This is a genomic window from Vibrio sp. T11.5 (assembly GCF_027587155.1).
Classification (GTDB): Bacteria; Pseudomonadota; Gammaproteobacteria; order Enterobacterales; family Vibrionaceae; genus Vibrio; species Vibrio neptunius.
The window spans coordinates 1-41,648 of the sequence record NZ_JAPPTP010000034.1 but is presented as its reverse complement, the minus strand read 5'-3'; the positions used below and the strand labels follow the sequence as shown (position 1 = coordinate 41,648).

Below are 41,648 nucleotides of genomic sequence, written 5' to 3'. Positions count from 1 at the left end.
GGAAGACATGTCTGCTCCTGAATGCGTTAAGCGAAAACTAATTTTGATGGGCGATTATTCTCTCAAAGGCGTCTAAGCTCTGCAAACGTTTTACAGTCTGAATACTTGCGGTTCTCGCTTATTTTCTTCTATTTTCATCCATCTTAGTGACATTTAACTCTATAAAAGCAAACGTTTAGATATGTATTAAATTAAAAAAAGAGCTTGTAATTCGAGCAATGAAAATTAGAATAGACGTCTAGATGTAGATACACCTACAATCAATAATATTATTCAATGTCAGTGATGAAACCATTCACTGATATAACCAGATTAAAGTGGAGCTAACATGGCTAAGCACCTGTTTACTTCTGAGTCGGTATCAGAAGGACATCCAGATAAGATTGCAGACCAGATTTCTGATGCAGTACTTGATGCGATTCTTGAACAAGATCCAAAAGCCCGTGTTGCGTGTGAGACATACGTTAAAACCGGCATGGTAATGGTAGGTGGCGAGATCACCACGTCTGCGTGGGTAGACATTGAAGAGCTCACTCGTCAAACCGTTCGTGAGATAGGTTATGTCAACTCAGAAATGGGCTTCGACGCAAACTCTTGTGCGGTACTAAACACGATTGGTAAACAGTCTCCAGATATCAACCAAGGTGTTGATAAATCAGATCCAAAAGAGCAAGGTGCTGGTGACCAAGGCATCATGTTTGGTTACGCGACGAATGAGACAGATGTGCTAATGCCAGCCCCAATCACTTACTCCCATTTGCTTGTGCAGAAACAAGCGGAAGTACGTAAAAACGGCACACTACCTTGGCTACGTCCTGATGCAAAATCACAGGTAACGTTCCAGTACGACCAAGGAAAAATTGTTGGTATTGATGCTGTCGTTCTTTCGACTCAGCACTGTGACTCAATCTCAACTCCAGACCTGCGTGAAGCGGTTATGGAAGAGATCATCAAGCCAGTTCTACCATCAGAGTGGCTAAACAAAGACACCAACTTCTTCATCAACCCGACTGGCCGTTTTGTTATCGGTGGCCCAATGGGTGACTGTGGTCTGACAGGTCGCAAGATCATCGTTGATACATACGGTGGTGCTGCTCGTCACGGTGGTGGTGCATTCTCAGGTAAAGATCCATCAAAAGTTGACCGTTCTGCTGCTTACGCTGCTCGTTACGTTGCGAAAAACATCGTTGCTGCTGGCCTTGCTGATCGTTGTGAGATCCAGCTTTCTTACGCAATCGGTGTTGCAGATCCAACATCTATCATGGTGGAAACCTTTGGTACTGAAAAAGTATCTCAAGACATCATTGTTGAAGCGGTTCGCCAGCACTTCGATCTTCGCCCATACGGCCTACAAGAAATGCTGAACCTACTTCAACCAATCTACAAGAAAACAGCAGCTTACGGCCACTTTGGTCGTGAAGAATTCCCATGGGAAGCTACTGATAAAGCATCACTTCTTCGAGACTTCGCTGGCATTAAGTAATTAAACTGCCGCGATAACTTGCTATTTAAGGGCTTCTGGGTAACCAGAAGCCCTTTGTTTTTGTGCGCAAAAATCGAACAACAAATTTGTATTTTTTTGTCATGGGGTCAATAGTTAACAATAAGTTAAAAGGTCAATTCTTTGCCGAAATTGCTTTTTAACAGACTAAGTTAGATGCGCAGCTTACTAGGCCAGTCGCAAAGCCGGGCATCGAGTTCCAAAACGTCACTCATTGACCTGTGGGTGACTTATTACAGAATCGATCAAGGAGGATGTATGCCTCGTACGGTGAATCCACAAGACTTAAACGAAAAGCGAAAGGAAGTCCCAGATAACGAATACGCACGCACTATTCCGTGCAATCACGTCAGTTTATCCGCGCCGTTTCACTGGTTATCACTCGGCTTGCACGACTTTGTGCGTATGCCATTGATCAGTGCCTTTTACGGCTTATGTTTTATGGCGGCAGCGATTGGCATCGTGCTGTTAGTACAATGGCAAGGCACACACTTAGTCGTAATGCCAAGTTTAGTCGTATATATGCTAATAGGTCCTTTCCTAGCGCTAGGGCTTTATGATGCCAGTTGGGAACGGGAAAAGGGCCATCACGCCAGCTTACTTCACTCAATGAAAGCGATTGGGCGTAACTCTTCATCACAATGGGCGTTCGCTGTCATGCTCGCTGTGTGTATGATCTTCTGGATGCGTATCGCAGCATTACTTCATGCGTTATACCCGTCCGTTCAGGGCGCGCCATTGACCGAGTTCCTTCCATTTCTGGTAATTGGTTCCTTGGTAGGCATAGTACTGGCTGCAATCGTGTTTAGTATTTCAGCTTTCTCCATCCCACTGATGATGGAACGACGCGTTGATATGATGACCGCTGTGTTTACCAGCTTTAACGCCGTCAAATCCAATATACCAGCGATGATAGTGTGGGCCGCCTTGATTTGTGGCGGTATCTTAATTGGCTTTGCAACTTACGGGATCGGCATGTTGTTTACTATGCCAATCCTTGGCTACGGTACTTGGCACGCTTATCATGAAACCATCAAGAAAAAGCACCATTAGCGCTATCTTCTGATCCGGTATATGATTCGCCCCTTATGTAAGGGGCGAATTTTTTGGAGATGAATTTGGATATAGAGCTTTGCTATCGCGCACAACAAGTGGTCGCTCGCTACATCACAATGGCTCAACATGCTTTTCAGCGTTCATTTTCTTTCCCTTCTATCAGCTACCAACTGAGAGGTAAAGCGGCGGGCAAAGCCTACCTCCAGCTCAATGAAATTCGCCTAAATCCGGTATTATTTGTCGAAAATCAGCAAGCGTTTTTCGATGAAGTCATCCCGCATGAAATCGCCCATTTGATCACTTATCAGGTCTATGGTCGAGTCAGACCCCACGGTAAAGAATGGCAATCGGTCATGGAAAGCGTGTTCAGCATCCCTGCTCGTACTACGCACAGTTTTGAAATTACTTCCGTACAAGGGAAAACATTCGAGTATCGCTGCGGATGCCAAACCTATCCGCTAACGATCAGACGCCACAATAAAGTCCTACGTCAACAAAGCAGCTACCGATGTCAGAGCTGTCAGCAAAGTCTTGTATTTACGGGCAAACAACTCTCATAGCTCTGTGGCCATCGATAACACTCAATTTAAAATGCGTGGTAGACTGCGATAAGTCATACTTTCCTAATACTTATCGACATGAAAATTCGAGTATTTTTCGTTTGCTTAACTTTACTGATCACTTCATTTCAGGCCCTATCTGCGCCTCCCTCTTCGTTTTCGAAAGCCAAAAAAGAAGCGCTGAAAATATATGCAGATCACCCCACCAGCTTTTACTGTGGATGTGATATTACCTGGCAGGGAAAGAAAGGTATTCCCGATTTAAAGTCATGTGGCTACGAAGTAAGAAAACAGCAAAAACGAGCCTCAAGAATCGAATGGGAGCATGTTGTTCCAGCCTGGCAGTTTGGCCACCAACTTCAATGTTGGCAGTCTGGTGGGCGAAAAAACTGCACCAAAAATGACACCGTTTTTCGTTCAATGGAAGCCGACCTACATAACCTCACTCCAGCCATCGGTGAAGTGAACGGTGATCGTTCGAATTATAATTTCAGTCAATGGAATGGTGTGAATGGTGTTACTTATGGCCGATGCGAGATGCAGGTCAACTTTAAGCAGCGAAAGGCCATGCCACCAAACCGCGCCAAAGGCTCCATTGCTCGAACTTATCTGTACATGAGTCAGGAATACGGATTCAAGCTATCTAAGCAACAAAGTCAACTCATGACAGCTTGGAATAAACTCTACCCAGTCGACAAATGGGAATGTGAGCGTGAACACCGAATTTTCAAGATTCAGGGCAATCATAACCCTTTCGTTTTCAAAGCATGCCAGGCTCTGTAATTGCCCCTTATGAATTGTGGCGATATGTATAGCCTGCCCCTTGTTTTTTAGGCACAAAGCATCCATGTTAGGAGTTCATTCTCAATTATCTGGCCGGATACATAGCTGATGCGAATTCCTCGAATTTATCACCCTGAACCTATAACCCAACTTGGCAGTTTAGCGCTTAACGAAGACGCAGCCGGCCATGTAGGAAGAGTCTTGCGGATGAAAGTTGGACAAGAAGTATTGCTTTTTGATGGCTATGGCGCCGAGTTTCCTGCCGTAATTGAAGAGGTCACCAAAAAGTCTGTCATGGTGAACATCACTGAACGTGTTGAACGTAGCAGTGAGTCACCGCTGGACTTACATTTGGGTCAGGTCATTTCTCGCGGAGAAAAGATGGAGTTCACCATTCAGAAGTCCGTAGAGTTGGGCGTCAATACCATTACTCCATTGATTTCTGAGCGTTGTGGCGTCAAGCTGGATCAAAAACGTTTCGAGAAAAAGCTCGCCCAATGGCAGAAAGTAGCCATCAGCGCTTGCGAGCAAAGTGGGCGTAATATCGTTCCGCAGATTCGCCCTATCATGCAGTTAGATGAGTGGTGTGCAGAAGACTACGATGGCCTTAAACTCAATCTTCACCCAAGAGCAAAATACTCAATCAATACGCTTCCAGATCCGGTCGAGAAAGTTCGCCTGTTGATCGGCCCCGAAGGTGGCTTATCCGCAGAAGAAATCGAGAAAACCCGAGAATATCAATTTGAAGAGACTCTGCTAGGCCCACGCGTATTACGCACAGAGACCGCTGCTCTTACCGCAATTACAGCCCTTCAAGTTCGCTTTGGCGACCTTGGTTAAACGGAGAAAAACCATGATCAAATTAGGTATCGTGATGGACCCTATCGAGTCCATCAATATCAAGAAAGACTCTAGCTTTGCCATGATGCTTGAAGCGCAGCGCCGCGGCTACGAAATCCACTATATGGAAATGCATGATCTGCACCTAGACCAAGGTGTCGCTGTTGCTGATACTAAAGTGGTGGAACTCAAAGAAGATCCAACTGGCTGGTATCAGTTTAAGTCAGAGCAAACGATTGAGTTGTCAGAGCTTGATGCAATTTTGATGCGCAAAGATCCTCCGTTTGATACAGAGTACATCTACGCGACCTACATTCTTGAGCGCGCAGAAGAGAAAGGCACATTAATAGTCAACAAACCTCAAAGCCTACGTGACTGTAATGAAAAGCTTTTCACAGCTTGGTTCCCTGAACTTACCCCAACCACAATCGTGACCCGCAAAGCAGAGAAGATTAAACAATTCCGCGAACAGCACGGAGATGTGATCTTAAAACCACTAGATGGCATGGGTGGTGCATCTATTTTTCGAGTCAAAGAGAACGATCCAAATGTTTCTGTGATTATCGAAACCCTGACTAACCACGGTCAAAACTATGCGATGGCACAAACATTCGTTCCAGACATCAGCAACGGCGACAAGCGAATTCTGGTCGTGGACGGCGAAGCGATGCCTTATAGCCTAGCGCGTATTCCGGCAAAAGGAGAAACTCGCGGCAACCTTGCGGCAGGCGGCACCGGTGAAGCCCGACCTCTGAGCGAAACAGATAAACAGATCGCAGCGACTGTAGCGCCTACACTTAAGGAAAAAGGTTTGATTTTTGTAGGTCTCGACGTCATTGGTGACAAGTTAACTGAGATAAATGTAACCAGCCCAACCTGTATTCGCGAAATCGAGGCTGCATTTGATATCTCAATTACGGGTAAATTGATGGACGCAATAGAGCGTCGCCTCAACAAGCAGTAATTTACTCATATGATCATTGGGCGATAACTTGCCGCCCACTTTACGCTGGAGTAACTATGAATTTAACCAACCACTTTTTAGTTGCTATGCCAGGGATGAAAGATCCCTACTTCCAACGCAGCGTTATCTACGTATGTGAACACAATGATGATGGCGCGATGGGTTTAATGATTAATGCTCCAATCGACATCACAGTAGGTAAAATGCTCAAGCAGGTCGACGTTGAAGCAACTCAGCCTCAACTCAAAGTCGGTAGCCTTGAGAAACCTGTACTCAATGGCGGCCCAGTTTCAGGAGATCGAGGGTTTATTCTTCACCAACCGAAAGATCATTATGAATCCAGCATCCAGATGACTGACTGTATCTCTGTTACCACTTCGAAGGATATCCTCGCGGTACTCGGTACAGAAGCCGAACCACCAGAATACATTGTTGCATTAGGCTATTCTGGCTGGGAAGCAGGCCAATTGGAAATTGAGCTTTCGGAAAACTCTTGGCTAACGATTGAAGCCGACCCTGATGTCATGTTTAACACACCGATCAATGAACGTTGGCAGAAAGCCGTGCAGATGCTGGGCATCGACGCGTCTCAACTGTCCAGCGATATTGGTCACGCATAACCTCATCACTGATAATTTATGTCTAGAACAATTATGGCTTTTGACTTTGGCACTAAAAGTATTGGCAGTGCCATTGGTCAGGAGATTACAGGCACGGCATCACCGCTGAAAGCCTTTAAAGCCAACGATGGCATTCCCAGCTGGGACGATATTGAAAAGCAGATCAAAGAGTGGCAGCCAAATCTACTGGTTGTCGGTTTGCCAACAGACCTTCACGGCAAAGATCTGGAAACTATTACTCCTAGAGCGAAAAAGTTTGCTAATCGTCTGCATGGCCGATTTGGTCTACCTGTAGAGCTCCATGATGAAAGGCTTTCTACAACGGAAGCACGCGCAGATCTATTCGAAATGGGTGGCTATAAAGCCTTGAGCAAAGGCAATGTTGATTGCCAATCTGCGGTAGTCATTTTAGAAAGTTGGTTTGAAGCGCAATACGGCGACTAGTAAGCAATAACATACTAAAAGGGGTGATGTGCAAGCATCACCCCCTTTTTATTTCAATCAGTTAAATCGTCCCCCTCAAGAGTGAGGGACGAACGAGTTGGGGAGCTTTTACAACAACTAGAAAACCTTTAGAGATTCCCTACTCTCTCCTTCGTCGCTCTATGGAATGACGTAACACTCCCTTCGTCGTTCTATGGAGTAGTACTGTAGATTTACAAGACATACTCCAAACATGAAGAGGATGTTAGTCCATATCAATCTTAACGCCACTGAGTGAACCGGAGCTAGACACATCACCACGTTGTGTTTTAAGCATTAGGCGCAAATCATTGGCAGAGTCTGCACTGTGCAGCGCATCTTCTTCAGTAATTTTATCATTTACTACCAGTTGATAAAGCGCCTGATCAAACGTCTGCATACCCATTTCCTGAGATTTCGCCATAGTGGATTTGAGTTCATGCAAGTCCCCGCGGCGAATAAGATCCGATACTCGTGGACTGTTGATTAAGACTTCAAATACACCATGACGACCTTGGCCGTTTTTATCTCGAATCAACTGCTGGCCGATAACACCTTTAAGGTTCATGGAGAGATCAAACAGAAACTGCTCTTTTTGCTCTTTCGGTACAAGGTGCAGGATCCTTTCCAAAGCTTGATTAGCATTATTAGCATGCAACGTCGCCATACACAGATGCCCCGTTTCGGCGAATGTCATCGCGTATTCCATGGTCTCTCGCGAGCGGATCTCACCGATCAAGATCATATCAGGAGCCTGACGCAATGAGTTCTTCAGTGCGACTTCATAACTTTCCGTGTCTAAGCCAACCTCACGTTGTGTGACGATGCACTTCTGATGCTCGTGGACAAACTCAATCGGGTCTTCAACTGTTAGAATATGCCCGCTGCGCTCAGTATTTCGATAGCCCGTCATCGCTGCCATTGTTGTGGATTTACCGGAACCTGTGGCACCCACAACTAACACCAAGCCGCGCTTGGCGATGGAAAGATCTTTCAGAGTTTCGGGCAGTTTTAGGTCATCAAATGTGGGTATGGTTGTTTCGATTCTACGAATCACCGCACCGGGTAATTCACGCTGGTAGAAAGCGGACACACGAAAGCGACCAAAATCCCGCACTACGGCAAAGTTCGCTTCTCGACTGTGGCTATAGTCACTCTGGCGCTCTTCATCCATGGTGCTGTGGAGTAGCATCAGCACTTCGGCTTCCGATAAGCTCTCTCCATACGGCTTCAACTCACCATCAACACGATAAAGTATCGGCGCACCAACAGTGATGTATAAGTCTGACGCTTTCTCAGTCAGCATGCCTTGCAGGTAAGCATTGATATCCATCATGACCTCTCTCAGAACAGACCTTGCTCAACTTCAATTTTCTTCGACACTTCTTCTGCATCAACCAGACCTTGAGCAATCAACTGTTTGGAGTGCTGCTCCATGGTTTGCATACCATGCGCCGCACCAGTCTGAATCACAGACTGCATTTGCGCGACTTTGTCTTCGCGGATCAGATTACGAATAGCAGGCGTTGCCATCATGATTTCATGACAAGCGGTTCTCCCGCCGCCAATGCGCTTGAGTAATTTCTGCGCAATCACCGCACGCAGAGACTCAGAGAGCATGGAACGCACCATGCCTTTGTCGCTACCAGGGAAAACATCAATGATCCGATCGATCGTTTTCGCCGCCGAACTGGTGTGCAAAGTACCAAATACCAAGTGGCCAGTTTCAGCAGCGGTCAGCGCTAGACTGATCGTTTCCTGATCGCGTAGCTCACCGACTAAAATGACATCGGGATCTTCACGCAATGCACTGCGCAGCGCGTTATTAAAACTATGGGTATCATTGTGAACTTCACGCTGGTTGATCAGACATTTGTTATTGGTGTGCACAAACTCAATCGGATCTTCAATAGTCAGAATATGTTTGTTGTGGTTGCGATTAATATGATCCACCATTGCAGCCAGAGTCGTCGATTTACCTGAGCCCGTTGGCCCAGTGACCAAGATTAATCCTTTTTCCATATTGGCGATATTTTCAAAGATCGACGGCGCTGCTAGCTGCTCTAAAGTCGGAATATCGGTTGGAATGGTACGAAATACGGCCGCACAACCACGAGATTGGTTAAACGCGTTGACCCTAAAGCGGCCTACGTCAGGAAGTGCAAAAGAAAAGTCGACTTCGAGACGTTCTTCAAATTCGCTACGCTGAGCATCGTTCATAATTTCAAACACCAAACGATGCACTTCGGAATGGTTGAACGCTGGTACGCCAAGCTTTCTTACTTCACCATCAATGCGTACCATAGGAGATACACCAGCAGAAAGATGTAGATCTGAAGCATTATGCTTTACACTAAAATCCAGTAATTCAGCGATATCCATTTAAAATCCTTAATAAAGTTAGCTATGAGTAGTATTCAACAAAATATTGAACAGATCACCTCACAGATTGAAGCGGCACAACAAAAGTGTGGACGCCCTCTAGGCTCAGTGCAACTTCTGGCGGTGAGTAAAACCAAACCGTTTGACGCGATTTTAGAAGCAGCTCGTGCTGGTCAGGTCGCTTTTGGCGAGAATTACGTACAGGAAGGCGTTGATAAAGTTGCGTATTTCGCTGAAAACCACCCTGAACTAGCCCTAGAATGGCACTTTATTGGTCCAATTCAGTCCAATAAAACACGCCATGTCGCGGAAAGCTTTGCCTGGGTGCATACTGTTGATCGCGCTAAGATTGCGCAGAGACTCAATGATCAAAGGCCTCAAGAAATGGCGCCGCTACAGGTGCTTATTCAGGTCAATACCAGCAGTGAAAGCTCTAAATCTGGCGCCAGTGATGACGAAATCTTTGCTTTGGCAGAGTTGATTTCTTCTTTGCCAAACCTCACGTTAAGAGGATTGATGTCTATCCCGGCCAACGTTTCAGACTATCAGTCGCAACTTACAGCCTTTAACCATTTGGCAGAGCTGAAAAACCGATTGGCGCAACGTTACCCAGAGCTCAATCTCGACACACTTTCGATGGGCATGAGTGGCGATATGGAAGCCGCAATTGAAGCGGGAACGACTATGGTCCGAATCGGAACCGCTATTTTCGGTGCTCGCAACTACAGCAATAAAGCTTAATCAGCAATAACAGGAAGAACACAACCAATGGAACACAAGAAAATTGCCTTTATCGGCGCAGGCAACATGGTCAAGGCTATCGTCTCTGGTTTAGTGTCAGGCGGTTATCCTGCTGACATGCTCACGGCGACAGCCCCATCTGAGACACGACGCCTGCCGTTGGAGCAAGATTATTCCATTAAGACCACCAGCGACAATATAGCCGCTGCCAGCGAGGCTGAGGTGGTCGTCCTTTCTGTGAAACCACAAATGATGGAAGAGGTATGTAAACCGCTTCAATCCATCGACTGGTCAGGCAAATTGGTCATTTCTATTGCCGCAGGGATAAGTAGCCAGCGCCTATGTGAAATGCTGAATCACAACCTAAACATCGTTCGCGTTATGCCAAACACGCCATCTCAGCTTGGTTTGGGAATGAGTGGCTTGTATGCTCCAGCGCACGTTTCACAGCAAGATAAAGCCTTTTCAGCTGAACTAATGGAGTCATGCGGCAAAGTTTGCTGGGTAGAACAAGAATCAGGCATCAACAGCATCATTGCAGCTGCTGGCAGCGCTCCGGCTTACTTCTTCCGCTTTATGGAAGCGATGCAAGCTGAAGCCATTGCCCAAGGTTTTGATAAAGAGACAGCCCGCCTGTTAGTGCAGCAATCAGCCTTAGGAGCCGCCAGTATGGTCGTCGGCAATCCAGAAACAGAACTATCAACACTGCGTAAAAATGTCACCTCAAAAGGCGGTACAACGGCGGAAGCGTTACGCACATTCAACGAACACCAACTTTCAGATATAGTAGCAAAAGCGATGCAAGCCGCAGTAGCTCGTGCTGAAGAAATGGAAAAACAGTTTTAATTAGATTGAGCCTTGGCTCTACGAACAAAGGGTAACCTATGAATTCAATGAATTTTCTGATTTCCACCCTGTTTGATCTCTACATCATGGTGGTGATCTTGCGGATTTGGCTGCAAGCTGCGCGAGCAGATTTCTACAACCCATTCTCACAGTTTATCGTCAAAGCAACTCAACCCGTTGTTGCACCACTGCGCAGAGTTGTCCCTTCGATAGGCAGCATTGATTTGGCAACAGTACTGTTTGCTTATGTGCTATGTGTGCTGAAATTTGTCACTCTGATCTTGGTTGCCTCAGGTGGCTCGGTGTCATTCAGTGCAGAATTCTTCTTCCTCGGCCTGCTATCACTGATTAAAGCGGCAGGTGGCTTGCTATTCTGGGTACTGCTTATCCGAGCCATCCTAAGCTGGGTCAGCCAAGGCCGCAGCCCGATTGAATATGTCTTCCATCAGCTTACAGAGCCTATGTTAGCGCCTATCCGCCGCGTAATTCCAGCAATGGGTGGGTTTGACCTTAGCGTACTGGTTCTATTTATTGGCCTTCAGTTCGCGAACTTCCTGATGGGTGACATGATTGGGCCTATCTGGTTCCAGCTATAAATGGCAAAAGCCGTTTGGTTAGAAGGTGATGATCTGCTACTCAGGCTCTACATTCAGCCCAAGGCGAGCAGAGATAGGCTGATTGGGCTGCATGGTGATGAAATCAAAATCGCAATTACCGCCCCACCTGTAGACGGAAAAGCCAACGCTCACTTGAGCAAATATCTGTCCAAACAGTTCAAAGTAGCCAAAGGGCTAATCACCATAGAGAAAGGGGAACTAGGGCGACATAAACAAGTCCGAATCCAGTCCCCGGCCCATATACCCGAAACAATAAAGGCCATCTTGTGATGGCCTTTATTGTTCGAATCACGAAAAGTGCCCTCTCAATACTTCACATCAAAAGCACAGTATAATCGCCATTGGTCATCTAAAAACCTTCACAGAGTAAGGATCCAAACGTATGATCAGGCGTAAAAACAACAAGTAGGTAGCGATATCATTTACGCTGCTCTTTTCCTCTGTAGTAAGCCATTAAGGAAGCATCATGAAAAAATGGATCACGTTAGCGCTGGCCAGTCTTTTAGCTCTACCCGCATGGGCAGGTCAGTTTAAAACCATCAAAGATGTCGAAGTTCACTACTCCGCATTTAACTCCACGTTCCTAACCCCGCAAGTCGCGCGTAGCTATGAGCTGAAACGAAACGGCTACTCTGCAATCATTAATATCAGCGTGTTAGACAATTATCAGGCTGGTAAACCAGCGATTAACGCTAAAGTTAGTGGCAGCGCGAAAAACTTAATCGGCCAAACTAAGACACTTGAGTTTCGCGAAGTAAAAGAAGGCTCTGCGATTTATTACCTCGCTGAATTCCCTATTTCAGAAGAGGAAAACCTAACATTCAATATCGATGTTAATGCTGGTAATAAAGGTACGGGCAGATTAAAGTTCACCCAGAAATTTTATGTGGAAGAGTAACGGCTAAATACCCTTCTCAATATAGGCACAAACAAGATTATGAATGCACAAAAAATTGTCCTAGCGACAGGTAATCAGGGCAAGGTTCGTGAGATGGCCGATCTGCTGGCAGATTTTGGTTTCGATGTTGTGGCACAAAGCGAATTTAATGTCTCAGAAGTTGCTGAAACTGGCACAACATTTATTGAAAACGCCATCATTAAGGCGCGTCATGCAGCGAAAGAAACTGGATTGGCGGCCATTGCCGACGATTCAGGTCTTGAAGTTGACTTCCTGAAAGGGGCCCCAGGCATCTACTCTGCACGTTATGCCGGAGAAGACGCGAGTGACCAGCAAAACCTAGAAAAACTGCTGGATGCAATGCAGGGCGTTCCGCAGGAGCAACGTACCGCACGCTTCCATTGTGTATTAGTCCTAATGCGTCACGAATTAGATCCAACGCCGATCGTCTGCCACGGTAAGTGGGAAGGCCGTATTCTGACTGAAGCTCAGGGCGACAATGGTTTTGGTTACGATCCGGTTTTCTTTGTTCCAGAAGATAACTGTGCTTCAGCAGAGCTTGAACCAACACGTAAAAAGCAACTTTCTCACCGTGGTAAAGCGCTTAAGCAGCTGTTTGCGACACTTTCTGAGCAGCAATAATGAGCCAATTGATTCCACCAGCGCTGAGTCTTTATGTCCACATCCCTTGGTGTGTACAAAAATGCCCGTATTGCGACTTTAACTCGCACGCGTTAAAAGCCGACATCCCAGAGCAAGAGTACATCGCTGCTCTGCTGGAGGACCTTGATACTGATATCGAGCGTTATCAGCTTAAAACCAACCCACGGGCACTCCACTCCATATTTATTGGTGGAGGAACCCCAAGTCTCATCTCAGCGCAAGGAATCGCTGATTTACTTGCTGGCATAGAAAAAAGAATCGCGTTTAAAGACGACATTGAAATCACCATGGAAGCGAATCCAGGCACGATTGAAGCGGAGCGCTTCGCTGGGTACCGTAAAGCTGGTGTGACGAGAATTTCGATTGGTGTGCAGAGCTTCGAACAGCAGAAGCTCGAACGTCTTGGGCGCATCCATGGTCAAGATGAAGCCGTCAATGCCGCGAAACTGGCGCACAAGATTGGTTTAAATAGCTTTAATCTTGATTTAATGCACGGTCTACCGGACCAAACCGTAGAGCAAGCCCTCGCGGATCTGGAGAAGGCGATTGAGCTTAACCCGCCACATCTTTCGTGGTATCAGCTCACTATTGAACCTAACACCATGTTTCACTACAAGCCACCTGTTCTACCCGACGATGATGACTTGTGGGACATTTTTGAACTCGGCCACCAAAAGCTGTCTGAAGCGGGTTACGTTCAGTACGAAATCTCCGGCTACAGCAAGCCAGAATATCAATGCCAACATAATCTCAACTATTGGCGTTTTGGTGACTATCTCGGCATTGGTTGTGGCTCGCATGGCAAACTCAGTTTCGCTGATGGACGGATCATCCGTACAACCAAGGTCAAGCACCCGAGAGGCTATCTGGCAGCTTATCAGAATATGGTGAAACCCTACCTAGACAGTGAAGCCGATGTCGCTAGCGAAGATCGCCCTTTCGAATTCTTTATGAACCGGTTCCGTTTGATGGAAGCCTGTCCTAAGCAAGACTTCTTAGATACAACTGGCTTGGGTTTTGAATCGATTCAGGAAACCATCGACTGGGCGAAAGAGATGCAATACCTCAGTGAGTCTGATACGCATTGGCAAATCACAGAAAAAGGAAAGCTGTTCCTTAATGATTTGCTCGAAGCCTTTATGGCGGAAGAGTAGAGCGTAAATAGGAGACGAGAGACGGGAACGGACTTCGTCCTGTGGAGAGTGAGAGCATTTATAGGGTTGGCATTTTGCGCCAACCCTTTATTTTTTGTCATCCTCAAGAGCAAGGGACGAATGAGTTGGGGATCTCTTGAAGCGAATCGAACTCTCAATGAGATTCCCTACTCGCTCCTTCGTCACTCTATGGAATGACCGATTAATAGCACGGAGATGCTCTCGAAGGGCGAAGCCCGATCTCGAAGCAAAGCGTTCCGAGGATCTCTAAAAAATCGATCGCCCAATTCGCTCTGCTAACAATTCTAGCGCTTTAGTTCCCGCTAACGAGTTACCTGAAGGGTCGAGCTCTGGAGACCAAACCGCAATCGTCATCTCCCCCGGTACGATAGCAATAATCCCGCCACCAACACCAGACTTACCTGGCATACCGACTCGGTAGGCGAATTCACCAGCGCCATCATACAAACCACACGTTGCCAGCAAAGCGTTAAGCTGCTTGGTTTGGGTAGGCGTCACCACAGGCTTACCGGTTTGCACTGAAGTACCTTTGTTAGCCAGATAGCTGAATGTTTTCGCTAAATCGACGCAGCTCATCTTCAAAGCACACGCATGAAAGTAGTTATTCAGTACTGGTATAACATCATTGTCAAAGTTGCCAAAAGAGCGCATCAGATAAGCAATCGCCGCGTTGCGATCGCTGTGCATCATCTCAGATGCAGCGACTATTTTGTCATAACAGATATGAGTATCGCCCGACAGTTGACGGACAAATTCCAGCAAGCGTTGTCTCGGTGCAGACAAGCGACTTTGCAGCAAATCGGCAACCACTATTGCCCCAGCATTAATGAAAGGGTTCCGTGGAATGCCCTGCTCCATCTCAAGCTGAATAAGAGAGTTAAATGCCTGACCAGAAGGTTCCTTACCTACCCGCGCCCAAATCTCATTAGGGGTATATAAGCCCATTGCTAACGTCAAACTCAACGCTTTAGAAATGGACTGAATAGAAAAAGGCTCGTCGGCATCACCGGCTTTGATCACTTCTCCCTTATTGGTAAAGACAGCTATTGCCAGTTTATTAGCCGGTACTTTTGCCAACGCTGGAATATAATCGGCTACTTTTCCCTGACCGATAAGCGGCCTGACCTCTTGCAGGATGTCGGCTAAAATTTCTTTTGTCGGTTTCATTACTTACCTATCTTTCAAAGGCTTATTATTTTTCTTGTAGGGTCAAAAAAGCCAACATCAAAAATGTTGGCCTTCTCATTCGCTTTTATTTCGCGGTGACTTAGCTAACACGCTTAAACTTAATGTCCCATACTCCGTGACCTAAACGGTGACCACGTGCTTCAAACTTGGTCAGAGGACGATCTTCCGGACGTGGAACAAAGTCACCATCCTCGGCGATGTTCTCATATCCAGGCGCTTGATTCATCACTTCAATCATGTGCTCTGCGTAATTTTCCCAATCTGTCGCCATATGGAAGATGCCATCATCAACCTTCAGTTTCTGGCGTACCATCTCAGCAAACTCTAGCTGCACAATACGGCGCTTGTGGTGGCGCTTCTTGTGCCATGGGTCTGGGAAGAATAATTGCAGTGTTGCTAGGCTGCTGTCTGGGATCATGTGGGCAAATACTTCAACCGCATCGTGACACATCACTCGCAGATTGGTCAGGCCAGCTTCACGTGCATCAGCAAGACACGCACCCACACCAGGGCTGTGAACTTCGATACCAAGGAAGTTCTTCTCAGGCGCATTTTTCGCCATCTCAACCAGAGACGCCCCCATACCAAAGCCAATTTCCAGTACCACAGGGTTGTCATTGCCAAATACTTCTTTCCAATCAAGAAGCTTTTCTTGGTAATCAATACCCATTGTCGGCCAGCATTCATTCATTGCGCTTTCCTGACCTTTGGTCAAACGGCCTTCACGACGCACAAAGCTGCGCACTTTGCGTATCAATTTACCGTCTTCATTGTATTCGTTGGTGGTCACTTCACTCATGATTCTGCCTGTCTAAAAATTGCTCTCGACTTAAAGGGATTGTGATTATCCAAAGAATCGACATTGGTGCAAGTATTTTAGGCCATTTCTCGCAGAATAAACCCTTACTCTTTATCGGTTGTACTTTAGACAGTTTATGTGGTGCAATTTTAGCTCACTCAACAAATATAATATTACAGAGCAAGTCGTGACTCCTTTTGCTAGAGCCATCTTAGAATGGTATGAAGACTACGGAAGAAAAAGCCTTCCGTGGCAACAAGATAAAACCGCGTATAGCGTTTGGTTATCTGAGATCATGCTTCAGCAGACTCAGGTCACTACCGTTATCCCTTATTACCAGCGCTTTCTCGAACGCTTCCCGACTGTCGTCGACCTTGCCAATGCAGAGCAAGATGAAGTGCTTCACCTATGGACAGGGCTCGGCTACTACGCGCGAGCACGTAACTTACATAAAGCCGCGAAGATCGTTGCAGAGCAGTATCAGGGGGAGTTTCCTATCGATATTGAACAGATGAACGCCCTGCCGGGTATAGGCCGTTCTACCGCAGCGGCGGTGTTGTCATCTGTCTATAAACAGCCACACGCAATTTTAGACGGCAATGTGAAGCGCACACTGGCGCGCAGTTTTGCTGTTGAAGGCTGGCCGGGACAAAAGAAAGTCGAAAATCAGCTTTGGCAGCATGCTGAAGAACATACTCCCGATACCGATGTCGATAAGTACAATCAGGCCATGATGGATATGGGAGCCATGGTGTGCACTCGCAGCAAGCCCAAGTGTACACTGTGCCCAGTATCTTCCTTTTGTACCGCCTACAAACAAGGTAACCCTCTTGATTACCCGGGAAAGAAGCCGAAAAAAGAAAAACCTGTCAAAGAAACCTGGTTTATTATGCTGCATCACCAAGGGCATGTATGGCTGGAGCAACGTCCACAATCAGGTATCTGGGGCGGGCTATTCTGCTTTCCAGAACATTTTGAAGCACAACTCGATCATCAACTGACAATACGTGGTGTTCTTGACCAAGACATTCAACGCCATGAAACGTTGATTGCTTTTCGCCACACCTTTAGCCACTACCACCTCGATATCACACCAATTTTGGTAGACCTATCAAAGCAACCTGATGTGGTGATGGAAGCAAACAAAGGTCTTTGGTATAACTTATCGCAACCTGAAGAGATAGGTTTAGCCGCTCCGGTAAAACAACTACTGGAAAGCCTGCCTTTCGAACTTCAACATTAATTTAACTCTAAGGAGTCGTTATGAGCCGCACTGTATTTTGTGCTCGACTGAAAAAAGACGCAGAAGGTCTGGACTTTCAACTGTACCCTGGTGAACTAGGTAAGCGTATTTTTGACAATATTTCTAAACAAGCTTGGGCAGAGTGGCAACACAAGCAAACGATGCTGATCAACGAGAAAAAGCTCAACATGATGGATCCTGAGCACCGTAAATTAATCGAAACCGAAATGGTCAACTTCCTGTTTGAAGGTAAAGATGTCCATATCGAAGGCTACACGCCACCAAGCGAATAAAATTTGCCCTACAGGTCAAGGATAGAGAGAATGACATCATTGCGCTGCTTTGATGTCATTTTTTTAGGAGAAATATGAATAAGTTAGCTTACTTTTTTCTGGCAATGGCGCTTACGGGTTGTAGCCGTGAGTTCATTGAAAATATCTACGATGTGAACTTTGAACCAACCAATCGCTTTGCCAAAAACTTGGCCGAGCTACCAGGTCAGTTTCAGAAAGATACGGCGGCACTCGATGCCTTGATCAGTAGCTTCTCAGGCAACATTGCAAAACGTTGGGGACGCGGAGAAATAAAATTTGCAGGCAAGAGCAACTACGTCAAATACATCGACAATTACCTAAGTCGTTCAGAAGTCAATTTTGATAAGGGCACCATTATTATCGAAACCGTTTCACCAACCGATCCAAAAGGGCATCTGAAAAACGCGATAGTGACCACACTGCTAACCCCCGATGACCCAGCAAACGTAGACTTATTCTCCTCCAAAGACATCAAGCTTGAAGGCCAACCGTTTCTTTATCGTCAGGTCGTCGACCAAGATAACAAGCCGATTCAATGGTCGTGGCGAGCAAACCGATTTGCCGATTACCTGATTACCAACAAGCTCAAAGTCAAAAACGTCGACTTCAAAAAAGCCTATTACGTGGAAATTCCGATGGTTGAGGAACAATTTGAGATACGCAGCTATAAGTATGCTGATATCGTTCAAAGAGCTTCACGCCGCTATGGTATTCCAGAAGATCTGATCTACGCGATTATCAAAACAGAAAGTAGTTTTAACCCATATGCTGTAAGTTGGGCCAACGCCTACGGGCTTATGCAGGTTGTACCTAAAACCGCAGGGCGTGATGTGTTTAAGTTGGTGAAGAAGAAGTCTGGTCAGCCATCCCCTGAATATCTATTTAATCCAGAAAACAACATAGATACCGGTACCGCTTATTTCTACATTCTGAAGAATCGTTATCTCAAAGATGTTCGCCACCCGACGTCTCTCGAATACAGCATGATCTCTGCTTACAACGGGGGGACTGGCGGTGTGCTCAATACTTTCAATCGTAATGATAGAAAACGAGCAATGCGCGACCTTAACTCTCTAAAGCCAAATCAGGTTTATTGGGCATTGACGAAAAAACATCCAAACGCAGAAGCGCGCCGTTATCTCGAAAAAGTAACAAAATTCAAAAAGGATTTTAACGCTGGTAAATCATAAGCACTAAAAACGCCTAAATTATCGGCACTCAACCACTTTTTTGAATTTTTTTCTAAAAACAAGTTGACGGCAAGACGGAAAATCCGTTTAATAGCGCTCCGTTGCCCGGATAGCTCAGTCGGTAGAGCAGAGGATTGAAAATCCTCGTGTCGGTGGTTCGATTCCGCCTCCGGGCACCACAATTTCTTTATTGTTGGTGCCTCGCACGAACAATTAGTAAAAGAATAAAGTGTGCCGACTTAGCTCAGTAGGTAGAGCAACTGACTTGTAATCAGTAGGTCACCAGTTCGATTCCGGTAGTCGGCACCATTCTTTTGCCTCGATAGCTCAGTCGGTAGAGCAGAGGATTGAAAATCCTCGTGTCGGTGGTTCGATTCCGCCTCGAGGCACCATTATTTGGTGCTTATCTGATAAGATAACACAAATAATTCCCCCTTAGTTCAGTTGGTAGAACGGCGGACTGTTAATCCGTATGTCGCAGGTTCGAGTCCCGCAGGGGGAGCCATATTAGAAAAAGCCTCATCAGACGATGAGGCTTTTTCATATCTAATGCTCCTGCTTTGTTCCAAAGCAATGTCTCAGACCTAGCCGGCCGCGTTAAGTCCCGCAGGGGGAGCCACTTTCAAGAAGCCAAGTCGAAAGACTTGGCTTTTTTTGTTTTTCACTGCGCCTTACTTGTTCCAAGTAAATGTCTCAGAGCTCGTCGGCTACATACTGCTATTCGACTGCGCCTACTTCCAACCCTCAATCGATTCAACGTTCAAAAACCTCACTGCACCTTTCTCATAGCATCTCAACTTTTTACGGAACTTTGATTTTATTCTCACTGCTCGAAGATAATCTCCCACTAAACTTCTAGGCGTAAATAACAGGCAGTAGTACTGATTCAGGCTGCTATAGTCGAGCCAAAATACGCAGAAAATTGAGTTCAGTTTGCCAATATCCAGAAAAACCGGCTGAACTAGTTCAGGACTAGACACTAATTCGTCTCTTAAACAACTGAAAAGTACCCTTTAAGGTATGTTTTTTGGCTATCTAAATACATTATTCCCTACTCTATCGGGTAGAACTTCTGTTGCTGGCTATACATTTATTATCCGAAATGAGCAAAAACAGCCCATTAAGTATAGAAAAACAACAAACGATATTTTTTTTGCAATTTAATGTTGACCTCTAAGGCGAAAAGCCTTTTAATACACCTCGTCGCCCGGATAGCTCAGTCGGTAGAGCAGAGGATTGAAAATCCTCGTGTCGGTGGTTCGATTCCGCCTCCGGGCACCACAATTTATTAATTGTTGGTGCTTAGCACGAACAATAGTTAAAGAATAAAGTGTGCCGACTTAGCTCAGTAGGTAGAGCAACTGACTTGTAATCAGTAGGTCACCAGTTCGATTCCGGTAGTCGGCACCATTTCTTTAAACGAATAATTCCCCCTTAGTTCAGTTGGTAGAACGGCGGACTGTTAATCCGTATGTCGCAGGTTCGAGTCCCGCAGGGGGAGCCACATTCAATCAGTACGCGAAAGCCTATTGATGAAAAAAGGCGCCGACTTAGCTCAGTAGGTAGAGCAACTGACTTGTAATCAGTAGGTCACCAGTTCGATTCCGGTAGTCGGCACCATTATTCCCCCTTAGTTCAGTTGGTAGAACGGCGGACTGTTAATCCGTATGTCGCAGGTTCGAGTCCCGCAGGGGGAGCCATATTAGAAAAAGCCTCATCAGAAGATGAGGCTTTTTCGTATCTAGTGCAAAGCAATGTCTCAGACCTAGCCGGCCGCGTTGAGTCCCGCAGGGGGAGCCACTTTCAAGAAGCCAAGTCGAAAGACTTGGCTTTTTCCGTTGTTGCGTAACGACCCATTTGTTGAGCTTGTGGTCTCGATAATCGCCACTAGTATTAAATACTCAGATGATACGCATGCATAAGAGCAACAATCTCCACATCTCTTGGTTTGTCTAAACAATACATTCGTCGACCCTCTGATCTTATAAGCTCATTAATCCGTCGTTTTGCTTGTTTAAACTACCAGTACTGGCACTTTACACTTAGTACAAAAAAGCCCCAGTCGATGACTGAGGCTGCTGTAGATAGATATCAGACCAGATTAAACTTTTACGCCCGCTTTCTCATTGAGCTGCTCCACTTCTTTGTCCAATGACTCTAGCTTGTCTTTCATCTGTTCTCGACAAAGAGTAGAAAGTTCGCGAATACTCTCTTTCCCGTACCCTTCAGTAATAATGGGTGGCAGCATCTCAACAATAACATGTCCATTATTCCAACGATTGATCTTAAGCCCATCGGTCGAGCTGCATACAATTGGAATAATGGGTAGTTGAGCACCAATCGCTGCATGGAAGGCACCTGTTTTAAACGGTAGTAAGCCACGACCACGTGAACGCGTGCCTTCAGGGAACATCCAGACGGATACATCACTCTGATTCATGCTATCCACAACCTGATCGATAGTCCCCTTCGCCTTTGAGCGGTTCGCACGGTCAATCAGAATATTACCTGTTAACCAGTAAAGTTGGCCAAACAATGGCATCCACGCCAAGCTCTTCTTGCCTACTGTGACTACTTTTGGCGTCACAGCAGAAGACACGGTAAACAAATCCCAGTTGTTCTGATGGTTGGCAATATATATATGCTGCCCACGCTTGTATGCATCTTCTGGTAAGCGCAGTTCTAGTGTGATGCCAAATACACGTGACATCTTGCCAAATAGGCGCCCAAAGGTAAAAACGTGTTTAGGGTTACGCGGGCTCAGCAAACAATAGCCACACCCAAACACAAACATCACAATTGCAAAAATCGCGACAGCGAACACACGTAGTAGTGCAATCATTAGTTGCTCTCCAAGAACAAAGTAGTCAATAAGATTTGCCCATGACTCTAACTGATCTAACGCTTATAAAAAAGCCGAAACTCTCGTTTCGGCTTACAAATGTTAGCTGAACTTAGTTAGAGTCCCGAAATCGTTCTATATTGGCACCGAGAGCAGACAATTTATCTTCGATTTTATCGTAACCGCGATCGATATGATAAATACGATCAACAATCGTCTCACCATTCGCAATACAGCCTGCGATAACCAAGCTCGCTGAAGCACGCAAATCCGTCGCCATGACTTGCGCACCGCTGAGTTCTTCGACATCACCACAAATCACAGTGTTGCCTTCGATTTCAGCTTTAGCCCCCATACGCATTAGTTCAGGTACATGCATAAAACGGTTCTCAAAAATAGTTTCTGTGATCACACCACCGCCTTTCGCCATTAAATTCAGTAGAGTGAACTGAGCTTGCATGTCTGTTGGAAAACCTGGGTGCGGCGCTGTACGTACTGTCACCGCTTTAAGTTCTCGGTCTGTCATATCAACTGAAATCCAGTCTTCGCCTGTCTCAACTTTCGCGCCAGCTTCTTCCAGCTTAGCCAACACTGCCTCAAGGAGTTGAGCCTTGGTATTGCGACACACAACTTTACCGCCAGACACAGCAGCAGCGACAAGGAAAGTCCCTGTCTCAATACGGTCAGCAACGACAGCATGTTGACCACCACCGAGACGTTCAACCCCTTCAATGGTGATGGTATCAGTACCAGCACCAGAAATCTTAGCACCAAGCGTATTCAGGAATTCCGCCGTATCAACAATTTCTGGCTCACGCGCTGCGTTATCCAGTACTGTCTTGCCCTCAGCCAGAGTCGCAGCACACATAATCGTAATCGTTGCGCCTACACTGACCTTATCCATCACAATGTGCGCACCTTTCAGACGACCATCCACACTAGCTTTAACGTAACCATCTTCCAGTATGATTGTGGCACCTAGCTGCTCTAGCCCATGGATATGCAGATCCACAGGACGTGCACCAATAGCACAACCGCCAGGTAAAGATACTTGACCTTGACCAAAACGCGCCACCAATGGACCCAATGCCCAGATAGATGCACGCATCGTCTTCACTAGGTCATAAGGAGCGCAATATTCATTAATACTGCTCGGGTCAACGTGTACAGAACCATTACGTTCTACTTTGGCACCTAGACGTTTGAGCAATTCCATCGTCGTGTCGATATCACGCAGATGCGGCACGTTGGCTACTTCAACGGGCTCTTCCGCTAAAATAGAGGCGAAAAGAATTGGCAATGCTGCGTTTTTCGCACCAGAGATTGTGACTTCACCAACCAGAGGTTGTTTTGATCCTTTTACTCTAAACTTATCCATCATTAACCCTTACAGTGACATCAACTTCTTATCACGTGCCCACTCTTCTGGTGAGTAAGCTTTAATGGAAACGGCATGGATGTCATTTCTTTGGATATATTCCATCAATGGAGCGTAAATCATTTGTTGCTTCTTAACGCGGCTCATTCCTTCGAAGCTAGCATCAACAGCGACCACTTCGTAATGGCTGCCTTCACCTTTAACGTGTAACTCTTCTAGGCTAAGTGCTTCTTCTAAAATCTGTTGTACTTTTGCGCTATCCACAATTTACCCCTGTTTAATTCTTTAAATGCCCATCGATAAGCTCTTCGATATTACTCAACTGAAATAAAGTTAGCAGTTGTTTTGGCACGAAGCTGAGCATTATATGACAGTTTTGCTTTTTTGCATGCTCTAATAGATGAATTAGCATCACCATGCCCGCTGAATCAACTCTTTCAATCTTTTCTAAGCTGATTTCAATCGTCGAGCTGGTTGTTTTCCAGTTGCATAAAGAGCGCCATAGGGCAGGTACTGACTCTCTATCTAGCGACCCAGTAATTTGGTATTGGCTGTCAGACAAACGTAACCACTGCTCAGTGCTCATTGTGCTTTACCTTCAAAACGAATTGGCTTCGCCGCGAGATCTTCTAAATCTTTTGCTACTGCAAGAATGCCTTCCTGACGTAATTTCCCACTCCATTCAGACTGTTTGCTTGACAATAGGCTAATGCCCTCAGCGATCATATCAAACGCCTTCCATTCACCAGTCTTTTTATCCTTCCGGAGTTTAAACTCAAGTTTGATGTTTGGACGTGGTGCATCAATGATTTCAACTTTCACGCCAGCAATGCTTTTCTTCGGACTGGATTTTGGTTCTGGGCCAAACTCGATATCTTGGTCAGTGTACTGAGTTAGTACCTGAGCATACGAACTGACAAGATAAGCTCGAAATGCTTCAATGAACGTACCAACATCCTCTCGCTTTGCCCCTTTCAAGTTAGGACCTAAAAGCTTAAGTGCTGCATACTTTTCATTGACATATGGCATCAGCTCCTCCTCAACAATCACTTTAAGGTAATCCGGATCCTGATGTACTTTATCTTGCTCAGCTTTCAGTCTGGCAAATGCCTGCTCAGACACCTGTTTCATCATCTGGTAAGGCTGGGTTTTATCTATTTGAGCCGCCCAAGCGGTGCTCGACAAAGCAAATGTCACTAAAGTAAGTACTAACTTTTTCAGCATGATTATTCCTCTTCTTTAGCCGAATCAGAACCGCCAACGCTGTACAGCACCTGGCCGATCAAGTCTTCTAAAACTAGAGCGGATTTAGTGTCTTCAATATAGTCACCTTCCACCAGCATTTGCTCGTCATCAAAAACAAAGCCCGGCGTTAAACCAATGTACTGCTCGCCAATAAGGCCAGAAGTTAAAATCTTAACGCTGGAAGTTTCTGGAAATTGGTCAAATTGACTGTTAATCGCCATCGTCACGACAGGTAACAAGTTTTCAGTATCTAACCCAATGTCCGTCACTCGCCCAATAACAACACCACCCACTTTCACTGGCGAGCGGACTTTAAGACTGCCGATATTGTCGAACTCTGCTTTCAGTGAGTAAGTATCATTTGAGCCAATGCCCTTTACGTCAGCGACTTGAAAAATCATCACTAGAATTGCGCAAATTCCAGCAAGGACAAAGCTGCCGACCCATAATTCAGTTTTTCTTGTTTGTTGCATACTTAGTTCCCAAACATCAATGCAGTCAGTACAAAGTCTAAGCCTAGTACCGCCAATGAAGAGTGTACGACAGTGCGTGTCGTTGCACGGCTAATACCTTCCGAAGTGGGAATGGCATCGTAACCGTTAAACAGTGCTATCCAAGTTACGGCAATGGCAAACACTAGACTCTTAATCATGCTGTTACCAATATCTTGCCCTAATTCAACAGAAGCTTGCATGGCTGACCAAAAACTACCGTGGTCAATACCTTTCCAATCAACCCCCACTAACTGGCCACCCCAAATACCAATAGCCATAAAAATCATGGCTAGCATTGGCATAGAAATCACACCAGCCCAAAAACGCGGTGCTATCACTCGTTTTAATGGGTCGATGGCCATCATTTCCATACTGGACAGCTGCTCTGTGGCTTTCATTAGGCCAATTTCAGCCGTCAATGCAGAACCCGCTCGCCCAGCAAATAGCAATGCTGTTACCACAGGCCCCAGTTCCCGCAGGAGTGACAAGGCTACCATCTGGCCCAAGGCGCCTTCAGCGCCAAAATCGACCAAGATGACGTAACCCTGTAAGCTCAATACCATGCCAATAAATAGGCCAGACAGTACAATAATGATCAGAGACTGAACGCCAACGCTGTAGAGTTGTTTTACCAGCAAAGGGAAGTTTTGGATTGGACGTGGACGAGAAGCTAGCGCACCAAGGAGCATTAAGCTAGCACGGCCAAACGACTCACAAACACCCATCGCTCTGCGTCCTGTTGATGCGACAAAATTCGCGAAGCCAGAAACCATCAGAATAGCTCCTTCTCTATAGACTGAGCTGGATAACGAAATGGTACAGGGCCATCTGCGTCTCCTTTGAGAAATTGTTGAACCTGTGGATCAGGGTTATCACGCAGGGCTTGTGGCGACCCTTTAGCTATAATTTTACCGTTAGCCAGAATATAGACCCAATCGGCGATACTCATCACTTCAGGCACATCATGAGAAACAACGATAGAAGTCACACCGAGTGCTTGATTAAGGTTACGTATCAGCTCCACCAACACTCCCATAGTGATCGGATCTTGCCCCACAAAAGGCTCATCGTACATAATCAGTTCTGGGTCAAGGGCGATGGCACGGGCTAGTGCGGCTCGACGAGCCATTCCACCCGACAACTCACTTGGCATCAACTGAGAAGCCCCACGAAGCCCCACCGCCTCTAATTTGAGTAGTACTAAGGTTCGAATAAATCTTTCATTTAAGTCGGTATGCTCACGAAGTGGAAAGGCAACATTGTCAAACACGTTAAGATCAGTGAACAAGGCTCCAGATTGGAATAACATGCTCATTTTCTTACGCTCTTTGTACAATTTTTTGCGGCTGAGTGACGGAATATTCTTACCATCAAACCACACCTCACCTCGCTCTGGATAAATCTGACCACCAATCAGACGGAGTAACGTCGTCTTGCCTATACCTGAAGGCCCCATAATGGCGGTGACCTTACCTTTTGGCACCTGTAAGCTAATATCATCAAATATCTTCCTTTCCCCACGGGAAAAAGTCAGATTTTTAATGGTTACGAGATCTACTGAGGACATGTTGGACCCTGACTTAGCGCTTAGAATGGGCAATCATAAGCACATTGTGTGAAAATTAAAAGCACTGTTCAATTAAATATGGTAGACCTGTTAATATTAGAAGTCGGTTTCATTGTAGCCACATATAATCGCCATCAATTTAAATAGTTAATAATTAATTGCTTCCCTTTTCGCCCCTAAACCGTCAAAATTAACGGTTAAATTTGTCCCGTTGTACACAAAATTAAGGATCATCATGTTTGAAGCCATTGCGTTTCTAGTCGTAGGATTAGTCATTCTGGTATGGAGTGCAGATAAGCTTGTTTTTGGCGCCGCGGCTCTAGCCCGAAATGTCGGAATATCTCCACTGGTGATCGGTATGACCATTCTAGCAATGGGCTCTTCAGCACCTGAAATGATGGTATCAGCAACCGCCGCTCTTGATGGAAAAACCGATACTGCGGTAGGCAATGTTTTAGGCTCTAATATTGCCAACATTGCGCTGATTCTTGGCATCACAGCGATGATCAAACCTCTCTCAATCAGCTCAGCAGTATTACGCCGAGAACTACCACTTATGATTGGCGTAACGATTTTGGCTGGTATCTTACTGTGGGACAGCCACTTAGGTTTTTACGAAGGCGTACTTCTTTTCGTTCTGTTTGCGGCCTTTATTATCGCTATGCTGCGCATCAGCAAAAAGGAGAAAAAAGCGGGCAGTGATGATCCGCTATTAGTAGAACAAGAGTCAGAAATACCAGAAGGCGTCAGTAATGGTAAAGCAGCAATATGGGTTGTGATTGGTTTGGTACTCCTGCCGGTCGCCGCAGATACGCTCGTGACTAACGCTGTATTTATCGCCCAATACTACGGTATGAGTGATCTTGTTATCGGCTTAACCATCATTGCTGTAGGAACCAGTTTACCAGAACTCGCGGCTTCACTAGCGGGTGTCATGAAGGGCGAAGACGATATGGCCGTTGGCAATATCATTGGATCTAACGTATTCAATATTCTCGCAGTCATGGGCATTCCAGGCATCCTCAACCCTGCCACACTTAGTGAATATGCAATGGGGCGAGACTTTTGGATAATGCTAGGCGTCTCATTGTTGCTGGTTGCAATGGCATTGGGTAAATCTCGTAGTATCAACCGAGCTGAAGGTGCTGTATTATTCTGCTGTTTTATTGCTTATCAAGGATATCTCATCCTGAACATGACAGCTTAACTTTATTTTTGCCTGCCGGAGTGTGACATGTTTGATTTTCGCTCTGCTGCTCTTGAAGTACTAAAAACAGAAATCGAAGCCCTTGAGCAGCTAGATCAATATTTTAATGAGGATTTCATCCAAGCCTGTGAACTCATTCTTGCCAATAGAGAAGGTAAGGTTGCTGTCATGGGGATGGGTAAATCAGGACATATTGGTAATAAAATTGCCGCTTCACTAGCTAGCACTGGAACATCCGCATTCTTTGTTCACCCAGGTGAAGCCGCTCATGGCGACTTGGGAATGATCAAACCTGGTGATATCGTGCTTGCGATCTCCAACTCAGGAGAATCAGCCGAAATCTTAGGGCTTTTTCCTGTTTTGAAGCGCCTCAACATCAAAATCATTAGCATGACAGGCAAGCCAAGCTCGACTATGGCGAAGCTATCTGACTTTCACTTACAGATTACGGTTCCCAAAGAAGCTTGCCCACTGGGATTGGCTCCAACAGCAAGTACCACCGCGACATTGGCCATGGGTGACGCACTGGCGGTTGCTTTGCTGCAGGCTCGCGGTTTTACCGCTGAAGATTTTGCCCTCTCGCACCCCGGTGGCGCATTAGGCAGAAAGTTGCTGCTTAAACTATCAGACATCATGCACACGGATGATCAACTACCTTTAGTCACACCAGATACTGTAGTCCGAGAAGCATTGCTGGAAATCAGCCAGAAAGGCTTAGGAATGACTGCAGTCGTTGATAGCCACCAACATCTAGTAGGGATTTTCACTGACGGCGATCTACGCCGTATTCTCGATAAGCGAATTGATATTCACAGTGCTTTGATTGGTGAAGTGATGACGACCAACCCCACGACCGCCAGTCCGAACATTCTTGCTGCTGAAGGCCTAAATCTTATGCAGCAAAAAAGCATTAATGGCTTAATTCTATGCCTAGACGGTAAGGTTGTCGGTGCATTAAACATGCATGATTTGTTAAAAGCGGGGGTGATGTGATGTCGAAATTAATTGAAACCCTGTATAAACCAGTGGAACAAAACACGCTTAACATTGCCAAAGAAATTAGATTGTTAATCTGCGATGTCGATGGCGTCTTCTCTGACGGTCTTATTTACATGGGTAATGATGGAGAAGAGCTAAAAACATTTCATACACGAGATGGATACGGCGTTAAATCTTTGATGAATGCGGGCATCAAAATCGCTATTATCACTGGTCGACAATCACGTATTGTTGAGAATCGCATGAATGCTCTGGGAATATCACTGATTTACCAAGGGCAAGACGATAAAGTAAAAGCTTATCAGGACATTTGCAGCAAATTGAATATTGCGCCAGAGCACACCGGCTATATAGGTGATGATCTTATTGACTGGCCTGTCATGGAAAAAGTAGCTTTAAAAGTCTGTGTCGCTGACGGACATCCACTCCTGGCTCAACGCGCAAATTACGTCACTTCAATACGTGGCGGACACGGTGCAGTCAGAGAAGTGTGTGACCTCATTTTACAAGCACGCAATGAACTTGATGTCCACAAAGGTCTAAGTATATGAGTTTATCCCGTATCGGTTACCTGATACTGGCATTTGTTATCTGTTGGTCGACTTACTACCTATTTGATAAAGGACAGGGGTACGACATTCAGGTAGAACCGGATACCGAGCTACCCATGTTTAGCGGTGAAGATTTAGTGAATACCTCATACAACCAGGAAGGTATTCGCAGCTACATCATCACATCCGTTAAACTCGATCACTATGCAAAAAGTGGTGATACCTTTTTTGATCAACCGGTCTTAAAAGTATACAAAGAAGGCACAACCCAAGAGTGGGAGGTCACTGCTGACCGAGGCATTCTAGGGCAAGATCATGTGCTGACATTATATGACAACGTATTGGCGAAAAACCTATTGCCAGATTCTGGCTTTGACACCATGTCAACGGATGTACTCGGCATCCAGTTGGATAATCGCGATTTTTGGGCAGACAACCAAGTGACCTTGGTTGGTCCTCAGTTTGAAACAGTAGGTCAGGCAATGAAAGGCAACTTTGCTGAAAACAACGCCATCCTCTACAAACACGTACAGGGTAGATATGAAACTCTCACACCTTAGTCTAATTTCTTGTTTGCTGATTTCTGGGCATGCTCTGGCGCTGTCTACCGATCAAGATCAGCCTGTCTACATCGATTCAGACAGCCAACAGCTTGATATGCAGAGCAACAAAGTGACCTTTCTTGGTGACGTGAAGCTCAAGCAAGGCAGCATAAATATTAATGCCGATAAAGTCATCGTGACTCGCGACCCTAGTGATGGGTCTATTCAAGAAATCGAAGGATACGGCGATTTAGCCACTTTCTCACAGCTTACTGATGATGGAAAAACCCTCTACGGTGAAGCAAAAGAGCTTTACTACGTAATGGTAGACGATCAACTCACAATGATCGATAAAGCGATGTTGTCCCAAGACGATAGTGTTATTCGTGGTACCAAAATCCGCTATAAAATCTCTTCTCAAAAGCTCATTGCTGATGGTAAAGAGAAAGGCGACCGCGTCTCAACAGTTCTTCAGCCACAAGCAGTGCAAGAATAATTATGGCAAAACTCAAAGCAGAGCATTTAGCAAAGACCTACGGAAATCGCAAAGTAGTTACTGACGTCAGTCTAGAAGTCACTTCAGGACAAATTGTAGGGTTGCTTGGTCCGAACGGAGCAGGTAAAACCACTTCGTTTTATATGATTGTCGGCTTGGTAGCTCGCGATGAAGGGTCAATTACTATTGACGGTCAAGATATCAGTATTCTACCGATGCATAGTCGTTCTCGCATGGGTATTGGCTATCTCCCACAAGAAGCATCTATCTTCCGTAAATTGTCAGTTGAGCATAACATCATGGCGGTACTAGAAACACGTGAAGAGCTAACCCGTGAGCAACGCCAAGATAAGTTGGAAGACTTATTGGAAGAATTCCACATTCAGCACATTCGCCACAGTGCAGGTATGGCACTATCAGGGGGTGAACGTCGTCGTGTTGAAATCGCTCGAGCTTTGGCTGCGAACCCACAATTTATCTTACTGGACGAGCCTTTCGCGGGTGTTGACCCAATATCGGTCATTGATATTAAGAAAATCATTGAACATCTGCGTGATCGCGGGCTAGGCGTTTTGATTACCGACCACAACGTCCGAGAAACATTAGACGTGTGTGAAAAAGCGTATATTGTGAGCCAAGGACACCTGATTGCAGAAGGCACACCAGAACAAGTGCTTAACAACGAACAGGTAAAACAAGTTTATCTCGGCGAACAATTCCGTCTATGATTAAAGTGAAGAACGGTAAGATTCTATAGCATCTAAGGCAAGTAATACTGAATGAAACCCTCATTACAACTCAAGCTAGGACAGCAGTTAGCGATGACCCCACAGCTTCAGCAAGCCATCCGTTTGCTGCAGTTGTCAACGTTAGATCTTCAACAGGAAATTCAGGAAGCCTTGGATTCTAATCCTCTCCTAGAAGTAGAAGAAGGCGGCGACGAGACCTCAAATGTCGAAGACAAGTCAGCGAGTGAGGAAAAAGACCCAAGTGCTGAAGTGACAGAGTCTGAAGTCAAAGACAGTTCAGAGCTTATCGAAAAATCTGAAATCAGCAATGAACTTGAAATTGATACCACTTGGGAAGATGTCTATAGCGCCAACACTGGCAGTACAGGGATTGCTCTTGATGACGACACCCCTGTTTATCAGGGTGAAACTACGCAATCACTGCATGACTACCTGACTTGGCAATTGGATCTGACACCTTTTAGCGAGACAGACCGCACCATAGCGATGGCAATCATAGACGCAATCGATGACTATGGCTACTTAACCATTTCCACTGGCGATATTTTAGAAAGTTTCAATCACGAAGAAATCGAATTAGATGAAATCGAAGCGGTTCGCAAACGAATCCAGCAATTTGATCCACTCGGCGTAGCATCACACAATCTGCAAGATTGCCTGCTCTTGCAATTAGCGACTTTTCCTGAAGATACACCGTGGCTCAAAGAAGCTAAGTTAGTACTAACTGACCACATAGAACAGTTGGGAAATCGTGATTACAAGTTAATAATTAAAGAAGCCAAACTGAAAGAAGCTGAACTTAAAGAAGCACTCAAGCTTATTCAGCAGCTCGATCCTAGACCCGGAAGCCGAATATCAGCTGAGCACGCAGAATACGTCATTCCTGATGTTTCTGTGTTTAAGGATCATGGTAAATGGGTAGTCACTATCAACCCAGACTCCGTACCACGCCTTAAAGTCAATCAACAATACGCAGCGCTAGGCAAAGGAAACAATTCAGATAGCCAGTATATTCGCTCAAACCTGCAGGAAGCAAAATGGCTCATTAAGAGCTTGGAAAGTAGAAATGAGACACTACTCAAAGTTGCTAAGTGCATTGTTGAACATCAACGCGATTTTTTCGAGTATGGTGAAGAAGCGATGAAACCAATGGTGCTGAACGACGTCGCATTAGATGTCGACATGCACGAATCGACAATTTCACGGGTAACTACTCAAAAATACATGCATACGCCTCGTGGTATTTTCGAACTAAAGTATTTCTTCTCCAGCCATGTCAGTACCGATAATGGTGGAGAATGTTCATCAACTGCAATTAGAGCCCTAATTAAAAAGCTCGTAGCTGCTGAAAACAGTGCTAAACCGCTGAGTGACAGCAAGATTGCAGCTCTACTCGCTGACCAAGGGATTCAGGTCGCTAGACGAACAATAGCTAAATACCGAGAATCACTAGGCATTGCCCCTTCCAGTCAGCGCAAACGCCTGCTTTAGGCACTAAACGAGAAGGAAAGTCTATGCAAATCAATATTAATGGCCAACACGTTGATCTCACCGATTCAATGCAAGACTACGTAAACGAAAAGTTTCAAAAGCTTGAACGTTTCTTTGACCACATAAATAACGTTCATGTTGTTTTAAAAGTTGAAAAACTCCGTCAAATCGCAGAAGCTACCCTTCACGTAAATCAGGGCGAAATTCATGCATCTGCCGACGAAGAAAGCATGTATGCCGCTATCGACGCTCTTGTTGACAAACTGGTTAGGCAGCTCAACAAGCATAAAGCAAAACTAAATACCCACTAGATACCATGCAATTAAGCGAAATCCTTTCATTGGACTGCACCAAAAGTGCGGTCCAATGTACCAGTAAAAAACGCGCTCTGGAAATGATCAGTGAAATCGTCGCTGAGCAGACCGGACAAAACTCTACCGAACTTTTCGAATGCATGCTTAGCCGAGAAAAGATGGGCAGTACTGGCATCGGAAATGGAATAGCCATTCCCCATGCTCGTATGCAATCCAGCGACAAAGCTGTTGCGGTTCTTATTCAATGCCAATCCCCTGTCGAGTTTGACTCGATAGATAATCGCCCTGTTGATCTTCTTTTTGCCCTGCTTGTGCCTGACGCACAGTGCAAAGAGCACCTCAAAACCCTGTCTAGCATGGCAGAGCGTTTAAATAACAAACAGATTCTCAAACAGCTACGCAAAGCTCAGTCCGACGAAGAACTTTATGCCATTATGGTGAATCAGTAATGCGCCTCATTGTCGTCAGTGGTCAATCTGGTGCGGGAAAAAGCGTCGCTCTGCGCGTACTCGAAGATTTAGGTTATTACTGCGTCGATAACCTGCCAGTAAATTTGCTCGATAATTTCGTTAAATCGGTAAAATCTAGCAAACAAAACGTAGCAGTCAGTATTGATATCCGTAACCTGCCAACAGAGCCGAATTTAGTTACTGATGTTCTGACTAGGTTAAAGAAGTCGTCAGATGTCAGTGTACTGTTCTTAGATGCCCAAAAAGACACGTTGCTCAAACGCTACAGTGAAACGAGGCGTATACACCCTCTTTCACTCAGTCTCGAAAATACCTCACTTGAACAAGCCATTGAAAAAGAACGTTGTATTCTTTCCCCATTGAAAGAGCATGCCGATCTGATCATCGATAGCAGCAACCAATCACTACATGACTTAAGTGAGACTGTTCGCATGCGCGTTGAAGGTCGAGAACGCAAAGATTTAGTGATGGTATTTCAGTCATTTGGCTTTAAGTATGGCTTGCCAAGTGATGCAGACTATGTGTTTGATGTACGTTTTCTGCCGAACCCACATTGGGAACCCGCATTACGTCCAATGACGGGGCTCGATACACCGATTAAATCTTTTCTGGAAAGTCATCAAGATGTATTGGATCTTAAACAGCAGATCCAGAAATTCATCGAAAACTGGCTGCCATTATTAGAAAAAAACAACCGTAGTTATTTAACCGTAGCAATTGGCTGCACAGGCGGTAAACATCGCTCTGTTTACCTCACTCAGCAAATTGGCGACTACTTCGCAAAAATGGGTCATCAGGTCCAAATTCGCCACACTACATTAGAGAAAATACATAAGGAATAGCGTATGCAGCAACAGAGTAGAACCGTCCTCATTCAGAACAGACTGGGGCTCCATGCTCGCGCTGCTGTTAAACTCGTCGAACTAGCCCAGTCTTTCGACGCTATTCTCACCATTCAAAACCATGAAGGTAAAGAGGCAACCGCTGACAGCGTCATGGGTTTATTAATGCTCGAATCCGCTCAAGGCGAGCATGTCACCATTAACGCTGAAGGCAATGATGCCAATCCTGCCCTTGAAGCGGTCTGCCAGTTAATTGAAGCCAAGTTCGAAGAAGCAGAATAATTTTTCCACTGATACAAGAAAAATCACTACCTTCATATTAACTTATTAAATAAACACTAAAATTAAGTTACTATTCGACGCATTGTAAGCAAATAGAGTTAGGGGGAATGTATGGCCGAGCAAATTGAATTTGACCAAGCTCACCAAGCCCTCCAAGAAGTCACAGAAGCTCTAGAAAATGGTCGATTTGTCCATGTCCGTCGTCAGCTTCATGACATGGAACCAGAAGATATTGCCCATCTCTTAGAAGCCTCTCCACGTAAAAGTCGTGAAGTCCTTTGGCAACTTACTGATCCCGAAGATTACGGTGAAATCCTCGATGAATTGAACGAAGACGTCAAAGATGCTCTGGTTTCTAAAATGGAACCCGAAATGCTGGCCGAAGCGACAGAGGGTATGGACACTGATGATGTTGCTTACGTTTTACGTAGTCTACCAGACGATGTCTCACGTGAAGTTCTGTCCCAAATGGACACCGCCGATCGCTTGCGAGTGGAAACCGCGCTTTCTTACCCTGAGGATAGCGCTGGCGGGCTGATGAACACCGACGTAATCACCATTCGTGGTGATGTCGATGTCGATGTCGTCTTGCGTTATTTGCGTATGAAAGGGGAGCTGCCTGAAGCAACCGACGCACTGTATGTAATAGATGAGAACAGCCAGCTGCTCGGTCAATTGCCGATCACGACCCTAATCACTACCCAACCCGATATAAAAGTCTCTGAAGTGATGCAAGATGTGGACGAAGCCATCGAAGTCACCATGAGCGATTCCGATATTGCCAGCCTGTTTGAGCGCCGTAACTGGGTTTCCGCTCCCGTCATTGACGAGAACCAGCATCTTGTCGGTCGTATTACCATTGATGACGTGGTAGATGTAATTCGTGAAGACGCGGAACACTCCATGATGAGTATGGCGGGTATGGACGATGATGAAGATACCTTTGCACCGGTGGTTAAGTCGGCTCGTAAGCGGAGTATCTGGCTAGGTGCAAACGTGTTAGCTGCGCTTGCGGCGGCATCAGTTTCAAACATGTTTGAAGCCACATTAAATCAGATGGCGGCCATTGCTGTTTTGATGACTATCGTTCCTTCTATGGGCGGCGTGGCAGGCAACCAAACTGTTGCTCTGGTAATCCGAGGCCTCGCATTGGGCCATATCGGTGATGCCAACAAACGCGAGCTGCTAATGAAAGAAGCAGCAATCGGCCTGTTGAACGGTATCATGTGGGCACTGATCATTGGTGGTATCGTCATAGCATGGAAAGGTAACTGGATGCTCGGCGGGATTATTTCCGCAGCCATGTTAACCAACCTTCTGGTCGCCGGAATCGCCGGGGTCACCATCCCTATCTTATTAAAGAAAATGAATATCGACCCTGCTTTGGCCGGAGGGATGGCATTAACCACAGTCACCGATGTGATTGGCCTCTCCGTGTTCCTTGGTCTTGCTACCATTATGATCTGATAGGTAATCATCAAATAAAAAGCACAGCTTTTGCTGTGCTTTTTTGAGCCAACTTGTAGAGAATTAGTTAATATTTGGTCCTAACCACTTTTCAGCTTCTAACCTATCCCAACCTTTACGATCAGCGTAACTTTCGACCTGATCCGGCTGGATCTGCGCGATCGCAAAGTAACGTGAATCTGGGTGAGAGAAGTACCACCCTGATACAGACGCTCCTGGCCACATTGCATAGCTGCTGGTCAAAGACATCTCAATCGTCTCTTCCACCTTGAGCAACTCCCAAAGTGGACCTTTCTCAGTATGCTCTGGACAGGCTGGATAACCTGGAGCTGGGCGAATACCTTGATATTTTTCACGAATCAGATCATCGTTAGAAAGATCTTCATCCGCAGAATATCCCCAAATTTCCTTACGCACTTTTTCATGCAGGTACTCAGCAAAAGCTTCAGCCAAGCGATCCGCCACAGCTTGAATCATAATCGCGTTGTAATCATCTCCCGCTGCTTTGTATTCATCAGCGAGTTCACGTTCTCCAATACCACCGGTTACCGCGAATGCGCCAATCCAGTCTTTCTTACCTGAAGATTTTGGTGCGATGTAATCAGAGAGACAGTAATTATAGCCTTTAGGCTTCTCAGTCTGCTGACGAAGATTGTGTAATACTTTAGCCACTTTAGTACGCGACTCATCGGTGTACACTTCGATATCATCTCCAACACTTGCTGCTGGGAATAACGCACACATACCACGTGCTTTAAGCAAACCTTCTCGCTCGACCCTATCAAGCAGCTCATTCGCATCAGCAAACAACCTCTTTGCTTCTTCTCCGACTTCTTCGTGTTCAAGAATGACAGGGTACTTACCAACTAAAGACCAAGTCATAAAGAATGGAGTCCAGTCAATGTATTCACGTAACGTTGCTACCTCAAAATCATCGAAAACATGTACACCCGGTTTAGCTGGCTCTGGTGGAGTATACGCTTCCCAGTCAATCGCGACCTTATTTGCTCGTGCTTGTTCTAAAGTGATAGGTTTCGTACGCGGTTTCTTGCGATTATGCTGGTCACGTACACGCACGTAGTCGGCATCAAGTTTTTCAACAAATTCAGGACGACGCTCGTCAGACAGCAATGAAGTGCATACTCCAACGGCTCTTGAAGCATTGTTAACGTAAACCACTGGGTGCTTGTAGTTTTGCTCAATCTTAACCGCAGTGTGTGCTTTCGACGTTGTCGCGCCACCGATCAGTAATGGCAGATCGAAATCAAGACGCTCCATCTCTTTCGCCACATGCACCATTTCGTCCAATGAAGGAGTAATTAGGCCGGACAAACCAATAATATCTACATTCTCTTCTTTGGCGACCTTGAGGATCTGCTCACATGGCACCATCACGCCAAGATCAATGATCTCATAGTTGTTACATTGCAGAACAACACCGACGATATTCTTACCAATATCGTGAACATCCCCTTTCACTGTTGCCAGTAGTATCTTACCGTTTGAAGAACCCGCTTGTTTTTCCTTGTTAATGAACGGCTCTAAATGCGCTACTGCCTGCTTCATGACACGTGCGGATTTCACCACTTGAGGAAGGAACATTTTACCTTCGCCAAATAAGTCGCCGACCACATTCATGCCATCCATTAGCGGCCCTTCAATCACCTCCAATGGTTTACTGGCATTCACACGAGCCTCTTCAGTATCTTCAACGATAAACTCGGTGATCCCCTTGACTAATGCATGCTCTAATCGCTTCTCAACTGCCCAAGTACGCCATTCAAGCGCAGAGGCATCTTCTTCCTTACCGACACCTTTACCTGCGTACTCAGTAGCAATATCGAGCAAGCGCTCGGTACCATCATCGCGACGGTTTAGTACCACGTCTTCTACGGCTTCACGCAATTTCTCTGGGACGTTGTCGTAAATCTCCAGTTGGCCTGCATTGACGATCCCCATATCCATACCATTTTTGAAACAGTGATAAAGGAATACAGCGTGAATTGCTTCACGTACATAGTTATTACCACGGAACGAGAACGAGACGTTCGACACACCGCCAGAAATCATCGCATGCGGCAAATCTCGTTTAATATCGGCAACAGCGCCGATAAAATCGACCGCATAATTGTTGTGCTCTTCAATACCTGTCGCAACAGCAAAGATATTCGGGTCAAAGATAATGTCTTCAGGTGGGAAGCCGACTTCATCAACCAGAATGCGGTAGGCGTTGGTACAGATTTCAAGCTTACGTTCGCGTGTTTCTGCCTGTCCTACTTCATCAAACGCCATTACGATGACAGCAGCACCATAGCGACGGATTAGCTTAGCCTGCTCAATAAACTTCTCTTTGCCTTCTTTGAGCGAGATAGAGTTAACAATACCTTTACCTTGAATACATTTCAGTCCGGCTTCAATGACCTCCCACTTAGAAGAGTCGACCATGATAGGTACTTTAGAGATCTCTGGCTCAGATGCACACAGATTGAGGAAACGCACCATACATGCTTCGGCATCCAACATGCCCTCATCCATATTGATATCGATGATCTGAGCGCCATTTTCCACCTGCTGCCGAGCAACTTCTAACGCTTCATCATAGAGCTCTTCTTTAATCAAGCGCTTGAAACGAGCAGAGCCAGTCACGTTAGTTCGTTCACCAACATTGACGAATAAAGTGTCTTTTTCAATAGCTAGCGACTCAAGACCAGACAAACGACACGCCACATTTAAGTCTGGGAGTTGACGGGGAGCCACACCTTCAACGGCCTCTGCCATCTGACGAATATGTTCTGGTGTGGTACCACAACACCCGCCTATTAAGTTCAGGAAGCCGCTTTCCGCCCATTCTTTAACGTGCTTGGCCATGTCCTCTGGTGAGAGGTCGTATTCACCAAATGCATTCGGTAAGCCCGCATTCGGGTGCGCGGAGACAAAGCTTTCTGAAATACGTGACATTTCTTCAACGTATGGACGGAGCTCGTCTGGGCCTAAAGCACAGTTCAAACCAAATGACAGCGGCTGAACGTGACGTAGTGAATTGTAAAACGCTTCCGTTGTTTGACCAGAAAGCGTTCGTCCTGAAGCATCAGTGATCGTTCCCGAAATCATGATCGGTAATCTAACACCCATCTCTTCGAAAACACTGTCGACAGCAAAGGCACAAGCCTTCGCATTTAAGGTATCAAAAATCGTTTCAATTAGAATGAGGTCTGAGCCACCTTTAATTAAGGCGCGCGTCGATTCAGAATACGCAGCAACTAGCTCATCAAACGTAACATTGCGATAACCGGGGTCATTTACATCAGGTGAAATCGAACAAGTACGGTTCGTTGGGCCGAGAACACCGGCCACATAGCGTGGCCTATCTGGGGTTTTTGCCGTCCACTCGTCTGCCACTTCGCGAGCGAGCCTAGCAGCTTCAAAGTTTATTTCTTCACTCAGGCTTTCCATATCGTAGTCAGCCATTGCGATGGTCGTTGCGTTAAATGTGTTGGTCTCAAGAATATCCGCGCCAGCTTCCAAATACTCGGCATGGATATCTTTAATTAATTTGGGCTGTGTCAGAACCAAAAGATCATTATTGCCTTTCAGGTCACAATGCCAATCGGAAAAACGCTCACCTCTATAGTCAGCTTCTCCCAGCTTATGGCTCTGGATCATGGTCCCCATACCACCATCTATCAGTAAGATGCGCTTACTTAGTTGAGCTTCTATCTGTTGTCTTATATTACTTCCCACAGTACAGCCTCATTCCTTTAGTTATCTTTCCATCCTATCACACATTAAAAAGGAGTCTAGACGTCTAAATGACTAAATTAATCACCTCTACATGACAAAAAAGTGTTTGCTATTTAATCACGTCGAGAACAAAATTCTCCTTCATAATTTGTTACATCCTGGGTATCCAATGTCGGTCTATTACACTCTCTGTTTTCTGTCCGCAGCAGCAATGTTAATCGCTTTTGTAAACAGCAAGATAGGTAAAATGCAAACCACAATTGCCATCACTGCAGGCTCAATGGTTTTATCTCTTCTTATTCTTATTGCAGGTCAAAACAACTGGTTCCATTTAACAGAAATTGCTTCGAAGACAATGTCGAGCATTAACTTCGAAGATTTTTTGCTGAAAGGGATCTTAGGCTTTCTCCTATTTGCAGGCGGTTTGGGGATTAAACTCCCTCATCTTAAAAACCAAAAATGGGAAATTACAGTGCTCGCGCTGGGAGCAACACTGTTCTCGACCTTCTTTATTGGTTTCGCACTTTATGGTTTCTGCCATTTGATAGGCGTGCAATTCGACTTAGTTTACTGCCTATTATTTGGTGCATTAATCTCTCCAACTGACCCAATTGCAGTACTGGCTATCGTAAAAAAGCTGGATGCGCCGGAACGTATCTCAACCCAGATCGAAGGTGAGTCCTTATTTAACGATGGTTTTGGTCTCGTCATTTTTGTCACCCTGTTTACGATCGCTTTTGGCACTGAAGCGCCAACGGTTGGAAGCGTGACAATGCTGTTCATTCAGGAAGCCATTGGCGGCATCGTCTATGGTTTTGCACTTGGCCTGCTGTTCCACTACCTTATCAGTGCGACCGATGACCACTCTATGGAGTTACTACTGACCATAGGTATACCGACCGCTGGCTATGCGTTTGCTGAAGTTCTGCACGTTTCAGGACCATTAGCGATGGTGGTATCCGGTATTATGATCGGGAACTGGACCCGATTTATCGGATTCTCTAAAGAAAGTGAAGATCACCTCGATCATTTCTGGGAGCTGGTCGATGAGTTCCTCAACGGCGTTCTGTTCCTATTAATAGGTATGTCGATGTTGCTATTTGAATTCCATAAGGAAGATTGGATTCTCATGGCGTTTTCAGTTCCATTAGTACTCGCTGCTCGCTATCTAAGCGTGTTCTGTTCATATATTGGATTTAAACGTCATCGTCAGTACAACCCTTGGTCAGTAAAAATTCTGACTTGGGGTGGGCTACGAGGTGGTCTAGCGTTAGCGATGGCGCTTTCCATCCCTTCAGGGATTTGGGTTATCCAAGACAAACTCATCGACGTAAAAGAAATCATTCTAGTCATGACTTATTCTGTCGTGGTGTTCTCGATCCTCGTTCAAGGTTCGACAATCACTCCTATGATAGAAAAAGCAAAGAAAGCAGAGAAAGAAATGCAGCCTGAGCCGAGCTCAGTGAAGTCATCTGATAAAGAATAACCAATATCGAATTACCCATTTGAAAGCCGCTCTATGAGCGGCTTTTTGTTATCCGGCGATAAACAGAGATGGACGCTTATTCACTTTCAGGGCTGGAATCAATAGGGTGGAATCAATAGGGTGGAAAGTTGTTTGAGCAGATTGTAACTATCTGTAGATAGGAGTTGATTATGACTTTCACCAAGAACCAAGTTCCTATACTGGTCTATGCGCAAATGGCGGTAAATTCACTTTTGTTTCGCCTCCATAACTAGTTATAGAGCCGTCAGTCAATCTTTAAGTAAATAGTTTTCCAATAACAGATCAACTGCAAAGCTTAAGTTTCTCGGTAAACCTTGGGTCACTAGTCCTGCAGTATGTATAAACCCATTAGCCAAAGAGCAAAATAACTCCGCACTTGCAACCAGTTACCCAGCATAGCTGTTGAGGTCGGGAATAAGTATGAGCTAGGGTCTTCTGTGCTCAAGTTGAGCTCATTCTCCGCAAGAGAGTAGTTGTGCTCTACCCCCGCATTTCTCAACAAGTTCCAAACATTGGGGATGCCTAGTTCGGGCCTATTTCTAATTGGGAACCATTGGTCACAGACCAACAGTAATACTGCAGATACGAAAAAGCCCTAACATTGCTGTTAGGGCTCTTTCTA

The 41,648-nt window shown here is 45.6% G+C and carries 44 protein-coding genes and 9 tRNA genes; 40 read left to right on the top strand and 13 right to left on the bottom strand.

Features of this window, described 5'->3' with window-relative positions:
* Positions 1 to 328 precede the first annotated feature (328 nt).
* From metK to ruvX, 8 genes are all read left to right on the top strand, one after another.
* Entirely contained in the window at positions 329 to 1,483 is a 1,155-nt protein-coding gene (gene metK, locus OH455_RS21785; protein WP_045978019.1) for a methionine adenosyltransferase, read from the top strand.
* Positions 1,484 to 1,759: 276 nt separating this feature from the next.
* On the top strand, positions 1,760 to 2,554 hold the full coding sequence (locus OH455_RS21780; protein WP_269982770.1) for a DUF2189 domain-containing protein: 795 nt from the start codon (positions 1,760 to 1,762) through the stop codon (positions 2,552 to 2,554).
* 65 nt (positions 2,555 to 2,619) lie between these two features.
* A complete protein-coding gene (locus OH455_RS21775; RefSeq protein ID WP_269982769.1) occupies positions 2,620 to 3,117 on the top strand; it encodes a SprT family zinc-dependent metalloprotease in 498 nt (165 codons plus the stop codon).
* A gap of 78 nt (positions 3,118 to 3,195) precedes the next feature.
* Positions 3,196 to 3,900 (top strand): deoxyribonuclease I, encoded by a 705-nt coding sequence (gene endA, locus OH455_RS21770; protein WP_269982768.1) that lies wholly within the window; start codon positions 3,196 to 3,198, stop codon positions 3,898 to 3,900.
* Between the two features lie 108 nt (positions 3,901 to 4,008).
* Positions 4,009 to 4,740, top strand: coding sequence for a 16S rRNA (uracil(1498)-N(3))-methyltransferase (gene rsmE, locus OH455_RS21765; protein WP_269982767.1), 732 nt, complete (start codon positions 4,009 to 4,011; stop codon positions 4,738 to 4,740).
* A 13-nt stretch (positions 4,741 to 4,753) separates the two neighbouring features.
* Positions 4,754 to 5,704, top strand: a complete 951-nt coding sequence (gene gshB / locus OH455_RS21760; protein ID WP_269982766.1) for a glutathione synthase — start codon at positions 4,754 to 4,756, stop codon at positions 5,702 to 5,704.
* A gap of 56 nt (positions 5,705 to 5,760) precedes the next feature.
* Positions 5,761 to 6,324 (top strand): YqgE/AlgH family protein, encoded by a 564-nt coding sequence (locus tag OH455_RS21755; RefSeq protein WP_019277262.1) that lies wholly within the window; start codon positions 5,761 to 5,763, stop codon positions 6,322 to 6,324.
* An 18-nt stretch (positions 6,325 to 6,342) separates the two neighbouring features.
* Positions 6,343 to 6,768 carry a Holliday junction resolvase RuvX gene (gene ruvX / locus OH455_RS21750; RefSeq protein ID WP_206371904.1) on the top strand — a complete coding sequence of 142 codons (426 nt, stop codon included), beginning with the start codon at positions 6,343 to 6,345 and terminating at the stop codon, positions 6,766 to 6,768.
* Positions 6,769 to 7,012: 244 nt separating this feature from the next.
* Here the strand turns inward: ruvX and OH455_RS21745 are convergent, their stop codons facing one another.
* Positions 7,013 to 8,119 (bottom strand): PilT/PilU family type 4a pilus ATPase, encoded by a 1,107-nt coding sequence (locus OH455_RS21745; protein WP_269982772.1) that lies wholly within the window; start codon positions 8,117 to 8,119, stop codon positions 7,013 to 7,015.
* 11 nt (positions 8,120 to 8,130) lie between these two features.
* The gene (locus OH455_RS21740; RefSeq protein ID WP_045977370.1) at positions 8,131 to 9,168 is read right to left on the bottom strand and encodes a type IV pilus twitching motility protein PilT; all 1,038 of its coding nucleotides are present in this window, start codon (positions 9,166 to 9,168) and stop codon (positions 8,131 to 8,133) included.
* A 24-nt stretch (positions 9,169 to 9,192) separates the two neighbouring features.
* On the opposite strand from OH455_RS21740, the gene OH455_RS21735 reads away from it, so the two are divergent.
* The 7 genes from OH455_RS21735 (at position 9,193) to hemW (ending at position 14,087) form a co-directional block, all read left to right on the top strand.
* Positions 9,193 to 9,909 (top strand): YggS family pyridoxal phosphate-dependent enzyme, encoded by a 717-nt coding sequence (locus tag OH455_RS21735; protein WP_269982765.1) that lies wholly within the window; start codon positions 9,193 to 9,195, stop codon positions 9,907 to 9,909.
* Positions 9,910 to 9,936: 27 nt separating this feature from the next.
* Positions 9,937 to 10,755: a pyrroline-5-carboxylate reductase gene (proC, locus tag OH455_RS21730; RefSeq protein ID WP_269982764.1), complete on the top strand. Its 819-nt coding sequence runs from the start codon at positions 9,937 to 9,939 to the stop codon at positions 10,753 to 10,755.
* Positions 10,756 to 10,793: 38 nt separating this feature from the next.
* The gene (locus OH455_RS21725; RefSeq protein ID WP_045977373.1) at positions 10,794 to 11,351 is read left to right on the top strand and encodes a YggT family protein; all 558 of its coding nucleotides are present in this window, start codon (positions 10,794 to 10,796) and stop codon (positions 11,349 to 11,351) included.
* Entirely contained in the window at positions 11,352 to 11,642 is a 291-nt protein-coding gene (yggU, locus tag OH455_RS21720; RefSeq protein WP_045977374.1) for a DUF167 family protein YggU, read from the top strand.
* Between the two features lie 196 nt (positions 11,643 to 11,838).
* Positions 11,839 to 12,270: a DUF4426 domain-containing protein gene (locus tag OH455_RS21715; protein WP_269982763.1), complete on the top strand. Its 432-nt coding sequence runs from the start codon at positions 11,839 to 11,841 to the stop codon at positions 12,268 to 12,270.
* A gap of 39 nt (positions 12,271 to 12,309) precedes the next feature.
* Complete coding sequence (locus OH455_RS21710) at positions 12,310 to 12,912, top strand: XTP/dITP diphosphatase (protein WP_019277254.1); 603 nt, start codon at positions 12,310 to 12,312, stop codon at positions 12,910 to 12,912.
* Complete coding sequence (hemW, locus tag OH455_RS21705; RefSeq protein ID WP_269982762.1) at positions 12,912 to 14,087, top strand: radical SAM family heme chaperone HemW; 1,176 nt, start codon at positions 12,912 to 12,914, stop codon at positions 14,085 to 14,087. The genes OH455_RS21710 and hemW overlap by 1 nt, the downstream gene beginning before the upstream one ends.
* 267 nt (positions 14,088 to 14,354) lie before the next feature.
* Here hemW and glsB read toward each other — a convergent pair whose 3' ends face one another.
* Positions 14,355 to 15,275, bottom strand: a complete 921-nt coding sequence (gene glsB, locus OH455_RS21700; RefSeq protein WP_045977380.1) for a glutaminase B — start codon at positions 15,273 to 15,275, stop codon at positions 14,355 to 14,357.
* A 100-nt stretch (positions 15,276 to 15,375) separates the two neighbouring features.
* Positions 15,376 to 16,095 carry a tRNA (guanosine(46)-N7)-methyltransferase TrmB gene (gene trmB / locus OH455_RS21695; RefSeq protein WP_269982761.1) on the bottom strand — a complete coding sequence of 240 codons (720 nt, stop codon included), beginning with the start codon at positions 16,093 to 16,095 and terminating at the stop codon, positions 15,376 to 15,378.
* A 187-nt stretch (positions 16,096 to 16,282) separates the two neighbouring features.
* Here trmB and mutY point away from each other — a divergent pair, with 187 nt between their 5' ends.
* The 12 genes from mutY to OH455_RS21635 all read left to right on the top strand — a co-directional run bounded on the left by mutY (position 16,283) and on the right by OH455_RS21635 (position 20,542).
* On the top strand, positions 16,283 to 17,338 hold the full coding sequence (mutY, locus tag OH455_RS21690; RefSeq protein ID WP_269982771.1) for an A/G-specific adenine glycosylase: 1,056 nt from the start codon (positions 16,283 to 16,285) through the stop codon (positions 17,336 to 17,338).
* A 20-nt stretch (positions 17,339 to 17,358) separates the two neighbouring features.
* Positions 17,359 to 17,631, top strand: a complete 273-nt coding sequence (locus OH455_RS21685) for an oxidative damage protection protein (protein ID WP_206371910.1) — start codon at positions 17,359 to 17,361, stop codon at positions 17,629 to 17,631.
* Between the two features lie 74 nt (positions 17,632 to 17,705).
* Positions 17,706 to 18,842: a membrane-bound lytic murein transglycosylase MltC gene (mltC, locus tag OH455_RS21680; protein ID WP_269982760.1), complete on the top strand. Its 1,137-nt coding sequence runs from the start codon at positions 17,706 to 17,708 to the stop codon at positions 18,840 to 18,842.
* A 103-nt stretch (positions 18,843 to 18,945) separates the two neighbouring features.
* Positions 18,946 to 19,021 (top strand) — tRNA-Phe (locus tag OH455_RS21675).
* Positions 19,022 to 19,075: 54 nt separating this feature from the next.
* Positions 19,076 to 19,151: transfer RNA gene (locus OH455_RS21670), tRNA-Thr, on the top strand.
* 7 nt (positions 19,152 to 19,158) lie between these two features.
* Positions 19,159 to 19,234 (top strand) — tRNA-Phe (locus OH455_RS21665).
* 37 nt (positions 19,235 to 19,271) lie between these two features.
* A tRNA-Asn gene (locus tag OH455_RS21660) sits at positions 19,272 to 19,347 on the top strand.
* Positions 19,348 to 20,047: 700 nt separating this feature from the next.
* Positions 20,048 to 20,123 (top strand) — tRNA-Phe (locus tag OH455_RS21655).
* A gap of 53 nt (positions 20,124 to 20,176) precedes the next feature.
* Positions 20,177 to 20,252: transfer RNA gene (locus OH455_RS21650), tRNA-Thr, on the top strand.
* An 18-nt stretch (positions 20,253 to 20,270) separates the two neighbouring features.
* A tRNA-Asn gene (locus OH455_RS21645) sits at positions 20,271 to 20,346 on the top strand.
* A 40-nt stretch (positions 20,347 to 20,386) separates the two neighbouring features.
* A tRNA-Thr gene (locus OH455_RS21640) sits at positions 20,387 to 20,462 on the top strand.
* 4 nt (positions 20,463 to 20,466) lie between these two features.
* A tRNA-Asn gene (locus OH455_RS21635) sits at positions 20,467 to 20,542 on the top strand.
* Between the two features lie 401 nt (positions 20,543 to 20,943).
* Here the strand turns inward: OH455_RS21635 and OH455_RS21630 are convergent.
* From OH455_RS21630 to mlaF, 8 genes are all read right to left on the bottom strand, one after another.
* Positions 20,944 to 21,684, bottom strand: a complete 741-nt coding sequence (locus tag OH455_RS21630; protein ID WP_045977384.1) for a 1-acylglycerol-3-phosphate O-acyltransferase — start codon at positions 21,682 to 21,684, stop codon at positions 20,944 to 20,946.
* Positions 21,685 to 21,796: 112 nt separating this feature from the next.
* A complete protein-coding gene (gene murA / locus OH455_RS21625) occupies positions 21,797 to 23,062 on the bottom strand; it encodes a UDP-N-acetylglucosamine 1-carboxyvinyltransferase (RefSeq protein WP_269982759.1) in 1,266 nt (421 codons plus the stop codon).
* A 9-nt stretch (positions 23,063 to 23,071) separates the two neighbouring features.
* Positions 23,072 to 23,326 (bottom strand): BolA family iron metabolism protein IbaG, encoded by a 255-nt coding sequence (gene ibaG, locus OH455_RS21620; RefSeq protein WP_045977386.1) that lies wholly within the window; start codon positions 23,324 to 23,326, stop codon positions 23,072 to 23,074.
* A gap of 13 nt (positions 23,327 to 23,339) precedes the next feature.
* Positions 23,340 to 23,648, bottom strand: coding sequence for an STAS domain-containing protein (locus OH455_RS21615; protein ID WP_045977387.1), 309 nt, complete (start codon positions 23,646 to 23,648; stop codon positions 23,340 to 23,342).
* Complete coding sequence (locus tag OH455_RS21610) at positions 23,645 to 24,286, bottom strand: MlaC/ttg2D family ABC transporter substrate-binding protein (RefSeq protein WP_045977388.1); 642 nt, start codon at positions 24,284 to 24,286, stop codon at positions 23,645 to 23,647. Before OH455_RS21610 ends, OH455_RS21615 begins: the two co-directional genes overlap by 4 nt.
* A gap of 2 nt (positions 24,287 to 24,288) precedes the next feature.
* Complete coding sequence (mlaD, locus tag OH455_RS21605) at positions 24,289 to 24,780, bottom strand: outer membrane lipid asymmetry maintenance protein MlaD (RefSeq protein WP_045977389.1); 492 nt, start codon at positions 24,778 to 24,780, stop codon at positions 24,289 to 24,291.
* 2 nt (positions 24,781 to 24,782) lie between these two features.
* A complete protein-coding gene (gene mlaE / locus OH455_RS21600; protein ID WP_045977390.1) occupies positions 24,783 to 25,574 on the bottom strand; it encodes a lipid asymmetry maintenance ABC transporter permease subunit MlaE in 792 nt (263 codons plus the stop codon).
* Entirely contained in the window at positions 25,574 to 26,368 is a 795-nt protein-coding gene (mlaF, locus tag OH455_RS21595; protein ID WP_045977391.1) for a phospholipid ABC transporter ATP-binding protein MlaF, read from the bottom strand. The genes mlaE and mlaF overlap by 1 nt, the downstream gene beginning before the upstream one ends.
* A 235-nt stretch (positions 26,369 to 26,603) precedes the next feature.
* Between mlaF and OH455_RS21590 the strand changes: the two genes are divergently transcribed.
* The 12 genes from OH455_RS21590 (at position 26,604) to mgtE (ending at position 35,778) form a co-directional block, all read left to right on the top strand.
* On the top strand, positions 26,604 to 27,575 hold the full coding sequence (locus tag OH455_RS21590) for a calcium/sodium antiporter (protein WP_045977392.1): 972 nt from the start codon (positions 26,604 to 26,606) through the stop codon (positions 27,573 to 27,575).
* Between the two features lie 27 nt (positions 27,576 to 27,602).
* On the top strand, positions 27,603 to 28,568 hold the full coding sequence (locus tag OH455_RS21585; protein ID WP_269982758.1) for a KpsF/GutQ family sugar-phosphate isomerase: 966 nt from the start codon (positions 27,603 to 27,605) through the stop codon (positions 28,566 to 28,568).
* Positions 28,568 to 29,125 (top strand): 3-deoxy-manno-octulosonate-8-phosphatase KdsC, encoded by a 558-nt coding sequence (gene kdsC / locus OH455_RS21580; protein ID WP_269982757.1) that lies wholly within the window; start codon positions 28,568 to 28,570, stop codon positions 29,123 to 29,125. Before OH455_RS21585 ends, kdsC begins: the two co-directional genes overlap by 1 nt.
* Positions 29,122 to 29,685, top strand: a complete 564-nt coding sequence (gene lptC / locus OH455_RS21575; protein ID WP_045977395.1) for an LPS export ABC transporter periplasmic protein LptC — start codon at positions 29,122 to 29,124, stop codon at positions 29,683 to 29,685. The genes kdsC and lptC overlap by 4 nt, the downstream gene beginning before the upstream one ends.
* Positions 29,666 to 30,163, top strand: a complete 498-nt coding sequence (lptA, locus tag OH455_RS21570; RefSeq protein WP_045977396.1) for a lipopolysaccharide transport periplasmic protein LptA — start codon at positions 29,666 to 29,668, stop codon at positions 30,161 to 30,163. The genes lptC and lptA overlap by 20 nt, the downstream gene beginning before the upstream one ends.
* Before the next feature lie 2 nt (positions 30,164 to 30,165).
* Positions 30,166 to 30,891, top strand: coding sequence for an LPS export ABC transporter ATP-binding protein (gene lptB, locus OH455_RS21565; RefSeq protein WP_045977397.1), 726 nt, complete (start codon positions 30,166 to 30,168; stop codon positions 30,889 to 30,891).
* Positions 30,892 to 30,942: 51 nt separating this feature from the next.
* Positions 30,943 to 32,403: an RNA polymerase factor sigma-54 gene (locus tag OH455_RS21560; RefSeq protein ID WP_269982756.1), complete on the top strand. Its 1,461-nt coding sequence runs from the start codon at positions 30,943 to 30,945 to the stop codon at positions 32,401 to 32,403.
* Between the two features lie 23 nt (positions 32,404 to 32,426).
* Positions 32,427 to 32,714, top strand: a complete 288-nt coding sequence (gene hpf / locus OH455_RS21555) for a ribosome hibernation promoting factor (protein ID WP_045977399.1) — start codon at positions 32,427 to 32,429, stop codon at positions 32,712 to 32,714.
* A 5-nt stretch (positions 32,715 to 32,719) separates the two neighbouring features.
* A complete protein-coding gene (gene ptsN / locus OH455_RS21550) occupies positions 32,720 to 33,166 on the top strand; it encodes a PTS IIA-like nitrogen regulatory protein PtsN (RefSeq protein WP_045977400.1) in 447 nt (148 codons plus the stop codon).
* The gene (gene rapZ / locus OH455_RS21545; RefSeq protein WP_206371917.1) at positions 33,166 to 34,029 is read left to right on the top strand and encodes an RNase adapter RapZ; all 864 of its coding nucleotides are present in this window, start codon (positions 33,166 to 33,168) and stop codon (positions 34,027 to 34,029) included. Before ptsN ends, rapZ begins: the two co-directional genes overlap by 1 nt.
* A 3-nt stretch (positions 34,030 to 34,032) precedes the next feature.
* The gene (locus tag OH455_RS21540; RefSeq protein ID WP_045977402.1) at positions 34,033 to 34,311 is read left to right on the top strand and encodes an HPr family phosphocarrier protein; all 279 of its coding nucleotides are present in this window, start codon (positions 34,033 to 34,035) and stop codon (positions 34,309 to 34,311) included.
* 111 nt (positions 34,312 to 34,422) lie between these two features.
* Positions 34,423 to 35,778, top strand: coding sequence for a magnesium transporter (mgtE, locus tag OH455_RS21535; protein WP_045977403.1), 1,356 nt, complete (start codon positions 34,423 to 34,425; stop codon positions 35,776 to 35,778).
* 63 nt (positions 35,779 to 35,841) lie between these two features.
* On the opposite strand, the gene metH is transcribed toward mgtE, so the two are convergent.
* Positions 35,842 to 39,519, bottom strand: coding sequence for a methionine synthase (metH, locus tag OH455_RS21530; protein ID WP_269982755.1), 3,678 nt, complete (start codon positions 39,517 to 39,519; stop codon positions 35,842 to 35,844).
* A gap of 169 nt (positions 39,520 to 39,688) precedes the next feature.
* Between metH and OH455_RS21525 the strand changes: the two genes are divergently transcribed.
* On the top strand, positions 39,689 to 41,005 hold the full coding sequence (locus OH455_RS21525; protein WP_269982754.1) for a cation:proton antiporter: 1,317 nt from the start codon (positions 39,689 to 39,691) through the stop codon (positions 41,003 to 41,005).
* Positions 41,006 to 41,648 lie beyond the last annotated feature (643 nt).

Excerpts from the sequence above, each read along its gene's own strand:
- metK (WP_045978019.1), top strand. The coding sequence starts at position 329 with ATGGCTAAGCACCTGTTTACTTCTGAGTCGGTATCAGAAGGACATCCA.
- OH455_RS21780 (WP_269982770.1), top strand. The coding sequence starts at position 1,760 with ATGCCTCGTACGGTGAATCCACAAGACTTAAACGAAAAGCGAAAGGAA.
- endA (WP_269982768.1), top strand. The coding sequence starts at position 3,196 with ATGAAAATTCGAGTATTTTTCGTTTGCTTAACTTTACTGATCACTTCA.
- rsmE (WP_269982767.1), top strand. The coding sequence starts at position 4,009 with ATGCGAATTCCTCGAATTTATCACCCTGAACCTATAACCCAACTTGGC.
- gshB (WP_269982766.1), top strand. The coding sequence starts at position 4,754 with ATGATCAAATTAGGTATCGTGATGGACCCTATCGAGTCCATCAATATC.
- OH455_RS21755 (WP_019277262.1), top strand. The coding sequence starts at position 5,761 with ATGAATTTAACCAACCACTTTTTAGTTGCTATGCCAGGGATGAAAGAT.
- ruvX (WP_206371904.1), top strand. The coding sequence starts at position 6,343 with ATGTCTAGAACAATTATGGCTTTTGACTTTGGCACTAAAAGTATTGGC.
- OH455_RS21745 (WP_269982772.1), bottom strand. The coding sequence starts at position 8,119 with ATGGATATCAATGCTTACCTGCAAGGCATGCTGACTGAGAAAGCGTCA.
- OH455_RS21740 (WP_045977370.1), bottom strand. The coding sequence starts at position 9,168 with ATGGATATCGCTGAATTACTGGATTTTAGTGTAAAGCATAATGCTTCA.
- OH455_RS21735 (WP_269982765.1), top strand. The coding sequence starts at position 9,193 with ATGAGTAGTATTCAACAAAATATTGAACAGATCACCTCACAGATTGAA.
- proC (WP_269982764.1), top strand. The coding sequence starts at position 9,937 with ATGGAACACAAGAAAATTGCCTTTATCGGCGCAGGCAACATGGTCAAG.
- OH455_RS21725 (WP_045977373.1), top strand. The coding sequence starts at position 10,794 with ATGAATTCAATGAATTTTCTGATTTCCACCCTGTTTGATCTCTACATC.
- yggU (WP_045977374.1), top strand. The coding sequence starts at position 11,352 with ATGGCAAAAGCCGTTTGGTTAGAAGGTGATGATCTGCTACTCAGGCTC.
- OH455_RS21715 (WP_269982763.1), top strand. The coding sequence starts at position 11,839 with ATGAAAAAATGGATCACGTTAGCGCTGGCCAGTCTTTTAGCTCTACCC.
- OH455_RS21710 (WP_019277254.1), top strand. The coding sequence starts at position 12,310 with ATGAATGCACAAAAAATTGTCCTAGCGACAGGTAATCAGGGCAAGGTT.
- hemW (WP_269982762.1), top strand. The coding sequence starts at position 12,912 with ATGAGCCAATTGATTCCACCAGCGCTGAGTCTTTATGTCCACATCCCT.
- glsB (WP_045977380.1), bottom strand. The coding sequence starts at position 15,275 with ATGAAACCGACAAAAGAAATTTTAGCCGACATCCTGCAAGAGGTCAGG.
- trmB (WP_269982761.1), bottom strand. The coding sequence starts at position 16,095 with ATGAGTGAAGTGACCACCAACGAATACAATGAAGACGGTAAATTGATA.
- OH455_RS21685 (WP_206371910.1), top strand. The coding sequence starts at position 17,359 with ATGAGCCGCACTGTATTTTGTGCTCGACTGAAAAAAGACGCAGAAGGT.
- mltC (WP_269982760.1), top strand. The coding sequence starts at position 17,706 with ATGAATAAGTTAGCTTACTTTTTTCTGGCAATGGCGCTTACGGGTTGT.
- OH455_RS21630 (WP_045977384.1), bottom strand. The coding sequence starts at position 21,684 with ATGATTGCACTACTACGTGTGTTCGCTGTCGCGATTTTTGCAATTGTG.
- murA (WP_269982759.1), bottom strand. The coding sequence starts at position 23,062 with ATGGATAAGTTTAGAGTAAAAGGATCAAAACAACCTCTGGTTGGTGAA.
- OH455_RS21615 (WP_045977387.1), bottom strand. The coding sequence starts at position 23,648 with ATGAGCACTGAGCAGTGGTTACGTTTGTCTGACAGCCAATACCAAATT.
- OH455_RS21610 (WP_045977388.1), bottom strand. The coding sequence starts at position 24,286 with ATGCTGAAAAAGTTAGTACTTACTTTAGTGACATTTGCTTTGTCGAGC.
- mlaD (WP_045977389.1), bottom strand. The coding sequence starts at position 24,780 with ATGCAACAAACAAGAAAAACTGAATTATGGGTCGGCAGCTTTGTCCTT.
- mlaE (WP_045977390.1), bottom strand. The coding sequence starts at position 25,574 with ATGGTTTCTGGCTTCGCGAATTTTGTCGCATCAACAGGACGCAGAGCG.
- mlaF (WP_045977391.1), bottom strand. The coding sequence starts at position 26,368 with ATGTCCTCAGTAGATCTCGTAACCATTAAAAATCTGACTTTTTCCCGT.
- OH455_RS21590 (WP_045977392.1), top strand. The coding sequence starts at position 26,604 with ATGTTTGAAGCCATTGCGTTTCTAGTCGTAGGATTAGTCATTCTGGTA.
- OH455_RS21585 (WP_269982758.1), top strand. The coding sequence starts at position 27,603 with ATGTTTGATTTTCGCTCTGCTGCTCTTGAAGTACTAAAAACAGAAATC.
- kdsC (WP_269982757.1), top strand. The coding sequence starts at position 28,568 with ATGTCGAAATTAATTGAAACCCTGTATAAACCAGTGGAACAAAACACG.
- lptC (WP_045977395.1), top strand. The coding sequence starts at position 29,122 with ATGAGTTTATCCCGTATCGGTTACCTGATACTGGCATTTGTTATCTGT.
- lptA (WP_045977396.1), top strand. The coding sequence starts at position 29,666 with ATGAAACTCTCACACCTTAGTCTAATTTCTTGTTTGCTGATTTCTGGG.
- lptB (WP_045977397.1), top strand. The coding sequence starts at position 30,166 with ATGGCAAAACTCAAAGCAGAGCATTTAGCAAAGACCTACGGAAATCGC.
- OH455_RS21560 (WP_269982756.1), top strand. The coding sequence starts at position 30,943 with ATGAAACCCTCATTACAACTCAAGCTAGGACAGCAGTTAGCGATGACC.
- hpf (WP_045977399.1), top strand. The coding sequence starts at position 32,427 with ATGCAAATCAATATTAATGGCCAACACGTTGATCTCACCGATTCAATG.
- ptsN (WP_045977400.1), top strand. The coding sequence starts at position 32,720 with ATGCAATTAAGCGAAATCCTTTCATTGGACTGCACCAAAAGTGCGGTC.
- rapZ (WP_206371917.1), top strand. The coding sequence starts at position 33,166 with ATGCGCCTCATTGTCGTCAGTGGTCAATCTGGTGCGGGAAAAAGCGTC.
- OH455_RS21540 (WP_045977402.1), top strand. The coding sequence starts at position 34,033 with ATGCAGCAACAGAGTAGAACCGTCCTCATTCAGAACAGACTGGGGCTC.
- mgtE (WP_045977403.1), top strand. The coding sequence starts at position 34,423 with ATGGCCGAGCAAATTGAATTTGACCAAGCTCACCAAGCCCTCCAAGAA.
- OH455_RS21525 (WP_269982754.1), top strand. The coding sequence starts at position 39,689 with ATGTCGGTCTATTACACTCTCTGTTTTCTGTCCGCAGCAGCAATGTTA.